At 60.4% G+C, this 56236-nt stretch carries 52 protein-coding genes, 1 tRNA gene and 1 pseudogene (1 of these 54 cut by a window edge); 24 read left to right on the forward strand and 30 right to left on the reverse strand.

Translation table 11 applies throughout. From position 1 onward, the window contains the following. Positions 1–151 precede the first annotated feature (151 nt). The 4 genes from BLO50_RS19990 to BLO50_RS20005 all read right to left on the reverse strand — a co-directional run bounded on the left by BLO50_RS19990 (position 152) and on the right by BLO50_RS20005 (position 3719). Positions 152–853, reverse strand: coding sequence for an SDR family NAD(P)-dependent oxidoreductase (locus BLO50_RS19990; RefSeq protein WP_090256049.1), 702 nt, complete (start codon positions 851–853; stop codon positions 152–154). A 5-nt stretch (positions 854–858) separates the two neighbouring features. Then, a complete protein-coding gene (locus BLO50_RS19995; RefSeq protein WP_090256050.1) occupies positions 859–1539 on the reverse strand; it encodes a 2-hydroxychromene-2-carboxylate isomerase in 681 nt (226 codons plus the stop codon). Positions 1540–1556: 17 nt separating this feature from the next. After that, positions 1557–2372 (reverse strand): oxidoreductase, encoded by an 816-nt coding sequence (locus BLO50_RS20000; RefSeq protein WP_090256051.1) that lies wholly within the window; start codon positions 2370–2372, stop codon positions 1557–1559. Between the two features lie 78 nt (positions 2373–2450). Further along, on the reverse strand, positions 2451–3719 hold the full coding sequence (locus BLO50_RS20005) for an NADH:flavin oxidoreductase/NADH oxidase family protein (RefSeq protein WP_090256052.1): 1269 nt from the start codon (positions 3717–3719) through the stop codon (positions 2451–2453). Between the two features lie 188 nt (positions 3720–3907). Here BLO50_RS20005 and BLO50_RS20010 point away from each other — a divergent pair, with 188 nt between their 5' ends. Further along, positions 3908–4480: a TetR/AcrR family transcriptional regulator gene (locus tag BLO50_RS20010; protein ID WP_090256110.1), complete on the forward strand. Its 573-nt coding sequence runs from the start codon at positions 3908–3910 to the stop codon at positions 4478–4480. Positions 4481–4951: 471 nt separating this feature from the next. Here the strand turns inward: BLO50_RS20010 and BLO50_RS20015 are convergent, their stop codons facing one another. The 4 genes from BLO50_RS20015 to BLO50_RS20030 form a co-directional block, all read right to left on the reverse strand. Then, positions 4952–5308: a hypothetical protein gene (locus tag BLO50_RS20015; RefSeq protein ID WP_090256053.1), complete on the reverse strand. Its 357-nt coding sequence runs from the start codon at positions 5306–5308 to the stop codon at positions 4952–4954. Positions 5309–5376: 68 nt separating this feature from the next. Then, positions 5377–5709: a DUF6957 family protein gene (locus BLO50_RS20020; RefSeq protein ID WP_244152922.1), complete on the reverse strand. Its 333-nt coding sequence runs from the start codon at positions 5707–5709 to the stop codon at positions 5377–5379. 58 nt (positions 5710–5767) lie between these two features. Continuing rightward, on the reverse strand, positions 5768–6181 hold the full coding sequence (locus BLO50_RS20025; protein ID WP_090256054.1) for a hypothetical protein: 414 nt from the start codon (positions 6179–6181) through the stop codon (positions 5768–5770). Between the two features lie 15 nt (positions 6182–6196). Continuing rightward, positions 6197–6658, reverse strand: coding sequence for a hypothetical protein (locus BLO50_RS20030; protein ID WP_090256055.1), 462 nt, complete (start codon positions 6656–6658; stop codon positions 6197–6199). A gap of 142 nt (positions 6659–6800) precedes the next feature. Here BLO50_RS20030 and BLO50_RS20035 point away from each other — a divergent pair, with 142 nt between their 5' ends. Together BLO50_RS20035 and BLO50_RS22410 are read left to right on the forward strand one after the other, a co-directional pair. Continuing rightward, positions 6801–7130: a helix-turn-helix domain-containing protein gene (locus BLO50_RS20035; protein ID WP_090256056.1), complete on the forward strand. Its 330-nt coding sequence runs from the start codon at positions 6801–6803 to the stop codon at positions 7128–7130. Further along, the gene (locus BLO50_RS22410; RefSeq protein WP_420875443.1) at positions 7027–7257 is read left to right on the forward strand and encodes a helix-turn-helix domain-containing protein; all 231 of its coding nucleotides are present in this window, start codon (positions 7027–7029) and stop codon (positions 7255–7257) included. The genes BLO50_RS20035 and BLO50_RS22410 overlap by 104 nt, the downstream gene beginning before the upstream one ends. Before the next feature lie 353 nt (positions 7258–7610). Here BLO50_RS22410 and BLO50_RS20040 read toward each other — a convergent pair. From BLO50_RS20040 to rpsU, 5 genes are all read right to left on the reverse strand, one after another. Then, positions 7611–7687 (reverse strand) — tRNA-Ile (locus tag BLO50_RS20040). 15 nt (positions 7688–7702) lie between these two features. Then, positions 7703–11437 carry a bifunctional diguanylate cyclase/phosphodiesterase gene (locus BLO50_RS20045; protein ID WP_090256057.1) on the reverse strand — a complete coding sequence of 1245 codons (3735 nt, stop codon included), beginning with the start codon at positions 11435–11437 and terminating at the stop codon, positions 7703–7705. A 105-nt stretch (positions 11438–11542) separates the two neighbouring features. Continuing rightward, complete coding sequence (gene rpoD / locus BLO50_RS20050; RefSeq protein ID WP_090256058.1) at positions 11543–13387, reverse strand: RNA polymerase sigma factor RpoD; 1845 nt, start codon at positions 13385–13387, stop codon at positions 11543–11545. Between the two features lie 67 nt (positions 13388–13454). After that, on the reverse strand, positions 13455–15431 hold the full coding sequence (dnaG, locus tag BLO50_RS20055) for a DNA primase (RefSeq protein ID WP_090256059.1): 1977 nt from the start codon (positions 15429–15431) through the stop codon (positions 13455–13457). 139 nt (positions 15432–15570) lie between these two features. Beyond that, positions 15571–15786: a 30S ribosomal protein S21 gene (gene rpsU, locus BLO50_RS20060; protein WP_003296736.1), complete on the reverse strand. Its 216-nt coding sequence runs from the start codon at positions 15784–15786 to the stop codon at positions 15571–15573. Between the two features lie 204 nt (positions 15787–15990). On the opposite strand from rpsU, the gene tsaD reads away from it, so the two are divergent. Further along, positions 15991–17016, forward strand: coding sequence for a tRNA (adenosine(37)-N6)-threonylcarbamoyltransferase complex transferase subunit TsaD (gene tsaD / locus BLO50_RS20065; protein WP_090256060.1), 1026 nt, complete (start codon positions 15991–15993; stop codon positions 17014–17016). Between the two features lie 24 nt (positions 17017–17040). Here tsaD and plsY read toward each other — a convergent pair whose 3' ends face one another. Further along, positions 17041–17610, reverse strand: coding sequence for a glycerol-3-phosphate 1-O-acyltransferase PlsY (gene plsY, locus BLO50_RS20070; protein ID WP_090256061.1), 570 nt, complete (start codon positions 17608–17610; stop codon positions 17041–17043). A gap of 74 nt (positions 17611–17684) precedes the next feature. Here plsY and folB point away from each other — a divergent pair, with 74 nt between their 5' ends. Both folB and folK read left to right on the forward strand, forming a co-directional pair. After that, positions 17685–18041: a dihydroneopterin aldolase gene (folB, locus tag BLO50_RS20075; RefSeq protein WP_090256062.1), complete on the forward strand. Its 357-nt coding sequence runs from the start codon at positions 17685–17687 to the stop codon at positions 18039–18041. Continuing rightward, positions 18032–18568 carry a 2-amino-4-hydroxy-6-hydroxymethyldihydropteridine diphosphokinase gene (folK, locus tag BLO50_RS20080; RefSeq protein WP_090256063.1) on the forward strand — a complete coding sequence of 179 codons (537 nt, stop codon included), beginning with the start codon at positions 18032–18034 and terminating at the stop codon, positions 18566–18568. The genes folB and folK overlap by 10 nt, the downstream gene beginning before the upstream one ends. Here the strand turns inward: folK and BLO50_RS20085 are convergent. From BLO50_RS20085 to BLO50_RS20140, 12 genes are all read right to left on the reverse strand, one after another. Continuing rightward, positions 18565–19809, reverse strand: coding sequence for a multifunctional CCA addition/repair protein (locus BLO50_RS20085; protein ID WP_090256064.1), 1245 nt, complete (start codon positions 19807–19809; stop codon positions 18565–18567). The two genes, folK and BLO50_RS20085, sit on opposite strands and share 4 nt — an antisense overlap. 98 nt (positions 19810–19907) lie before the next feature. After that, positions 19908–20420, reverse strand: a complete 513-nt coding sequence (locus BLO50_RS20090) for a DUF4136 domain-containing protein (protein ID WP_090256065.1) — start codon at positions 20418–20420, stop codon at positions 19908–19910. Positions 20421–20482: 62 nt separating this feature from the next. Further along, positions 20483–22051 (reverse strand): SpoVR family protein, encoded by a 1569-nt coding sequence (locus tag BLO50_RS20095; protein WP_090256066.1) that lies wholly within the window; start codon positions 22049–22051, stop codon positions 20483–20485. Then, positions 22048–23319 carry a YeaH/YhbH family protein gene (locus BLO50_RS20100; RefSeq protein ID WP_090256067.1) on the reverse strand — a complete coding sequence of 424 codons (1272 nt, stop codon included), beginning with the start codon at positions 23317–23319 and terminating at the stop codon, positions 22048–22050. Before BLO50_RS20100 ends, BLO50_RS20095 begins: the two co-directional genes overlap by 4 nt. Positions 23320–23415: 96 nt before the next feature. Then, complete coding sequence (locus tag BLO50_RS20105) at positions 23416–25338, reverse strand: PrkA family serine protein kinase (protein WP_090256068.1); 1923 nt, start codon at positions 25336–25338, stop codon at positions 23416–23418. Positions 25339–25612: 274 nt separating this feature from the next. Further along, entirely contained in the window at positions 25613–25942 is a 330-nt protein-coding gene (gene glpE, locus BLO50_RS20110) for a thiosulfate sulfurtransferase GlpE (RefSeq protein ID WP_090256069.1), read from the reverse strand. Further along, positions 25939–26760, reverse strand: coding sequence for a symmetrical bis(5'-nucleosyl)-tetraphosphatase (locus tag BLO50_RS20115; RefSeq protein WP_090256070.1), 822 nt, complete (start codon positions 26758–26760; stop codon positions 25939–25941). Before BLO50_RS20115 ends, glpE begins: the two co-directional genes overlap by 4 nt. Beyond that, the gene (gene apaG / locus BLO50_RS20120; protein WP_090256071.1) at positions 26760–27140 is read right to left on the reverse strand and encodes a Co2+/Mg2+ efflux protein ApaG; all 381 of its coding nucleotides are present in this window, start codon (positions 27138–27140) and stop codon (positions 26760–26762) included. Before apaG ends, BLO50_RS20115 begins: the two co-directional genes overlap by 1 nt. Positions 27141–27179: 39 nt before the next feature. Beyond that, complete coding sequence (gene rsmA / locus BLO50_RS20125) at positions 27180–27983, reverse strand: 16S rRNA (adenine(1518)-N(6)/adenine(1519)-N(6))-dimethyltransferase RsmA (protein WP_090256072.1); 804 nt, start codon at positions 27981–27983, stop codon at positions 27180–27182. 108 nt (positions 27984–28091) lie between these two features. Then, a complete protein-coding gene (gene pdxA / locus BLO50_RS20130; RefSeq protein WP_090256073.1) occupies positions 28092–29093 on the reverse strand; it encodes a 4-hydroxythreonine-4-phosphate dehydrogenase PdxA in 1002 nt (333 codons plus the stop codon). A 174-nt stretch (positions 29094–29267) separates the two neighbouring features. Beyond that, the gene (locus BLO50_RS20135) at positions 29268–30560 is read right to left on the reverse strand and encodes a peptidylprolyl isomerase (RefSeq protein WP_167354484.1); all 1293 of its coding nucleotides are present in this window, start codon (positions 30558–30560) and stop codon (positions 29268–29270) included. After that, complete coding sequence (locus BLO50_RS20140) at positions 30541–33333, reverse strand: LPS-assembly protein LptD (protein ID WP_090256075.1); 2793 nt, start codon at positions 33331–33333, stop codon at positions 30541–30543. The genes BLO50_RS20135 and BLO50_RS20140 overlap by 20 nt, the downstream gene beginning before the upstream one ends. A 125-nt stretch (positions 33334–33458) precedes the next feature. On the opposite strand from BLO50_RS20140, the gene BLO50_RS20145 reads away from it, so the two are divergent. The 3 genes from BLO50_RS20145 to BLO50_RS20155 are packed head-to-tail and all read left to right on the forward strand — an operon-like array spanning position 33459 to position 35906. Beyond that, positions 33459–34475: an aminoglycoside phosphotransferase family protein gene (locus tag BLO50_RS20145; protein ID WP_090256076.1), complete on the forward strand. Its 1017-nt coding sequence runs from the start codon at positions 33459–33461 to the stop codon at positions 34473–34475. Beyond that, positions 34472–35143 carry an N-acetylmuramate alpha-1-phosphate uridylyltransferase MurU gene (murU, locus tag BLO50_RS20150; protein ID WP_090256077.1) on the forward strand — a complete coding sequence of 224 codons (672 nt, stop codon included), beginning with the start codon at positions 34472–34474 and terminating at the stop codon, positions 35141–35143. The genes BLO50_RS20145 and murU overlap by 4 nt, the downstream gene beginning before the upstream one ends. 1 nt (position 35144) lies before the next feature. Next, positions 35145–35906, forward strand: coding sequence for a DnaJ domain-containing protein (locus BLO50_RS20155; protein WP_090256078.1), 762 nt, complete (start codon positions 35145–35147; stop codon positions 35904–35906). 2 nt (positions 35907–35908) lie between these two features. On the opposite strand, the gene BLO50_RS20160 is transcribed toward BLO50_RS20155, so the two are convergent. Beyond that, a complete protein-coding gene (locus tag BLO50_RS20160; protein WP_090256079.1) occupies positions 35909–36937 on the reverse strand; it encodes an alpha/beta hydrolase family protein in 1029 nt (342 codons plus the stop codon). A gap of 150 nt (positions 36938–37087) precedes the next feature. On the opposite strand from BLO50_RS20160, the gene BLO50_RS20165 reads away from it, so the two are divergent. The 14 genes and pseudogenes from BLO50_RS20165 to trpC all read left to right on the forward strand — a co-directional run bounded on the left by BLO50_RS20165 (position 37088) and on the right by trpC (position 53457). Beyond that, positions 37088–39487, forward strand: a complete 2400-nt coding sequence (locus BLO50_RS20165; RefSeq protein ID WP_477749768.1) for a PAS domain-containing sensor histidine kinase — start codon at positions 37088–37090, stop codon at positions 39485–39487. Beyond that, positions 39484–40113, forward strand: coding sequence for a response regulator (locus tag BLO50_RS20170; RefSeq protein ID WP_090256081.1), 630 nt, complete (start codon positions 39484–39486; stop codon positions 40111–40113). Before BLO50_RS20165 ends, BLO50_RS20170 begins: the two co-directional genes overlap by 4 nt. Before the next feature lie 233 nt (positions 40114–40346). Continuing rightward, entirely contained in the window at positions 40347–41456 is a 1110-nt protein-coding gene (locus BLO50_RS20175; RefSeq protein WP_090256082.1) for an ABC transporter ATP-binding protein, read from the forward strand. A 55-nt stretch (positions 41457–41511) separates the two neighbouring features. Continuing rightward, the gene (locus tag BLO50_RS20180) at positions 41512–42552 is read left to right on the forward strand and encodes an ABC transporter substrate-binding protein (protein WP_090256083.1); all 1041 of its coding nucleotides are present in this window, start codon (positions 41512–41514) and stop codon (positions 42550–42552) included. A gap of 116 nt (positions 42553–42668) precedes the next feature. Further along, positions 42669–43916, forward strand: a complete 1248-nt coding sequence (locus BLO50_RS20185) for an ABC transporter permease (protein WP_090256084.1) — start codon at positions 42669–42671, stop codon at positions 43914–43916. A 107-nt stretch (positions 43917–44023) separates the two neighbouring features. After that, positions 44024–44851, forward strand: a complete 828-nt coding sequence (locus BLO50_RS20190; protein WP_090256112.1) for an ABC transporter permease — start codon at positions 44024–44026, stop codon at positions 44849–44851. Positions 44852–44874: 23 nt separating this feature from the next. Further along, the gene (gabD, locus tag BLO50_RS20195; protein WP_090256085.1) at positions 44875–46332 is read left to right on the forward strand and encodes an NADP-dependent succinate-semialdehyde dehydrogenase; all 1458 of its coding nucleotides are present in this window, start codon (positions 44875–44877) and stop codon (positions 46330–46332) included. Between the two features lie 81 nt (positions 46333–46413). After that, positions 46414–47694 (forward strand): 4-aminobutyrate--2-oxoglutarate transaminase, encoded by a 1281-nt coding sequence (gene gabT / locus BLO50_RS20200; RefSeq protein WP_090256086.1) that lies wholly within the window; start codon positions 46414–46416, stop codon positions 47692–47694. A 179-nt stretch (positions 47695–47873) separates the two neighbouring features. After that, entirely contained in the window at positions 47874–48548 is a 675-nt protein-coding gene (gene rpe / locus BLO50_RS20205) for a ribulose-phosphate 3-epimerase (RefSeq protein ID WP_090256087.1), read from the forward strand. After that, a pseudogene (locus BLO50_RS20210) lies at positions 48545–49409 on the forward strand (phosphoglycolate phosphatase). Before rpe ends, BLO50_RS20210 begins: the two are co-directional and overlap by 4 nt. A gap of 67 nt (positions 49410–49476) precedes the next feature. After that, positions 49477–50970 (forward strand): anthranilate synthase component I, encoded by a 1494-nt coding sequence (trpE, locus tag BLO50_RS20215; RefSeq protein ID WP_090256089.1) that lies wholly within the window; start codon positions 49477–49479, stop codon positions 50968–50970. 11 nt (positions 50971–50981) lie between these two features. Next, positions 50982–51575 (forward strand): aminodeoxychorismate/anthranilate synthase component II, encoded by a 594-nt coding sequence (locus BLO50_RS20220; RefSeq protein WP_090256090.1) that lies wholly within the window; start codon positions 50982–50984, stop codon positions 51573–51575. Continuing rightward, on the forward strand, positions 51575–52624 hold the full coding sequence (gene trpD / locus BLO50_RS20225) for an anthranilate phosphoribosyltransferase (RefSeq protein ID WP_090256091.1): 1050 nt from the start codon (positions 51575–51577) through the stop codon (positions 52622–52624). The genes BLO50_RS20220 and trpD overlap by 1 nt, the downstream gene beginning before the upstream one ends. After that, a complete protein-coding gene (gene trpC / locus BLO50_RS20230; RefSeq protein ID WP_090256092.1) occupies positions 52621–53457 on the forward strand; it encodes an indole-3-glycerol phosphate synthase TrpC in 837 nt (278 codons plus the stop codon). Before trpD ends, trpC begins: the two co-directional genes overlap by 4 nt. A gap of 63 nt (positions 53458–53520) precedes the next feature. Here trpC and crp read toward each other — a convergent pair whose 3' ends face one another. Next, positions 53521–54165, reverse strand: coding sequence for a cAMP-activated global transcriptional regulator CRP (gene crp / locus BLO50_RS20235; RefSeq protein ID WP_090256093.1), 645 nt, complete (start codon positions 54163–54165; stop codon positions 53521–53523). Positions 54166–54395: 230 nt separating this feature from the next. Between crp and BLO50_RS20240 the strand changes: the two genes are divergently transcribed. Further along, positions 54396–54821, forward strand: coding sequence for an OsmC family protein (locus tag BLO50_RS20240; RefSeq protein ID WP_090256094.1), 426 nt, complete (start codon positions 54396–54398; stop codon positions 54819–54821). A gap of 68 nt (positions 54822–54889) precedes the next feature. Here the strand turns inward: BLO50_RS20240 and coq7 are convergent, their stop codons facing one another. Together coq7 and BLO50_RS20250 are read right to left on the reverse strand one after the other, a co-directional pair. Beyond that, on the reverse strand, positions 54890–55537 hold the full coding sequence (coq7, locus tag BLO50_RS20245) for a 2-polyprenyl-3-methyl-6-methoxy-1,4-benzoquinone monooxygenase (RefSeq protein WP_090256095.1): 648 nt from the start codon (positions 55535–55537) through the stop codon (positions 54890–54892). 96 nt (positions 55538–55633) lie between these two features. Next, positions 55634–56236, reverse strand: partial view of a formylglycine-generating enzyme family protein gene (locus tag BLO50_RS20250; protein ID WP_090256096.1) — the 3' portion only. Its footprint extends 228 nt past the window's final position; 603 of the gene's 831 nt are visible here — the last part of the coding sequence; its start codon lies beyond the right edge, outside the window — the gene reads right to left on this strand; its stop codon occupies positions 55634–55636.

A 56236-nucleotide genomic window follows, 5' to 3' on the forward strand; every position in this document is an offset into this window, starting at 1 on the left:
GTTCAAAATCACTTGGGCATTTCGTTGAGATGGGCGGCTGAGTATTCTTAATAGCCGCTTTTCCCTGCTCGGATGTGATCGACCGCTTCTGGCCGACAGATGCCGGTCATGACGAGCATCTGTCGGTAAATTTATGCGGTTTCAGTGGTCCTCACCATTTTTCACGGTATGGACGCACTTCGGAGATAAAGGTCCAGGCATCCTTAGGCTGATGTGCCAAGTGAAAGACTTCAGCGGCGATGCTATTGGGTTGGATGAAGAAATCATCCGGTGCTTTGTTATACATCTCGCGGGCCCAAGGCACATCGATTACGGCATCGATGACAAGGTAAGCAACGTGGATACCCTTGGGTCCCAGATCCCTGGCCAGCGATTCGGCGAGAATACGTTGTGCGGCCTTGGTGGGTGCGAACCCAGCAAAGTTTGGTGAACCCCTCAGCGCAGAAGTGTTGCCCGTGACGATGATGGCTCCTTCACCTGCCTCGATCATTGCCGGTGCCACCATTTGTGCCAGGTTCAACAGCGCCATGGTGTTGATTTCGAAGTTGCGGCGCAGGGTGTTCGGGTCGGTCTCAAGGAAGGGGGCAAAAGAGCCTCCTACCGCGTTGTGCACTATCACTTGGGGCGCGCCAATCTGCTCAACCACCTGTTTAAGCGCGGTGACGTCAGTGACATCGCAGGGCATTGCAAATGCACCTGGCACTTCGGCTTCAAGCTCGGCCAGACGAGCAGTGTCCCGAGCGATCATCGCAACGCGATATCCGCCTGCGGCAAAACGACGAACCAGGGATGAACCCACACCTGGGCCTACACCAGTAATCAGTGCCAAAGGTTGCTGAGTAGATGTAGTCATTATGGTTACGCTCCTGCCAACTGTTCGCGAACAAAATCGAGTCGATCATTGCCAAAGAACAGACTCTCGCCGAGCAAAAAGCTCGGCGCGCCAAAGACGCCGCGCTCGGCAGCTTCCCGGTTGTTTTTTTCAAGCTGCTCAATGGTTTCCGATGCATCGATCAGATCAGCCAGGCTCGCCGTTTCGATACCTGCCGCTGCAAGCGCGTCGAGCACTTCGGCGGTAGTAGTCAGGGTCTGCCCGTCCCGCCAGCAGGCATTGAACAGCGCAGTGGTGATCTGCCATGCGACCTCACTGGACGGCGCAGCAAGTACGGCTCGCGCACAGGCGGCGTTGTTCATGGCGCGCATATCCGGACGCTTGAGCGCGACGCCATAGCGGCGTGCCCAGCGCGCGAGATCGGCAGCTGCATAGCGACCTTTCGCAGAGCAGGTGACAGTGGTTGGCGTATTGCCAACGGCATTCATAACGCTCAGAACATGCATGGGGCGTAGGCTGATATCCGCCGGTAGGCTTTCCAACTGGCTGTACGCCAGATAGCTGTAAGGGCTGACGAAATCAAAGAAAAACTCAACGGTTTGCTTCATGTGCGAGCTCCTGTGCGTGGTGCGTAAGAGCGCGAGTCTTTCGATCCGCGCCTGGTCCGGGTTCCAACTGAATGCGCTGCCGGGAATATTTGCGGCCATCCAGTGTTTGCAGTGGCTTAGTCATTGAGTTGCAGGCTTTTACGGATACCGGCATCGAGAATCCCTGCCGGGGCAAAAGTGCGCAGCAAGCTCAGACGGCCAGCAGCGACACCAGCGGTGTAGCGCAGCTTGGGGCGCGCGGCGCTGGCAGCTTTTACGACGACCTTGGCCACAGCGTCCGGATCATCGGCACTGGCCATCGATTGGCTAAACACCTTGGCGAGGCCCGCACGGACAATGCGGTACTCGTCGAGCGGAGCGTCGGGTTCGATGGTGTTCGCTTCGAATGCGGTCTTGGTAAAGGCCGGTTCGATGACCGCAACGCGGATGCCGCGCGTGCGCAGTTCGTGATCAAGGGCTTCCGAATAGCCCTCTACGGCGTGTTTGCTGGCGGCATACAACGCGATGTAAGGCATGGGCACGACGCCCAGAATCGAGCCGATATTGATAATCCGGCCACTGCCTTGGCGGCGCATATGCGGGACCACGGCGCGGGTCATGCGCACGATGCCAAAGAAGTTCGTGTCGAAGAGCGCCTGGGCCTGTTCGATTGAGCTTTCTTCTGCGCCAGCAGGGGCAATGCCGAAACCGGCATTGTTCACCAGCAGATCGATACGTCCTTCAAGCCGAATCAATTCGCTGACCGCCGCCGATACGGACGCATCATCCGTGACATCGAGAGCCAGCATGGTGACGGCACTTTGCGCAGCCTGGGTTCCGCGCCGGCTGGTGCCATAAACCTTGTAGCCGGCCTGCGCCAGCCGCTTGGCCGTGGCTTCGCCAATGCCGGATGAAGCGCCGGTGACCAGCGCAATAGGGGTGTTGGAAGTCATGGCAGTACCTTCTGAATGAGCTATTCCGGCAACCGCTCGGCGAACAGTTGCGATCAGGGTTGTTGCTGAATGCGCGGCTTAATTGCGCGCACGCAGGCGTCGGGTGCGATAAGTGCCCCAGCTGCTCACGGCCAGCGACTTGACGAACGCCAGCAGGCCGCTTTCGTTGGCGCGCGGCTCACCGCCCTTGGCGATTCGCTTGAGTTGCAGGGAGTACCAGAGAATCTCCATCAGCCCCATGCGGTCGACCGGCTTGATGCCTGTCTTGATGGTACGCACCTGATGTGCGCTGTCCTTACCCCTCAGTAGAGAGGCCGGTGCGTCAGGGTCGATCGCCAGCAGCCGCGCTAGGCCAATGACATCCACTGCGCCGGAAGCCAGCGCGGCATTCATGCCGGCAGCACTGCGGAAACCGCCGGTGAGCATCAGCGGGACTTGCACCACAGCGCGGACTTTTTCGGCGAATTCAAGGAAATAGGCCTCGCGCGCCACGCTGGAGGCTTTCTTTTGCTCCTGGAGGGCGCCGCTCATAGCTGGGGCTTCGTAGGTGCCACCTGATATCTCGATCAGATCGATGCCGGCATCGACCAGTGCCTGAATCGTTGCCAGCGACTCTTCTTCGGTAAAGCCGCCGTGCTGGAAATCTGCGGAGTTGAGCTTGATCGCCACCGGGAAGTCGGCACCTACCTGACGACGAATCTCGGCGTAGACGGCCAGCAGGAAGCGGCGGCGGTTCTCCGGCGAACCGCCCCATTGATCCGTGCGCTGGTTGTGGTGCGGCGAGAGGAACTGGTTGATTAGGTAGCCATGCGCGCCATGGATTTCGATACCGCTGAAACCGGCTTTCTTGCAGATGGCCGCACTACGGCCGAAGCGTTCGATGATGTCCTGAATTTCTGCATGAGTGGCTTCTTCAGGCGTCTCGAAAAACGCCGCCATGTCCTCGCGAAACGGCACCGCCGATGGCGCGATATTGCGTGCGTTCAGGCCTTTGGTTGACTGCTTGCCGGGGTGGTTGAGCTGCACCCAGATGGCCGCGCCCTGATCGGTGGCGGCGCGCGCCCACTGTTGCAGGACAGGCAGATCCGCTTCGTCCTCGATCACCACGTTGCCCGGTTCACCCAGTGCCCGGCGATCGATCATCACGTTACCAGTTAGGATCAGGCCGATGCCGGATGCGGCCCAACGCCGGTAAAGCGTGACCAGCCCCAGGGTCGCACGGTTGTCATAGGTGCCCAACGCCTCGCTCATGGATGCCTTGGCCAGACGATTACGCAACAGGCTGCCGTTAGGCAGGCGCAGCTGCTGCGCCAGGGAGTTTGTGTTGAGCGAAGTAGATTGGGACATATGAGGGTTACCTTAAAATGAGATGAGCAAGTCTCTTTGTCTGTAGGGCATCGGAATTGCCTGCGGAGCGACATCTGACACTGGCGGGGTTTATGATGATGGTCATAATCAAAATGGTCAAGGGTTTTGATTATGACCAACATCAATGTATTCTTGCTGAGCTGATAACGGCACAAAGAGGAGCCGGAATGAAGGTTACAAAGGCGCAGGTAGAGGCAAATCGGGCCCACATAGTCGAAACGGCCTGCAGGCTATTTCGAGGGCGCGGTTACGACGGTGTAGGCGTGGCGGAGCTGATGGCGACTGCCGGCCTCACCCATGGTGGGTTCTACCGGCACTTCGCTTCCAAGGCGGAGCTGATGGCCGAAGCGGCCGCCTGTGGGGTGGCCAAGACCACGTCGCTGCTGGATGGAGTGAATATGGCCGACTTTATTGGCCACTACCTCTCGCGTGAGCATCGCGACGACCGCAGTGGCGGTTGCACACTAGCCGCGCTGAGCGGTGACGCGGCGCGGCAGCCCGATGCGATCAAGGCGACGTTCGCCACGGGACTCGAAAATATGCTGGCCGACCTGCTTGATGCAGGGAGCGCCCGCAGCGAAGAGGCGCAGCGGCACGCGCGGGCCCGGATGATTGAAACCATTGCTCATGCGTTGGGCGCCCTGGTGTTGTCGCGAGCCTGTCCTGATGATTCGCCGCTGGCAGATGAAATTCTGAAGACCTGCCGCACAGCGATTCTTGACTCGATAACGACTGGGTAACGCCTTCAGATCAAGTTTATGCATCGTTTCAGGGGCGATATTTCGGCACGCCTAATTCTGTTGCGTTATCGCCTGCTCAGATCAAGGCAGTCCTGGTGCGGCTGATTGAATTTCCTTTCATGAGACTTAAAGTCGGATCGAGTACCGAGCCACCCCTGATTTTGTAGGCGCTCAATGGCTGCTACTGGCCGGTTTCTGCCTGTGGCTACCAGTAGCACTGGTTGCCAGCTATGCCGCTATCGTCCATGCGATACGGTAGTCATATCGCAGATTTTGGGCCCCAATCTTGAGTAGCAGAGCTCCTGGCATCGGCTTGCTACACATCGGGCCGGCCCAGAAAAGGTGAGTCAGGGGCTGGCTGCGATATCCCGGATAGACCAGCAAGGATTTGGGCTGTGCTGGTCCCGGGAATGGAGGTGAAGAAGGTGTTATGGCCGCTTCATGTCGCGGCTGGCCTCATTCTGAATTGTGTCAGTGGAGCCGATCAGGCGTCGGATAGAAGCCCTGAGGTAGAAATGCCTGATAGTCCACCAGGGATTGGTATCCACCTGGCTGGAACGAGGCGATGACGTAGAAGCTTCCTGTGTATGTATGCAATACCCAGAACTCTCCCTCCAGTTCGATACGCAGGATGTCTGAGGTGCGAATCAGACGCCCATCGGTAAATCGCCCCCCGAGCGGATCAGCCCTGACATGTCGATGCGTTACTCCCAGGCAGCAGCATACCGCGATATGGGCGTCAGTGAGATAGGCCGTGACCGGTTTGCTGAAAGGGTATGCCTGCGCCTTGAGCAGCTTCTGCATATTCTCGGGGGAAACTGGGCGCATTGCTGCTCCTTACAGACCAATGATCAACTTTGGGTTGAAGCCGTGTGCTCTCCGGGATACTTCATGGCTTATATCAAGCATGAAATGGTATCGGCGCTGGCAGGCTTACGAGTACCGGGCCCCAGTAGCAGGTACACAGAATTGAGCGTTCTGAAATGAAATCCCTCACTGAACTGATGCAGTAGCGAAGTCCTCACGAAGTCGCCGACATCCCATCTTCGCTCGCTGTCGAAGATAACCTGGTGCGCATAGATCAAAGCCGGCTGGCGTTGTGTCTTCTCCAGGGCATGCCGTTGTGCGTCTGTGGTCTCTATATCGAGCCACATCCAGTCACGCACTAGGCAAAAATTTCCATTGGGGAAGTTTTTTCGGGCATAGCGGAGTGCTTCTTCGTCGGACATGGAGCAGCCGGGCAGAGGTACCCCTGTAACCTGTAAAAGCCCAATCAAGGCGCTGAGGTCAGTCATCTCTTGAACCCCAGCCGTAGGTGTAAGGGAAGTTGGGATCCAGTCGCGCGATTTGTAGCGCGCTTGTCAGGGCTTCTGCATCGGCGAGGCCTGCGCGCCCTGAGCCTTTTCCGATTGTCGTGACTAGATGCTCCATGATTAGCTCCAGTCTCTCGGTGGCAGTCCTGAAACTAAACCGCTCCATGTTGGCAATGACGTTGCACAGCAGATCAATTGCCTGCGGCAATTGATTTACCGAGACGGTACCGAAGCTACCCCCAAAAGCTGTCGTGAATTCCCGCTCCATCCTTGCGACCCGCGTAATTTGCCCGTTGGGGGCCCCGTGCATGCTCTGCCAGAGCGTTATTGCGTTCAGGACTTCTTGGGGCGTGGGAGTTAAGAACTCTTTTGGACGTTTGGTCGTCATGATGGCTGCCCTTAATTAGAGCGCCAGTTGGCGGTTTTTCTGAAGCGAGGAGAGCATTTTCCTGAGAGTGTGAGCCATCTGATCTTGTTTCTTGGACAGCTGTAGTGCTCTTCGCAGATCAGCATTTTTCTCCAGCAGCTGTGCGGTGTCGTGATCGGCCCTGCTCCATGCAGAGCGATACTTGTTCAAGTACTCAATGGCTGCGGGCCTGCTATTCGGGCAAAGTTGATCCAGGATGTGATCAATGAAGTCTGGAGTCAGACGTAGCGGCAAGTAGTAGAGCGAGCCCCCAGCTTCCTGTGCCTCCTCAACACGGAGTTCGTCCCCAAACTCTGTGATCGCAAGCTCTGCCAGGGACGCTTGTGCACCGAACAACTGAAGCAGTGATTTCAGCTCCACGCGGAGTTGCAGCGATTCCATGTTCATCTTGAGCTGAATCTTGCCGCCTGCAGGTGTGGTTTCTGTCGTGGTGATCATGGGCTTCTCCAGAAATTTGAAAATCTGATTTGTGTTTATTGACAGTGGTCTGTCGGTGGTGGTAGCGAAACAAGGTAATGCTATGCCGTCACGATATGTCGCGTCAAAGGTGGCTTGATACTTCCTTTTCTGGGCGCGATAGATGAGCTACGAAAAGGTGCTGGGCGAGGTAGTCAGAGATGTGAGGCTTCGGGCTGGCCTCACGCATGAAGCTTGTGCTGAAGTCGTCAACGCTACCCACTTACGCCAGATCGAAAAGGGGCTGGCCGCAGTCAGAATTGATACGCTGGTAGCCCTATGTGGAGTACTGGGTGTATCACCAAGCCAACTGCTTTTGGTTGCTGAGGCGCGTTCGGCTGGTCAGGAGGTTGAAGAGCACCTGGGCGCGAACAGCAAGCAAATTCGGTGCGGGGCGTTTCGAACCTGTCACCTCAAAAGATGCAGCGAGAGGAATTCGCGGGCAGAAGGCTGATGCGACTCGCGATGAGACTCGTCGATTGCAGGCCGAAGGCCTATCTAAAGCTGATATCGCACGTCAGTTAGGCGTCACGGTGAGGACCGTCGAGCGTTATTGGGTCAAGCCTGTCACTCAGAAGTGACTAGGCGGCATCTAAATTGGAGTTCACATCTTATGCGACATAGTACGTCTGTTGCAGCGGGGCCGTGCGACAGCTCAAGTGAGGCAGATGTGGTACGGCAATACTCACTGTGTGTCCCGCTTCCGGCAATACGCAGCTCCTTTCTCCGGCCTGAACACCTAATCCCGTACCCGTTTGGGAGGTAGCACAAGCCCAATGGAGTGCTGCCTGGGTGTCAATCTGCGAGCTAAAGCGCTCGTCGCGTTCCGTAGCAGCAAAAATGAAACGGTACGCAAAACGGTACGCAAATTTTTTATCGAGCCCATAAACGACAAAAGGCCAGCGCGATGGCTGACCTAAGTCGTTGTTTCATATGGTGGGCCCACACGGACTCGAACCGTGGACCAAAGGATTATGAGTCCTCTGCTCTAACCAACTGAGCTATGGGCCCTCAGAGGCGGGCGGATTATACCGGTGCCTTCTCGGCAGCGCCAACCGAATGGCGCGGGGTGAGGAAGTTTTGTGCGAAGGCGTCCGCATGGATCGCGCGGCTTACAACGAAACCTTGGATTTGCTCGCACCCTTCGGCAGCGAGGAACAGTTCCTGGGCTTTGGTTTCCACCCCTTCGGCGATTACGGTCAGTTGCATGCTACGGCCCAGCGCCATGATGGCGCGCACAATGGCAACGTCATTGCTGTCGTTGGGCAGGCCGCGCACGAAGGATTGGTCGATTTTCAGGGTGTCGACCGGCAAGCGCTTTAGGTAGCTGAGCGAGGAGTAGCCGGTGCCGAAGTCGTCGATGGCCAGCTGGATGCCCAGGCTTTTCAGCTGATGCAGCAGGTTCAGCGCTTCTTCGGCTTGGTTCATGATGAAGCTTTCGGTGATTTCCAGTTGCAGCAGTTCGGGGGCCAGGTTGTGGTCTTCCAGCAGGCTAGAGATGCGTGTCAGCAGGTGTGGTTGGCGCAGTTGAACGCCAGTCAGGTTGACCGACAGCGGGCCGAACGGTGCGTGATGTTGTTGCCATTGCTGCATTTGCCAGCAGGCCCGGCGCAGTACCCAGTCACCGAGGGCGATGATCAGGCCGGTTTCTTCGGCCAGGGGTATAAAGCGGTCCGGCGGGATCTCACCAAAAATCGGGTGGTGCCAGCGCAGCAGGGCTTCGGCGCCGATCAGGCGGTTGGTACTCAGGCTACGTTTAGGCTGGTAGTAAAGCTGCAGTTGTTCCAGTTCGATGGCACGGCGTAATTCGCGCTCAAGGGCCATGCGTTCGGTGGCCTGGAAGGTCAGGTCGCGGGTGTAGCGCTCCACGCGGTTGCGGCCGCGCGCCTTGGAGCGGTACATGGCGGCGTCGGCATTTTTCACCAGGGTGGCGACATCTTCTCCGTCGTCGGGGTAGCGGCTGATGCCAATACTGGCGCTAATAAACAGCTCTTGTTCGTCGAACCGGAAGGGCAAGCTGAAGCACTCGAGTAGCTTGTGCGCGACCCGCTCGGCGTCCTCTGCGTGCTGCAGGCCCGGCAGCAGGATGATGAATTCATCACCGCCCAGGCGAGCCACCGTATCGATATCACGCAGGTGGGTTTTCAAGCGTTCGGCAATGCTCCTGAGCAGTTGGTCGCCGACCGGGTGGCCAAGGCTGTCGTTGATGTTTTTGAAGCGGTCGAGGTCAATAAACAGCACTGCGCCCATGCGTTTGTCGACGCGGGCATCTTCAAGGGCGGCGCGTAGGCGCGCGTCGAACAGCATGCGGTTGGGCAGATCGGTCAGCGGGTCATGGTGGGCCTGGTGGTCGAGGCTGGCCTGGGCATGTTTGAGTGAACTGATGTCGGCGAAGACGCCGACAAAGTGGGTGATGTGCTCATTGCTGTCGCGTACCGCGCTGATGGTCAGCCACTCGGGGAAGAGCTCACCATTCTTGCGTTTATTCCAGATTTCACCCTGCCAATGCCCAGAGGCGCTGAGGTTGTGCCACATTGCGGCGTAGAAGGCGCTGTCGTGGTTGCCGGAGGCGAGCAGGCGCGGCGACTGGCCGAGGGCTTCGGCCTCGCTGTAGCCGGTAATGGTGGTGAAAGCGCGATTGACCGCAGTAATGCGTTGCTGCAGGTCGGTGATCATCACGCCTTCGGCCGTGCTTTCGAAAACCGTAGCGGCCTGCTTGAGGTTTTCCTGCATTTGCTCGCGCTCGGTGATGTCGCGCGCGATGGTCAGCATGCAGGTGTCGCCTTCAATGGGAATCGGCTGCACCGACATCTCGCAGGTGCGCAGCGAGCCGTTGCGGGTGCGAATAAGCGCGCGGAAGTCGCGGACCGATCCGTGCCGTTGCACGTGCTCGAACATCCGTGTGCGGTCATCCGGGTTGTCCCAAATGCCCAGTTGCAGGGTCGAGCTGTCGGTTGCCTCGTTCATGCTGTAGCCGGTGATGCGGCTGAAGCCTTCGTTGACATCGAGCAACTGGCCGTCGCTTAAGCGGGTGATCAACAGACCATCTGGTGAGGCATGGAAGGCTTTGGCGAATTTGTCTTCGGAGAGTTTCAGACGCTGTTGGGTGTCTTTCAGTTCGCTGATGTCGCGTACGGCCACGACCAGCGTAGTGGTGTCATCCACGGTGACCGGTTGCGCGGAGATGAGTGCAGTGAACTGGCTGCCGTTGCGTCGGCGAAAGGCGCTCTCGATGTTGTGCACGTTGCCTTGGCGCAGCATGTCCAGAATGCGCGGGCCGATGCCTTGCTCGCTCCACAGACCGAGCTCCGAACTAGTATGGCCGACGGCCTCGACGGCGCTGATGCCGAACTGTTGTTCGAAGGTTTTGTTGACGGCGAGCAGGCGGCCGTCGTGCTGATTGAGCAGGGCGATGATGTCCGGGCAGTTGTGGAAGACCGAGGCAAACTTCTGCTCCGAGAGGGCCAGGGCCTGCTCGGTGCGTTTGGTTTCCGTGATGTCGATCAGCAGGCCACGCAGCGTCTGGCTGCCATCTAGGGGTGACAGCGTGACAATGTCGCGCACCCAAACTTCACGGCCGTCGGCAGCGAGCATGCGGTAATCCATGCTGTGGTCACGCCCAGCTTGGGTTTCGCTGCGGCAATAGTCGATTGCGCAGCGTGCATCGTCGGGGTGCAAGACGCGCTCGACAAAACCAGGCGTTAGCCAATCGTGCGCGGGGTAGCCGAGGAGTTTTTCCGCCTGGGGAGCAACGTAGGTGTAGCGAAGGTTGCTAGGGTCCATCTGCCAGGCGACTGCGTTGAGGCTTTCCACCAGGCCACGGTAATGCTGCTCGCTGTTGCGTAGTTCGTTTTCCAGCTGTTCGCGGTTGTGCATTTCACTGCGCAACCGATGGTTGATGCGCAGGATGCTGAAGATGATCAGCAGGGCTGCCAGCAGGCCTGGAAGGCCAAACAGCAGTAGGCTGCGCCAGAATGGTCGAGAGTCGAGTGGATCACTCACCCAGCGCTGCTGAATTTCGGCGATTTCACTAGGTGTGAGTTCGGCCAGCAGTTTGTCGAGTATCCCGGCCAGGATGGCTTGATCCTTGGGTACGGCCATGGCCAGTTGGTAGCGGAGTGGGGTTTGGCCGCTGATGACAATGCCGTCGAGCTTAAGTTGGCGAAGGTGCCAGATGCTGGAGGCGAGGTCACCGACCATGGCATCGGCCTGTCCGGAGGCCAGTGCTTGTAAGGCAGCGGCTACGCTGGGGCGTGGCCAGAGGCGCAGCTCGGGGTGTTTGTCGCGCAGCAGTTCGTGGGTGGCGTAACTGTCGACCACGGCCACACGCAGCCCTCGTAGGTCACGGATTTTGCTGGGTTGCGGACCTTGTTCCTGGCTCAAGATGACAATCGGGAAGTCGAGGTAGGGGCGTGTGAACGTCAGATACTGCTCGCGCTCGGGGGTGGCCATCAGGCTGGGCAGCAGGTGCAGCTTGCCGGTTCGAGCATCGGCCAGCACTTCGCTCCAGTTCTGCGCGGGAGCCGGGCGTAGGGTAATGGCCAGGCGCTGTTCGATCAGCCGAACATAGTCGGCGGCGAGTCCCTGGTACTGTTCGTCACCGTTGATGAACTCGTAAGGCGGCCAGTCACGGTCCACGCCCAGGCTCAGTTGCGGATTTTCAGCCAGCCAGGCCTGTTCTGTGGGCGTCAGTTCAAGGCTGAGGACGGGCGCAGCCCAGCATGCCAAACACAACAGGAGGGTGGCTGCAACACGCGGCATGGATGGGCTCGTTCGCTGGGCAATAAGCAAAAGTGTAGACCTGCCTGGCAAGCCTTGGTAGTTGCCCAGAATGCAAAACCCCCGGCAGGGCCGGGGGTTTTGGTGTTACTCGTCGAGGAAGGAGCGCAGATGCTCGCTTCTCGTCGGGTGGCGCAGCTTGCGCAGCGCCTTGGCTTCGATCTGACGAATCCGCTCGCGGGTTACATCGAACTGCTTACCGACTTCCTCAAGGGTGTGATCGGTATTCATGTCGATGCCGAAGCGCATGCGCAGTACTTTGGCTTCACGCGCGGTGAGGCCGGAGAGTACTTCGCGGGTCGCTTCTTTAAGGCTCTCAACGGTGGCGACATCGATTGGCGACTGCATGGTCGAGTCTTCGATGAAGTCACCTAGATGAGAGTCTTCGTCATCACCGATTGGGGTTTCCATGGAGATCGGCTCTTTAGCGATCTTCAGTACCTTGCGGATCTTGTCCTCAGGCATTTCCATGCGCTCACCCAGCTCTTCCGGGGTCGGTTCACGACCCATTTCCTGCAGCATCTGCCGGGAAATACGGTTGAGCTTGTTGATTGTCTCTATCATGTGCACCGGGATGCGGATGGTCCGCGCCTGGTCAGCAATCGAGCGGGTGATCGCCTGGCGAATCCACCAGGTGGCGTAAGTCGAGAACTTGTAACCGCGACGGTATTCGAACTTGTCCACCGCTTTCATCAGGCCGATGTTGCCTTCCTGAATCAGGTCGAGGAACTGCAGACCGCGGTTGGTGTACTTCTTGGCAATCGAGATCACCAGGCGCAAGTTCGCTTCAACCATCTCTTTCTTCGCGCGACGGGCCTTGGCCTCGCCGATCGACATGCGACGGTTGATATCCTTGATTTCAGCCAGGGTCAGTTCGCACTCGGCTTCCAGTGCAGTCAGCTTCTGCTGGCAGCGCTGGATGTCAGCTTGCACATTGCCAATGGCTTCGGCGTATTTAGCCTTGCCTTTGGCCAGGCCAACGGACCACTCGGCATCGATTTCATTGCCAGGGAACAGCTTGAGGAAATCGGCGCGCGGCATACGTGCATCACGCACGCAGAGTTGCATGATGGCGCGTTCCTGAGCGCGCAGGCGCTCCAGGGAGCTGCGTACGCGGACAACCAGAGCGTCGTACTGTTTAGGTACCAGCTTGATCGGCATGAACAGCTCGGCCATTTCTTTCAGCGCGGCAGTGCCTTGCTTGCTGTTACGGCCATGCTTTTTCAGGGCTTTCTTGGCGAGTTCCAGGGCGTCACCGATCGCGGTGAAACGGCGCAGAGCCTCTTCAGGGTCCGGGCCGCCATCGCCTTCTTCTTCCTCGTCATCGCTGGCTTCGGCGTCGTCGTCGTCAGTCTCTTCGGCGGCATCGCCGTCTTTAACTGGAACAGGCGCAGCCGCTTCAGCGGGAACAATGCCGTCATCCGGATCGATATAGCCGCTGAGGACTTCAACCAGGCGACCACCATCGGTGGTGACACGGGTGTACTCGGCCAGAATGCTGTCGACAGTGCCGGGGAAATGGGCGATAGCTCCCATGACTTCACGGATGCCTTCCTCGATGCGTTTGGCGATTTCGATCTCGCCTTCGCGGGTCAGCAGTTCCACGGTGCCCATTTCACGCATGTACATGCGCACTGGGTCCGTCGTGCGGCCGATATCGGTCTCCACCGCTGCCAGCGCTGCAGCTGCTTCTTCAGCGGCTGCCTCGTCGGTATCGGCGTCGGCCAACATAAGGGCGTCCGCATCCGGAGCACTCTCGTGTACGGGGATCCCCATGTCGTTAATCATGCGGATGATGTCTTCCACCTGCTCCGGATCAGAAATATCTTCCGGTAGGTGGTCGTTGACCTCTGCGTAAGTCAGATACTTCTGCTCACGACCCAGGGTGATCAACTCTTTGATACGAGACTGCTGTTGCGCTTTTCCGGACATAACACCCTATCCACTGAAGGTCTTGGCGGGCAAAAAACAAGCCGCGGATTATACCCGAGTAACACCCCTAAGCGCCAGTTGAGCTCGGGATTACCGGTGATGCATTACGGCTCAGCAAGCTGCGCAGCTGGTCTTTCTCTTCTGCGCTCAACTCGCTTTGACGGGCTTTGCGCAGCAAATGTTCCAGGCTGCGCTCGCGTTGGCGGGCTACTAGACTAGTTATAGTGTCGAAAAACTGTTGTTCAAGGTTGTCGGCTGAAATCAGCCATTCCTTTTCTGCCAAGGCGCGCAATAGGCGGCCCTGTTCGGTGCCGTGCCAGCGTGCGATCAGTTGCAGTGATCGCAGGTTGGGGCTTTTCTGCAGGGCGCCAAGCAGGGCGACCAGCAGCTGGGCGTAAGTGTCGTCTTCGGCGGCGAAGTGGCTGACATCTTCGACTTTCTGCGCCAGTTGCGGGTGATGCAGCAGGGTGCGCAGGGCGCTCAGGTGCGGCGATTCGACGCTGACGGCAGTGCGTGGTGCGCGTGGAGCGAACTCACCCTGGCCCTTCTTGCTCCACTTGCCGCCATCTTTCTTCCAGTTGCCCTTGCCTTTATTGCGTTCAAATTCCGGCGCAGGGCTGGGGTTTTCGTATTCGTTGCGGCTTGGCTCGACATCGTAATAGGCGCTGTCGGGAATCTCGGGGTAATCCGGGTAGTCACTTGATGGCGCGCTGCTCTGGCTCGACTGGCTGCTGCGGGCGGTTGGCGCCATTTGCTGCAGGGCTTCGCCGGACAAGCCGGTAATTTCGCTCAGGCGCTGGCGCATCAGGGCGCGCAGGTTGTTGCCGGGGATCTTGTCGATCAGTGGCGCGGCCAGGGTCATCAGGTGCGCCTTGCCTTCCAGTGAGCGCGGGTCGGCCTCTTCGCTCAGCTGCTGGAAGAAGTAGTCGGCCAGCGGTTGGGCGTGCTGGTTGATCCGTGCGCGGAAGGCGTCAGTGCCTTCGCTGCGTACCAGGGTGTCCGGGTCTTCGCCGTCAGGCAGAAACAGAAAGCGCGCGCGGCGCCCGTCCTGCAGGCTCGACAAGGTCGCCTCCAGGGCGCGCCAGGCGGCGTTGCGGCCGGCTGCGTCGCCGTCGAAGCAGAACAATACGCTCGGCACGACGCGAAACAGGCGCTTGAGGTGTTCTTCGCTGGTGGCGGTGCCGAGGGTGGCGACGGCGTTGCGCAGGCCTTGCTGGGCCAGGGCGATGACGTCCATGTAGCCTTCGACCACCATGATCTCGTCGAGATCGCGGTTGTGCTTGCGTGCCTCGAACAGGCCGTAAAGCTCCTGGCCTTTGTGGAATACCGGGGTTTCCGGGGAGTTCAGATATTTCGGTTTTTCGTCACCCAGCACCCGGCCGCCGAAGGCAATCACTCGGCCGCGGCTGTCGCGGATCGGGAACATGATGCGGTCGCGGAAGCGGTCATAACGTTTGCCGCTTTCGGCATTCTCCACCAGCAGGCCGGCGTCAATCATCGCCTTCTGTTGCAGGCTGTCGCTGGCCAGGTGCTTGAGCAGGTTATCCCAGCCGGGCGGGGCGAAGCCCATGCCGAAGTCGCGGGCGATCTCGCCGGACAGGCCGCGGCCCTTGAGGTACTCAATCGCGGCTTTGCGCTGCGGATGGCTTTTCAGTGCCTGCTTGTAGAACTCGGCGGCAGCAGTCAGCAGCGGGTAAAGCGGTGAGTCGGTGGGTTGGCGCGGTTTGTTGTTGCGTCCGCCTTCCTCGCGAGGCACTTCCATGCCGGCGCGCTTGGCCAGGTCCTCGATTGCCTGGGGGAAGTCCAGTTGGTCGTGGTCCATGATGAAACCCAGTGCGTTGCCGCCGGCGCCGCAGCCAAAGCAGTAATAGAACTGTTTGTCCGGGCTGACGCTGAACGAGGGGGTTTTTTCTTTATGGAAGGGGCAGCAGGCGGTGTAGTTTTTGCCGGCTTTTTTCAGCTGGATGCGCGAGGCGACCACGTCGACGATGTCGGTGCGGTTGAGCAGATCATCGATAAAAGACTGTGGGATCAGGCCGGCCATAGGCGCTCAGAATACTGTCATGCGCTGGGGCAGAACAGGGTGGGGCAAAAACTAAAAGACTCCGATCGTCACCCGGGGGTGGCGCGGAGTCTAAAAGCGAAACCCGGCCAGGCCGGGTGTCAGGCGTTGCTTGTACTGATTAGTACAGGCGAACGCTGCGGCGCTGCTCGCGCTGCACTTTCTTGGCGTGACGCTTAACAGCGGCTGCTGCTTTACGCTTACGCTCGGAAGTTGGCTTTTCGTAGAATTCACGGCTGCGAACTTCAGCCAGAACACCGGCTTTTTCGCAGGAGCGCTTGAAACGACGCAGAGCTACGTCGAAGGGTTCGTTCTCTTTAACTTTGACGGCTGGCATCCAGGGCTTACCTTCTTTATTACCGGGGGTAACGTTACTCCTGGCAGATGGCGCTGGAGAACGTAGGTTTTTAAGGGTTGCGGATGTTACCGCCTCATCGCGAGGAATGCAAAGCCTCTGATCGAAAAGCGCTGGCCTGCTCGCGCCAGCGGCCATTATCATGCGCGCCTTCGAAGTTGCACACACTACTACAAGGCACTGCCCATGCTGGTTCTGGGATTGGAAACCTCCTGCGACGAAACCGGTGTCGCGCTCTACGACAGCGAACGTGGCCTGCTGGCCGATGCGCTCTTCAGCCAGATTGATCTGCACCGTGTGTATGGCGGCGTAGTGCCGGAGCTGGCTTCGCGCGATCACGTCAAGCGCATGCTGCCGTTGATCCGTCAGGTGTTGAACGAAGCCGGCTGCTTTGCGACTGACATCGACGCCATTGCCTATACCGCCGGCCCCGGCCTGGTCGGGGCGCTCCTCGTCGGGGCGTCCTGTGCCCAGGCCCTGGCGTTCGCCTGGGATATTCCTGCGCTCGGTGTGCACCATATGGAAGGCCATCTGCTGGCGCCGATGCTGGAAGAACAGCCGCCGGCTTTTCCGTTCGTCGCTTTGTTGGTGTCGGGCGGGCATACCCAGTTGGTTCGGGTCGATGGCATCGGTCAGTACCAGCTGCTCGGCGAGTCTCTGGATGATGCGGCGGGCGAGGCATTCGACAAGACCGCCAAGTTGATGGGGCTGCAGTATCCCGGTGGTCCGGAGATTGCCCGTCTGGCGCTGAGCGGTACGCCTGGGCGCTTCAAGTTTCCTCGGCCAATGACTGACCGCCCGGGGCTGGAGTTCAGCTTCAGCGGCCTGAAGACCTTTACCCTGAATACCTGGCAGCAGTGTCAGGCGTCGGGCGACAACTCCGAGCAGACTCGCTGCGACATCGCCCTGGCGTTCCAGCAGGCCGTGGTCGACACCCTCACTATCAAATGCAAGCGTGCCCTCAAGCAAACCGGGTTGAACAACCTGGTGATCGCCGGCGGTGTGAGTGCCAACCAGGCGCTGCGGCAGTCGCTGGAGAAGATGCTCGCTGAGCTGAAGGGCGGCGTGTTCTACGCTCGTCCAGCGTTCTGCACCGATAACGGCGCGATGATCGCCTATGCCGGCTGCCAGCGTTTACTGGCGGGGCAGCATGAGGATTTGAGCATCAAGGTGCAGGCACGCTGGCCGATGGAGCAACTGCCGGCGCTGTAAGCCGGCTGGGTTCGTTCATTCGATTTAGAAATGCCGCTCACGGCCGGCGAACAGATCGCGTAAATTGCTGCGGTGGCGCCAGACGATCAGTCCGGTCAGCGCGCAGACCGGCAACAGGGCGTCGGGTTGTTGCCACGCCAGCAGCGGCAGGGTCAGCGGTGTGGCGATCAGTGCAGCCAGCGAGCTGGTGCGAGTCAGAACAAAGGTCAGTAACCAGGCGGCAACGGCCAGTAAAGCGGCTGGCGGGTAAAGCCCCAAGAGCATGCCGGCGGCCGTGGCGACACCTTTGCCGCCACGGAAGTTGAAGTACAGCGGGTACAGGTGGCCGACAACGGCGGCCATGCCAACCCAAGCTTGTTGTTGCAGATTGAAGTTGAGCAGGCTGGCGATCAGCACCGGAAGCAAGCCCTTGAGCAGGTCGCCGATCAGCGTGAGGACAGCCAGGCGTTTACCAGCGACCCGAAGCATATTGGTGGCGCCGGGGTTGCCCGAGCCGCTGGCGCGTGGGTCCGGCCCGCCGCTTAGGCGGCTGAGCAGGATGGCGAAGGACAACGAGCCGAGCAGGTAGGCGAAGGACGCCAACAGCCAAAACATGGTATCCATTCCGGGGCAAGGGAGCCCTGATTCTAACTAGGTGCGACAGCCTTGTCGTGCCACGGAGAGCGTGCTTGGACACAGTTTTTATCGAGGGCCTGGAAGTCGATACGGTGATTGGTGCCTACGACTGGGAGCGTACCATTCGCCAGTGTTTGCGCCTGGACCTGTACCTGGGCTGGGATAACCGTCCCGCTGCTGCCGGTGACGAGCTGGACAAGGCGTTGGATTACGCCAAGGTTTCGCAGCGGATTCAGGCGTTTGCCAGCGAGTCGCAGTTTATCCTGGTGGAAACCTTTGCCGAGCGGTTGGTCGAGTTGCTCATGGCTGAGTTTCAGATCCCTTGGGTGCGCCTCAAGCTGACCAAGCCCGGTGCCGTGCCGGCGGCCAGTGGTGGGGTGGGCGTGGAGATCGAGCGCGGATGTCGCTAACTCCCGTACTACTCGGTCTGGGCAGCAATATTGGCCGCGAAGCACACCTGTGTGCCGGCCTCGATGCGCTTGATGGTCTGCTCAGTGAGATGCGCTGCTCGCCGGTGTTCGAAAGCCAGGCCGTGGGCATCAAGAGCGGCCCGTTCTTCAATCTGGTCGTGGCCGGCTACAGCGAGCTGCCGTTGGGCGAGCTGGACCGCCGGCTGAAGTTTATCGAAGCCGATAACGGCCGCTATGCGCCAGAGCGCAAGGGGCTACCGCTGGATATCGACGTGCTGCTGTACGGCGACCGGGTCGGCAATTTCGACGGTCTGATCCTGCCGCGAGCAGAAATCCTCAAGAACGCTTTCGTCCTTTGGCCCCTGGCCCTGTTGGTGCCGGATGTTCTGCACCCTGAGCAGCAGCGCAGCTTTGCCGAACTCTGGCATGCGGCGCAGATTGACCAGCAGCTGTGGCCGGTGGCTTTCAGCTGGCGTGAGCAAGCGCTCACCCCGACTGAACTGATAGCCGCTTACCCGGCTTCTTAGTCCGGAGTGGGGCTGGCGGAAGCGGCAGCTTTGAATGTTGTCAGTGCCTTCAGGCGCTCTTTGTTGAGCGCTTCACCTAACTCGGCGCCTTTCAAACCTTGCGCCAGTAGGGGTTGCACGGCCACTGCACGGGCGGCGTGCATGGCGGCCCGCAGGTAGTCAGCCTGCGGGTAGGCGCGTTGTTCCAGGCCGAGGCGGCCGCGGGCGTCCATTTCACAGGCCGCGATAAACTCTTCGAAGCGCTGCGGGCGGCGGAACACGTCGAAACCTTGCAGCAGCTTGAGCAAGGTCGAGGGTTTGAGTTCCAGGGCGCGGTGGCCGTGGGTGTGGAACTCGCCGACCTGTAGCGCCAGCTCCTGACAATCCTTGGGCGCCTTGCAGCGCTGGTTGATCGCCCGGATCAGTTTCAGGCCCTTGTGTTCATGGGCGATGTGGCGTGGCCACTCGGCCTCGGGGGTCAGGCCCTTGCCGACATCGTGCAGCAGGCAGGCCCAACGCACCGTCAGCGGTTGCTGGTGTTCGGCGCACTGGCGCAACACGCTGAGCACGTGCACGCCGGTGTCGATTTCCGGGTGATGGGCCGGTGACTGCGGGATGCCGAACAGCACGTCGACCTCCGGCAGCAGAACGCGCAGGGCGCCGCAGTCGCGCAACACCTGAATAAATACATCCGGCCGCGGTTCCATCAGCGCGCGGGAGATTTCCTTCCAGCTGCGCTCCGGCGTCAGCGCCGTCAGTTCGCCGGATTCGCTCAGTTCACGCATCAGCACCATGGTTTCTACGGCCACGCTGAAACCCAGGGGCGCATAGCGGGCGGCAAAACGGGCCACGCGCAGCACGCGCAGCGGGTCTTCGGCAAAGGCCGGGGAGACATGGCGCAACAGCTTTGCGGCCAGGTCTTGCTGGCCGCCGTAGGGGTCGATCAGTCGGCCCTGATCATCTTCGGCCATGGCGTTGACGGTCAGGTCACGGCGGATCAGATCCTCTTCCAGCGTGACTTCCGGACTGGCGAAGAAGGTGAAACCGCCGTAGCCGCGCCCGCTCTTGCGTTCGGTACGGGCCAGGGCGTATTCCTCGCTGGTCTGCGGGTGCAGGAACACCGGGAAATCCGCGCCGACCGGACGAAAGCCCTGTTCGAGCATCTGTTCGGCACTGGCGCCGACCACTACCCAGTCGATCTCGCTGACTTCACGGCCCAACAGGCGGTCGCGTACCGCGCCGCCCACTTTGTAAATCTGCATGGTTCATCCTCCGTTGTGCAGAGCATAACGGCTGGATGCGGGGGTTGTCCGGTTAGTGCTGTGGCTGGATGGCGTTCTGAGGGACTGGATTGCACCCGCTATGGGCTGGCCATGGGAATCTGCTGCAAGAGCGCTTGGGTGGCGCGCTCGAGCAGTTCGGCGCTGTCTTTGGCTGGGCTCAGGCCGGTGCTGACCAGACCCTCCCAGAGAGTTTGCTGTTCTGGGGTCGTCAGGCGGATGCGCAGGGTGCCGGTTTCATCACGCAGACGATGGATCGCCTGGTAGGGGCCGAGTGGAGTAGGCGGGGCTGCGTCGACCTTGAAATCCAGTGGGCTGTCCTGCACGGCCAGCCAGTAATAGACCTGAATTTCCGCGCTCGGGCTGGCCTGGTAACCGCGGTTGCTCAGGCCTTCGCGCAGCAGTTGCTCAAGCTGTTCATAGCGCTCGGCAAAGGGTACGTCACCCTCTACTGCCTGCTCGGCGGCGATCAGGCTGAAGCTGCGCTTACCTGCCAGTTCGGTGCTGGCGGGGGTCAGTACCTGGGCGCGCGGTAGCTGGCTACTACAGGTCGCCAGGGCCAGGCACAGCAGTAACACGGTAAACAGGCGCATCAGCAGACTCCCGGTTGCTCTGCTGCGCATGCTGGTGTTCGGCATGGGGCCTGCGCAACCGATCAAATGGGCGGAATCATCAGGTCGAGGCGCGGGTAGTCGTTGTCATGCTCGTTTTCATGTTTGGGCGGCACGTGCTGGGTGCCGATCAGTTGTTCGCCCTGATAGATCTCCAGGTGAATGTTAAAGCCCCACAGGCGGTGCAGGTGCTTGAGCACTTCCTCGGTCGAGTTACCCAGTGGTTTACGGTCATGCTGCTGATGGCGCAGGGTCAGTGAGCGGTCGCCGCGCCGATCAATGCTCCAGATCTGCACGTTGGGTTCGCGGTTGCCCAGGTTGTACTGCGCCGCCAGGGTTTCGCGGATGCTCCGATAGCCGGGCTCGTCATGGATTGCCGGGACGTACAGCTCGTCCTTCTGGTCGTCGTCGAGAATGCTGAACAGCTTGAGGTCGCGGATCACCTTGGGTGACAGGTACTGCAGGATAAAGCTCTCATCCTTGAAGCTGGTCATGGCGAACTTCAGGGTGCTCAGCCAGTCACTGCCGGCAATGTCGGGGAACCAACGACGGTCTTCCTCGGTGGGCTCTTCGCAGATACGGCGGATGTCGCGGTACATGGCAAAACCCAAGGCATAGGGGTTGATGCCACTGTAGTAGGAGCTGTCGAACGGCGGTTGGTAGACCACGCTGGTGTGCGACTGCAGAAACTCCATCATAAAGCCGTCGGTGACCAGGCCTTCGTCGTACAGGTCGTTCATCAGGGTGTAGTGCCAGAAGGTCGCCCAGCCTTCGTTCATCACCTGCGTTTGGCGTTGCGGGTAGAAGTACTGGGCGATCTTGCGCACGATGCGAATGATCTCGCGCTGCCAGGGCTCCAGCAGTGGCGCGTGTTTCTCCAGGAAATAGAGGATGTTCTCCTGCGGCTCGGCGGGGAAGCGCTTGCTGTCCTTGCCGTCGCCCTTGCTGGCGCTTTTCGGGATGGTGCGCCAGAGGTCGTTGATCTGCTTTTGCAGGTGCTCTTCGCGATCTTTCATGCGCCGCCGTTCTTCCTCGGCGGAAATTGGGTAGGGGCGTTTGTAGCGGTCGACGCCGTAGTTCATCAGGGCATGGCAGGAATCCAGCAGGTCTTCCACGGCGTCGATGCCGTGGCGCTCCTCGCACTGCATGATGTACTGCTTGGCGAACACCAGGTAATCGATGATTGAGCTGGCGTCCGTCCAGGTGCGGAACAGGTAGTTGCCCTTGAAGAAGCTATTGTGGCCGTAGCAGGCGTGGGCAATCACCAGGGCCTGCATGCAGATGGTGTTCTCTTCCATCAGGTAGGCGATGCACGGGTCGGAGTTGATCACGATTTCGTAGGCCAGGCCCATCTGCCCGCGCTTGTAGCCTTTCTCGGTGCTGAGGAAGTGCTTGCCGTAGGACCAGTGGTGGTAACCCAGCGGCATGCCGACCGAAGCGTAGGCGTCCATCATCTGCTCGGCGGTGATCACCTCGATCTGGTTGGGGTAGGTGTCCAGCGCATAGCGCTCGGCGATGCGCGCGATCTCGCGGTCGTACTGGCGGATCAGGTCGAAGGTCCACTCCGAGCCAGTGGAAATAGGCTGGCGCTTTTTGTCTTTGCTGTTGCTCATGTCACGAGCCTCCGCTGAAACAGGTCGCGAAATACCGGGTAGATATCGCCGGCCGAGACCAGCTGCTGCTGGGCAAAGGTGTCGGCGAACGCCTCGCTGACCTGCTCGTATTCAAACCACAGCGCCTGGTGCTCGCGCGGGGTGATCTCGACGTAGGTGAAGTACTGCACGAACGGCATGATCTGCTTGATCAGGATATCCCGGCACACCGGCGAGTCGTCATTCCAGTTGTCACCATCCGACGCCTGGGCGGCGTAGATATTCCATTCGTTGATCGGGTAGCGCTCGGCCATGATCTCCTGCATCAACTTGAGCGCGCTGGAAACGATGGTGCCGCCGGTTTCGCGTGAGTAGAAGAACTCCTGCTCGTCCACTTCGCGGGCACTGGTGTGGTGACGGATAAACACCACTTCGATCTTGTCGTAGTTCCGCTTGAGGAACAGGTACAGGAGGATAAAGAAGCGCTTGGCGATGTCCTTGGTCGATTGGGTCATCGAGCCGGATACGTCCATCAGGCAGAACATCACCGCTTTCGAGCTGGGGTTGGGTTGTTTGACCAGCAGGTTGTACTTGAGGTCGAAGGTGTCGAGGAAAGGCACGCGCTTGATCCGCGCCCGCAGTTTGCTGACTTCTTCTTCGAGTGCCTGGATATCGCTGAGGTTGTCTGGCTGTTCCAGCTTCAGGCGCTCCAACTCGGCCTGGGCGCTCTTGAGCTTGTTGCGGCTGCTGCCGGACAGGGCAATGCGTCTTGCATGGGCCGAGCGCAGGGTGCGGACGATATTGATGCGTGATGGATTGCCCTCATTGCTGATGCCGGCCCGCACATTCTTGAAGGTGTCGCTGCCAGTCAGGTGGCGCTTGATCAGGTTGGGCAGCTCCAGATCCTCGAACATGAAGTCGAGGAATTCCTCTTGGGTGATCTGGAAGACAAACTCATCCATGCCTTCACCAGAGTTGCTGGCTTTGCCCGCGCCTTGTCCGCCGCCACCGCCTTGCGGGCGGGCAATTTTCTCACCGGTGGTGAATTCGCGGTTGCCGGGGTGCACGGTGGTCTGGCGACCGCCACGGCCATGGTGCAATACCGGCTCGTCGATGTCGCGGCCGGGAATGCTGATTTGTTCGCCGTGTTCCATGTCGGTGATGGAGCGGCGGCTGACCGCCTCTTCCACTGCCTTCTTGATGTGATCACGGTAGCGCCGCAGGAAGCGTTGGCGGTTTACCGTGCTCTTGTTCTTGCCGTTCAGGCGGCGGTCGATCACATGGCTCATAACTGCCCTCCGTGCACTGCAGGCATCAGGCGCAAGCGCTGGCAGAGCGCGTTGCCGCGCTCTGCGCTGCTCCCTGGCCGGTTGCGCCAGGCCGTTCTATTGCGATTTACGAACCCGCAGATACCACTCGGACAACAGGCGCACCTGCTTGTCGGTGTAGCCGCGCTCGACCATGCGAGTGACGAAGTCGTTGTGTTTCTGTTGATCCTCCTTGCTCGCCTTGGCGTTGAAGCTGATGACGGGCAGCAGATCCTCGGTGTTGGAGAACATCTTCTTCTCGATCACCACGCGCAGCTTCTCGTAGCTGAGCCAGGTCGGGTTCTTGCCATTGTTGTTGGCGCGGGCGCGCAGCACGAAGTTGACGATCTCGTTGCGGAAATCCTTCGGGTTGCTGATGCCAGCGGGTTTCTCGATCTTCTCCAGTTCCTCGTTGAGCGCCACGCGGTTGAGAATCTCGCCGGTTTCCGGGTCACGGTATTCCTGATCCTGAATCCAGAAGTCGGCGTACAGCACATAGCGGTCGAAGATGTTCTGCCCGTACTCGCTGTAGGACTCCAGGTAAGCGGTCTGGATTTCCTTGCCGATAAACTCGATGTAGCGCGGGGCCAGGTACTCCTTGATAAAGCGCAGGTAGCGCTCGCGGGTTTCGGCGGGGAACTGTTCCTGCTCGATCTGCTGCTCCAGCACATACAGAAGGTGTACCGGGTTGGCGGCGATCTCGTGCGGGTCGAAGTTGAACACCTTGGAGAGAATCTTGAAGGCGAAGCGGGTCGACAGACCGGTCATGCCTTCATCCACCCCGGCGGTGTCGCGGTATTCCTGAATCGACTTGGCCTTGGGGTCGGTGTCCTTGAGATTTTCGCCGTCGTAGACGCGCATCTTCGAGTAGACGTTGGAGTTTTCCGGTTCTTTCAGGCGGCTCAGGGTGGAGAACTGCGCGAGCATTTTCAGCGTATCCGGCGCGCAGTGGGCCTTGGCCAGGGAGCTGTTGATCAGCAGTTTGTCGTAGATCTTGATCTCGTCCGACACGCGCAGGCAGTACGGCACCTTGACGATGTAGATACGGTCGATGAACGCTTCGTTGTTCTTGTTATTGCGGAAGCTGTGCCATTCCGACTCGTTGGAGTGGGCCAGCAGGATGCCGCTGTAAGGGATCGCGCCGAGGCCTTCGGTACTGTTGTAGTTGCCCTCTTGGGTGGCCGTCAGCAGTGGATGCAGCACCTTGATCGGTGCCTTGAACATCTCGACGAATTCCATCAGGCCCTGGTTGGCCCGGCACAGTGCGCCCGAGTAGCTGTAGGCGTCGGCATCGTTCTGCGGGTATTCCTCCAGCTTGCGGATATCCACCTTGCCGACCAGGGCGGAGATGTCCTGATTGTTTTCGTCGCCCGGCTCGGTCTTGGCCACGGCGATCTGGTTGAGGATCGAGGGGTAGAGCTTGACCACGCGGAACTGGCTGATATCGCCGCCGAACTCTTGCAGGCGCTTGGTGGCCCAGGGCGACATGATGCTGTTGAGGTAGCGCCGGGGGATGCCGTAATCCTCTTCGAGGATGGCGCCGTCTTCAGCGTCGCTGAACAGGCCCAGTGGCGACTCAAATACGGGCGACCCTTTGATGGCATAGAAGGGGACTTTCTCGATCAGGTGCTTGAGCTTTTCCGCCAGCGAAGATTTACCGCCGCCTACCGGACCGAGCAGGTAGAGGATCTGCTTCTTCTCTTCGAGGCCTTGGGCGGCGTGGCGGAAGTAGGAAACGATCTGGTCGATGCACTCTTCCATGCCGTGGAAGTCGGCAAACGCGGGGTAGCGGCGAATCACCTTGTTGGAGAAAATTCGCGAGAGCCGTGGGTCGGTTGAGGTGTCGAGCAGTTCCGGCTCACCGATCGCCAACAACAGGCGTTCAGCTGCCGAGGCGTAGGCGCTGCGATCCTGTTTGCACAGCTCGAGGTACTCCTGGAGGGAAAACTCCTCCTGGCGAGTCGCTTCGAAACGTTGTTGGAAGTGGCTGAATATGCTCATGACTTCACCTCGCTCGATGCGCAGAGCCGGTGCGGGGTCGGTCAGGTGCTTGGCAGCTCCGGTGCGGATGCAGCCGGGTAAAACCCCCAGAACACCAAATAGTCATACCGATGGCCCGATGCCGTTTGGCCGGCTCTACCTTGTTTTGGATGGCCTGAGCTAAAGGATAGTTCGGAATCAGCGGGGTCAAGTGGCGGGGAACGATAACAGGATATTACCGTTGGTCAGTGGAGGCCGGCAGGCCGCTGCTGGTGCGGCCTGTGCGGTGAAAAAATTATTCTTCGGCGGCTTGTGCGGTGTCGCTGGGGAAAGTTGCACGCCACAGCTCGAAACCACCATCGAGGCTGTAGACATCACTAAAGCCCTGGCCGACCAGATAGGCCGCGGCGCTTTGGCTGGAGTTGCCGTGGTAGCAGGTGACGATCAGCGGCGCATCGAGATCAGCCTGAGTGATAAAGGCATGCAGTGAGTGGTTGTCGAGGTGTTGCGAGCCGCTGATGTGGCCAGCGGCGAAGCTCTGCGGGTCACGGATGTCGACCACTACTGCGCCTTGCTGGCGCAGGGCCTGAGCCTGCTCGGGGGGGATGCGTTTGAATTCGCTCATGCTTGCTCCTTACAGTCGCAGCTGTATTTTTCGCCGCTATCGATATTCATCAGGGTCATGCTCGCCCCCCATACGCAGCCGGTATCCAGGGCGATCACGTCGGGTTCAGTCGATTGCCCTTCGAGCGCTGCCCAGTGGCCGAAGATGATCCGTTGGCCACGGGTCTTACGCTGTTTGTAGCTGAACCAGGGGGCGTAGCCCGGTGGTGCTGAGCCGACGCCTTCCTTGCTTTTCAGGTCGAGGGTGCCGTCGGCTTTGCAGAAGCGCATGCGGGTGAAGTAGTTGGTGATGACCCGCAGGCGCGTAACGCCGTGCAGGTCGCCGTCCCACTTGGCCGGTTCGTTGCCGTACATGCCGTCGAGAAACAGCGGCAGGCGCGCGTCATCACGCAGGGCTTCCTCCACTTCGGCCGCGCGGCGGAGGGCTTTGTCCATGTTCCACTGCGGCGGGATGCCCGCATGCACCAGGGCGGTATCGCGGGCTTCATCGTAATGCAGGAGTTTCTGCTGGCGCAGCCAGTCGAGCAGGTCAGCCGCATCCGGCGCGTCGATGATTTCGCGCAGGGTATCGCCTCTCTTCAGCCGTTCGATATTGTGCGCTACGGCCAGCAAGTGCAGGTCGTGGTTACCCAATACGCAGGTCAATGCATCGCGGATGCTGTAGAGGAAACGCAGCGTTGCCAGAGATTCAGGGCCGCGGTTAACCAGATCACCGACCAGCCATAGTTTGTCCTTCGCTGGATCAAAGGCCACGCGTTCAAGCAGGCATTGCAACGGTTTCAGGCAGCCTTGCAGGTCGCCGACAGCGTAGGTGGCCATCAGTGCAGCGAGCCCGGCACCGCAAGACGGAAGGGCGCGATCAGTGCGTCAAAGCGTTTACCGTCTTCGGCGAGCATCTGATAACTGCCCTGCATGATTCCGACGCGGGTGGCCATCACCGTGCCGCTGCTGTAGGTGTGGCTGGCGCCTGCCTCGATCAGCGGCTGTTGGCCGATGACGCCGGCACCACGCACTTCCTGCACACGGCCGTCACCGTCGGTGATCACCCAGTGCCGCGAGAGCAGTTTGGCCGGCAGTTCACCCTTGTTGCTCACCGTGACGGTGTAGGCGAATGCAAAACGGTTCTGCTCCGGCTGGGATTGCTCCGGCAGGTAGCGGGTGACGACGCTGACGTCGATGTTGTAACGCGAATCGCTCATGCGTAATTAACTCGGTAGGCAGAAGCAGTCTAGCCGCTGTCAGTCGGCGTTGGGGTGTTCGGCCAGTTTGTCCGCCAGGCGTACAAACGCAGCCAGATCCAGTTGCTCAGGGCGCAGGCTGCCATCGACGCCCGCCGCTTCGATGGCATCGGCCGGCAGTAAGTTCTTCAAGGTGTTACGCAGTGTCTTACGCCGTTGGTTAAAGGCTTCGCGCACCACACGCTCAAGCAGGTGGTGGTCCTTGGCCGGGTGCGGCAGCACCTCGTGTGGCACCAGGCGGACGATCGCCGAATCAACCTTTGGCGGCGGATTGAACGCGCCAGGACCGACATTGAACAGGTGCTCCACACGGCAGTGGTACTGCACCATGATCGACAACCGGCCCCAGTCGCCGCCGCCGGGCACTGCGGCCATGCGCTCAACCACTTCCTTCTGCAGCATAAAGTGCATGTCGCGAATCAATGCGGCATTGCTCAGCAGGTGGAAGATCAGTGGCGTGGAGATGTTGTAGGGCAGGTTGCCGACCACACGCAGGCTGCGTGGTGCAGCCTGTAGCTGGTTGAAATCGAATTTGAGGGCGTCGCCCTGGTTCAGGCGAAAGCGCGGGTTGCTGCCGAACTGGTGTTGCAGGATCGGCACCAAGTCGCGGTCGAGTTCAATCACGTCGAGCTGCGCGCCGCTGCTCAGCAACCCTTCGGTCAATGCGCCCTGGCCTGGGCCGATTTCCAGCATGTGTTCACCTTCGCGGGCGAAGATGGCGCGCAGAATGCGGTGAATCACCCCGGCGTCATGCAGGAAATTCTGGCCGAAACGCTTGCGCGCGCGGTGTTGGTATTCGGACATGCAGCAGCTCCAGGCTTCAAAGCATCGGCTTGAAGCGAATTTAACGCGGGTAGAAAGCCGCACAGTTTAACAGCATTGGCGGCGTACGCCCCGTGCCGGGCGTTGCAGTCAGGCGCTTTTCACCTGACTGGCGGCCATTTCATAGGCCGTTTGCAGGGCGACCTGCAGGCTGCCGCTGTCGATTTTGCCGCTACCCGCCAGGTCCAGCGCCGTGCCGTGATCGACTGAGGTGCGGATAATCGGTAGCCCCAAGGTGATGTTCACCGCTGCGCCAAAGCCTTTGTATTTGAGCACCGGCAAGCCCTGGTCGTGGTACATCGCCAACACCGCATCGCAGTGCTCAAGGTGTTTGGGAGTGAACAGCGTGTCGGCGGGTAGTGGGCCGATCAGGTTGATACCTTCGCTGCGTAACTGCTGCAGGGTGGGCTCTATCACCTCGATTTCTTCCATGCCCAAATGGCCGCCTTCACCGGCGTGCGGGTTGAGACCGCAAACCAGAATGCGCGGGGCAGTGATGCCGAATTTCGTGCGCAGGTCATGGTCGAGAATGCGTGTGACGCGACTGAGACGCTCTGGGGTGATGGCTGCGGCTACATCCTTGAGTGGCAAGTGTGTGGTCACCAACGCGACACGCAGGCCGTGGGTAGCGAGCATCATCACCACCTGCTCGGTGTGGGTCAGTTCGGCGAGAAACTCGGTGTGCCCGGAGAAGGCAATCCCGCCTTCGTTGATCACGCCCTTGTGCACGGGGGCGGTAATCATGCCTGCGAAGTGGCCGTCGAGGCAGCCCTGGCCGGCGCGGGTCAGTGTTTCCAGTACGTAGGGCGCGTTACGTGCGTTCAGCTGGCCAGCAACCACGGCCGCGGCGAGTGGTGTATCCCAGACGTACAGACTACCTGCCGCCGCAGCCTGGCTTGGCCAGGCACCGGGGCTGACGTTGATCAGGTCAATGCTTAACCCAAGCAGCTGGGCGCGCTCAGCTAACAAGTCGCGACTGGCGATGGCAATCAGCGCGTGCGGCTGTGCGTGACGCGCCAGCAGCAGGCAGAGGTCGGGGCCTATGCCGGCTGGTTCGCCAGGTGTTAGCGCAAAAAGACGGGCGGTGTTCATGGAGGGGCTCTCACGTCTGTGCCATAAGGGTTAGCCCATCAGGTGGCGAGGGCGGTGAGGCATTATGCGTCGCCCTGGCGAGTAGCTGCCAGGTTTGAGCGGCCACAAAAAAGCCTGGCTCTGCAGATGCATCAGCCAGGCTTTTCGGTTGTCTGCGCGAGCGCGATGCGCCTGTCAGAGTTTGGTTTCGACGTAGGCCTCGTCGCGGATCTGGCGTAGCCACGCTTGCAGCTCTTCATCGTACTTGCGGTTACGCAGTACCGTCATGGCCTGCTGCTCGCGGTACTGTGCGCTGCTGTCCGTGGCGCGGCGGCCCATGACTTCGAGAACATGCCAGCCGTAAGGGCTCTTGAAAGGTTTGGACAGCTCGCCAGCTGGCGTGTTGTTCATCACTTCGCGGAATTCAGGAACCAGTACATTTGGGTCGATCCAGCTCAGGGTGCCGCCGTTCAGCGCCGAGCCTGGGTCTTCGGAGAAATTCTTCGCCAGTTCGGCGAAATCTTCCCCTGCCAGGATCCGCTGGTACAGGCGTTCAACCAGGCGTTTGGTTTCAGCTTCGCTACGGATTTCGCTGGGTTTGATCAGGATATGGCGAACGTTCACTTCGTCGCGTACCTGGCTGTCACCGCCGCGCTTTTCCAGTAGCTTGATCATGATAAAGCCGCCGGGAGTCCGCATCGGCTCTGTCACCTGGCCTACCGACAAGGCGCTAAGCATGCTGTCGAAAGGCGGTGGCAACTGCCCGGCTTTACGCCAGCCCATTTCGCCACCTTCCAGCGCGGTTTCGCTGGCCGAGCGTGCAATGGCCAGCTGGGCGAAGTCGGCACCCTGTTGCAGCTGCTGGTACAGCTCACGAGCTTGACGCTCGGCCGCCTGAATATCTTCCGGAGATGCAGCTTCGGTGACCGGAATCAGGATGTTAGCCAGGCGGAATTCTTCCGACAGCTGCATCTTGCCCATGTCTGAGGCGAGGAAGTTTTGCACTTCCTGATCGGTGACCTGGATGCGCTCAGCCACGCGGCGTTGGCGCACACGGCTGATGATCATCTCGCGGCGAACTTGGTCACGGGCATCGGTGTACGAGAGGCCATCTGCCGCCAAGGCGGCGCGGAACTGCTCGATGCTCATGCCATTACGCTGGGCGATGGTGCCAATGGCCTGGTTCAGCTCTTCATCAGTGATGCGAATGCCAGAACGTTCGCCAATCTGTAGCTGGATGTTTTCGATGATCAGCCGCTCAAGCACTTGCTGGCTGAGCACATGCTCCGGCGGCAGGGCTGCACCGCGCTGGGTGATGGTTTGCTGCACTTCACGCAAGCGTGAGTCGAGCTGGCTTTGCATCACCACGTCATTGTCGACAATCGCTACAACGCGGTTGAGAGGTTGAACCGCCGCATTTGCCGCGGTACCCAGAAACAGCGCGCCCAACAGCAGGGGGCGCACGCAATCAGAAAGCTTGATCTTCACGTTCACGATAACCTTGAATGCCTTGGTCGAGGAAAGTCTCAACTTTATTGCCGACTACGCCACCCAGACCTTTGAGTACGATCTGCAAGAAGATGCCGCGATCAGCCTGGTCGTTCAGTGACGGGTTCAGGCTGACTTCGTCGTAGTCAATCCAGTAACGGTTGATCAGACGCAGTTTCCAGCAGCAGCTGTCGTACTCGAAGCCTGCGAAGGCCTCCAGTGTACGGTCGCGGCCATAGTCATACTGCCAGCGAGAGATCACGCTCCACTGCGGCACGATTGGCCAGATGACCGAGAAGTCGTGCTGGCTGATCTTGTAGTAGTCCTTGATGTAGTTCGGGCTGCCCGGGGTACCGTAGTCACCACCGCCAACTACCCAGTTACCACTGGCTTCGTCATAGCGTACAGTGTCATTGCGGTAACGGTACCCGGCGTTGACCACCTTGTTCGGATTGTCTTCTGGCTGGTAGTGGAACATGGCGCTACCCGATCGGGTGCTGCCACTGTCTGGATCCCAGTTGAAGTCCGACGAGAAGCGCCAGTCGCGGTTAAAGCGATACAGGTACTCAAGCGCGTAAGGCGATACCGATGCTGTTGCATCACCGCGAGTGCGGTAATCAATGCCTGGCAATTGGACCTGGCGATCTTCAAAGTAGAAGGCTTGGCCGATGCTAAAGCGCTGGCGCTCAAAGCCGTTGGGCTCAATCCAGCGGTTGGTTACGCCCAGAGACAACTTGTTCTCGTCACCGATACGGTCTTTGCCGGAGAAGCGGTTTTCACGCCACAGCGAGGAGTAGCTGAAGTTGCTTTCGCTGGTGTCAAAGACCGGAATATCTGTCTGGTCTTCCTCGGGTACATAGAGGTAGAACAGGCGAGGCTCAAGGGTCTGACGGTAGGACTTGCCGAACCATTGAGTGTTGCGGTCAAAGTACAGGCCGCTATCCAGGCTGAACATGCCTACGCCGCGGCTTTGACTGCTCTTGTATTCCTGTTCTGCCAGCAGCGTATTCTTGCCTTGCTGATCAAGTGTCAGATCGTAGTTGGTCTGCAGATACTTGACCTGTGGCTTGAAATAGCCCCAGCTCCAGTTCAATGGGAGGCTAACTGCCGGCTCGATATGCAGACGATCGCCATTGGCGCGCGCTAGACCTTGGACGACGGTGTCATACCACGGGGTGCCGATGCTTCCATCGGCGTTGAGCGGGCCGCCGTCTTCATCAATAAAGTTGCCTTTGCGCAGGCTACGGTCGAAGCGCACATATTCCGTGCCATAACTGAAGTTAACGCCTGCGGGTTTAAATGGCAGTACGCCATCCAGAGTCAGTTGCGGCAGACGGTTATACGGGGTGATGTCGGTGATATTTGCCAGCTCGTATGCGTGCGCATTCAGGCGTGCGGTGTAACTGTCACCACGGTAGGTCAATGTGCCGCGCTGATTGACATAACCCGTTGCGCTTACGCCCAGGTCAGTGTCCAGATCCTGGAAGTAGTAAGGGTCGCTGATGTCGGTGTAATCAACTTCCGCCAGTAGGCGCGAGGTGAGGCCTGTTTTATGCTGCCAGCTGTACATCCAGCGCTGATCTTCGTAATCCGACTGTAGCTTACGATCATCGTTACTGTCGTCGAGGTACGCGCCGCCAACCTGACCTTCGCTGTTCTTGGTGAGGTAGCGGAATTCGCCTTCCATCATCAAGCCGCGATCGCTCATATAGGTCGGGTACAGCGTTGCGTCATAGTTTGGCGCAAGGTTGAAGTAGTACGGCGTTTGCAGGGTCAGGCCATTATCGCTTGAGCTGCCGATGCTCGGCGGCAGGAAGCCGGACTGGCGACGGTCATCAATCGGGAAGTAGATATAAGGTGTGTAGAACACCGGAATATTCTTCACCCGCAGAGTGACGTTGGTCGCCGTGCCGAAACCGGTGGCCGGGTTCAGTGTGATGTTATTGCCCTTCAGGTGCCAGGCGTTACTGCCGGGCTCACAGCTGGTATAGGTGCCGTCTTTCAGGCGGATAATCGCGCTTTCTTCGCGCTTGGCATAGAGCGCGTTGCCGCGGATATGGCTCTTGTGCAGGACGTATTCGGCGTTGTCGACTTTGGCTTCACCATTGTCCAGCTGCAGCTCGGCGCGGTCACCTACGACTAACATGCCCTGGTCACGCAGGCGCACATTACCGATCAGCTCGCCACGGTTCTCCGCCTGACGCAGGTTGGCTTCATCCGCCTCGACCTGCATGCCAGCTTGGCGCAGAACCACGTCACCGGCGAGGGTGGCGACTTGCTCTTCTTGCTCATAACGCGAGGCTTTGGCCGAAACGAACATCGGTGCCTCATCCATCGGCGTTTTGTCGTCCATGCCTGGGCGCGTCGGCTCTACATACGCGCCTGCGCAGTAAGGGCCGGCTTCAGCCAACTGAGCAGCGCTGAGGTTTTCGCGCGGCACCCAGTCCAGGTGGCTGTAGTCAGCGCTGCGCGACACGAGGCCTTTGCCACGACTTTCAGTCACTAGGGTCGCTTGCGCGGTTTTCCCTTCAGCTGCTTCGGTGCTGCCTTCACCAGCGTTGCTGCTGGCGACCGAATCACGTTGTACTGGCCGTGCAGGCAGTGCAGCATTGCTGGCTTTCGGGGCACATGCCCAGCCGCCGGTGGCGGAAACCTGGCAATCATACTGCTCGGCAGCGATAGCAAAAGGAACGGCTAAAGGTTGTAGCGCCAGAAGGCTGCCAGTGACCAGTAGAGGGAATTTTTTACGAAACGCGGGGTATTTTACTGCCATCTTATTTTTTCCGGGCTTCCTGCGCGCCATTGGCCCTGAGGCCGCACGCCTCTCGATGGGCTTGAAAAGATGCTGGATAATAAAGCATGACCCGCGCAACGGCTAGCGCCGTCGGAGACCTTGTAATGCCTGATGAAGATGTACGCTTAAAACTTCTCGAAAACTGGCTGGATCAGCAGCTGCCTGGGCTGTTTGTTAAACAGGGTTGGGGCGCTGTACCCGCCGCCACGCTTACCTCTGCCAGTAGTGACGCCAGTTTTCGTCGCTATTTTCGCTGGCAAGGTGCTGGGCGTAGCTTGATCGTGATGGATGCGCCGCCGCCGCAGGAAGACTGCGCGCCGTTCGTAAAAGTGGCGAATTTGCTCGCTGAGGCGCACCTCAATGTGCCGCAGATTCTTGCCGCTGACCTTGAGCGAGGTTTTTTATTGCTCAACGATCTTGGTCGGCAGACCTACCTGGATGTGATCAACGAAGACAATGCTGATGAGTTGTTTGCTGATGCGCTGCAAGCGCTATTGGCGTTTCAGCGACTGCCGATGACCACGCCACTCCCCCACTATGATGACGCTCTGCTGCGCCGTGAACTGCAGCTCTTCCCCGAGTGGTATGTACAGCGCCACCTGGGCGTCAAATTCAGCGAGCAGCAGCAGGCTCTCTGGCAACGTGCCAGTCAGTTGTTGATCGACAGCGCGCTGGCCCAGCCCAAGGTGCTGGTGCACCGTGACTACATGCCGCGCAACTTGATGCTCAGCGAGCCGAATCCGGGTGTGCTGGATTTTCAGGATGCCGTCTATGGCCCAATGACGTATGACGTCACTTGTCTCTTCAAGGATGCCTTCCTCAGTTGGCCCGAGGCGCGCGTACGCAACTGGTTGGAGCAGTATTGGCAGCAGGCGCTTGAGGCAGGTGTGCCGGTTCAGCCGGTGTTGGATGATTTTCTGCGAGCCAGCGACTTGATGGGGGTGCAGCGCCACCTCAAGGTGATCGGCATCTTCGCGCGTATTTGCCATCGTGATGGCAAGCCCAAGTACCTGGGTGATGTGCCGCGTTTCTTCTCTTATATAGATGCGGTATTGGCTCGTCGGCCGGAGCTGGCTGAATTGGCTGAGTTGCTCGGCAGCTTGCGACGGGAGCCCGTATGAAGGCGATGATTCTGGCAGCTGGCAAAGGTGAACGGCTTCGGCCGCTGACGCTGCATACCCCTAAGCCCTTGGTGCGTGCGGGCGGCGTGCCCTTGATCGAATACCACGTGCGCGCGTTGGCGGCGGCCGGATTTACCGAGCTGGTGATAAATCATGCCTGGCTGGGGCAGCAGATCGAGGATTACCTGGGTGATGGATCGCGCTTCGGCGTCAGCATTGCCTATTCCGCTGAGGGTGAACCGTTGGAAACCGGCGGCGGGATCTTTCAGGCCTTGCCTTTGCTAGGCGATCAGCCGTTTGTGCTGATCAATGGCGATATCTTCACCGACTACCCCTTTGCCGAGTTGCGCCGTCCGTTATCTGGCCTGGCGCACCTGGTGCTGATCGAGAACCCTGGCCATCACGTCAAGGGCGACTTCTGTTTGCAGAAAGGACAGGTTACGGATGCGCAAGCAGGCCAGGACAGCCTGACCTATAGCGGCATGGCGGTGTTATCCCCCGCGCTGTTCAGTGATTGTCAGCCGGGCGTCTTTTCGCTGGCACCGCTGTTGCGTGCCGCGATGGCAAGCGGACAGGTAACCGGTGAGCGGTTTGATGGTTGCTGGGTGGATGTGGGAACCCATGAACGTTTGGCCCAGGTCGAGCAGTTGCTAGAGGCGCGGCGCTGAGATGCTTTGGCCTACGACCTTGCTGGGGGCGGTTGCGGGGCTGGCAGTGGCCAGTATTCCGGGCGCCATGCTCGGCGGTTTGCTCGGGCAGGTGGTGGATCGGCGTCTGCGCCTAGAGTCGTGGGCAGCCTTGCGTGAACGCTTAGGTGGTCGCGCTGAGACGCGTGATGAGTGGCTACTTTTCGTCTTGCTGGGGCGTTTGGCCAAGAGTGGCGGCCGTGTTCTGCCCGTGCATATCCAGCAAGCGCGGGCAGAAATGACGCGTCTTGGGTTGGACACCGAGGGGCAGCGTCAGGCGATAGCGGCCTTCGCGCAGGGCAAGGTGTGCCGTGACAGCCTGCGAGCGCCACTGCGGCGCCAGCGTGCACGTCGTGAAACATTACTGCGTGCCTGCTGGCGGATGGCCTGGGTGGATGGCCAGGTCAGCCAGGCCGAGCGTGAGCTCATCATGCTCTGGGGCAAATGGTTGCAGGTGTCCTCGGCAACCCAAGCGCAGCTGAGTGACGCTTATGCACCGCAGCAAGGCCCGCTGGTGTCGACGGCCAGCAACGCCTATCAGCGTGCCCTCACGTTATTGAATGTAACTGCCGATGCCGAGCCTGCGCAGATCAAGCAGGCGTACCGGCGTTTATTGAGTCGCCACCACCCGGATAAGCTGGCGGGCAGCGGCGCCACGCCGGAGCGTGTGCGCGAAGCCACTGAACGAACCCGTGAATTGCACCAGGCCTATGATTTGATTCGCCAGCGCCACGGTTTTCGCTGAGGCTACTTTGCCTCCAGTTTCAGCGTCAGCCAGCCCCGAATTCGACGGTAGAGCTGCTCTTGTTCAGCTTCGCGGTTGCCCGGCAACGCTTTCATGGCGATCTGTATGTAGCTGGGGTGTTTCTGGCGTTTGCTGGCTTGCGAGCGTTTGAGTGCGGCTTGTCGGTCGGTGGCGAGGTCCTTGTAGTAGAAGTCGCCAGTGGCCAGTTGCAGTTGTGGGATCAACTCATCAAGCGGCGGGGTGTAGCCAGCAGGCAACTGTGCGGCGACCAGCAGCAAGTTTTTGATTTGGTCAGGCTTGCGCTCTGCCAGGTAGCGTGCGGCCCAGTAAGCGCCACTGCCATGACCGAGCAACACAACGCGCTTGGCTTGTTGTTGTTCGGCAAAGCCGATGGCCGCCTCGATACGTGCCAAAACCCGCTCGGCATGCGCCTTGCGCTGTTCCTCAATGGCTTTCAGTTTAGTTTCCGCTGTTTCGGCGCTGTCGAGCGGGCTGTCGGTGGTTTGCGCAGCGGCTTCATCTGCCGCCGGGCTGTTCTCGGCCGCGTTCTCTGCTGGCGTTGGCGCGGCGTCGGCGGCGGGCTCTTCGGTGGGCGCTGGTTCGGCGATGCGCACTGGCGGTGCATCACTGTTGGGGTCGGGCAGGGTCAGGCTTAAGCTGTGCCAGCCACCATTGGGTAATTTGCTGCGCAGGGGGCCGACGCCTTGTGGCCAGTCGGCACTCTCATCATCGCCCGGGACAATAATCACCGCGCCGCTGGGCTCGGCCACGTTGGCTGGCAGCCAGAGTGCCAGAAAGGGTTCCTCGCCCGCCTTCAGCTGTTGCTGCTCCTTCTGCTCCACCCGTTGCTCCAGCGCCGTTGCGTCCACTTCGCTGCGCTCGGGCAGGGGCGCGCGAGGTGTCTCGGCGGGAGTCTCTGGGCTGGCTTCAGGTGTGGCGCTGTCGCTCTCCTCAGCCTGCAGGGGGTGAACCAGCAGCAGTGCTAAGAGCAGGCTGAACAGGGTGGGCCATGTGGGGCTAACGCGGCGCATCAGGCATTCCTTATCGAGGCAGGCCACTGAAGCCTAATACCTGGGCGTGCCTTTGTCAGGGCTGAATAGCTCTAAGCCCTTCAGGACTGGAGTAAGGTAGGGGTTGCTGGATCCTGCTCGGTCGTTTCCCCCCTGTGGAGTGTGGTTGCGTTGAAGCGCCTGTTGATTGTTCTTTTACTGTGGCCGGTGCTGCTGTGCGCGGCCGAGAGTAATGTGTTGCCCCTGAGACCGGCGTTTAGCGCGGAGCAGCGGGCGTGGCTGAGCGATCACGAAACCCTGCGGGTTGGTCTGGTGATGCAGGCGCCCTGGGCGCAATTTGATCGTCGCCAGCAGCGCTTATCGGGGGCCAACGTGGACCTGATGAATCGCCTGCTGCAAGGCATGGGTGTGCAAGGGCAGTGGCTACGTTTTGCCGATCAGGACGCGCTGGAAGCCGCCCTGCAGCGCGGCGAAGTTGACCTGGCCCCCGGTCTGCAACAAACCCCGCAAGGCCTAAGGCGTTGGCGCTTTTCTGATCCGTACTTGCGCGTGCCGCATCTGGTCGTGGGCGAGCGGCGCGGCAGCAGTGCGGTGGACCTTGACCGAATCGGCCGCGATGAAAAAGTCGCCGTGCGTGCGCCCAGTGCCGTACAGGAATACCTGCGCGTGACGCACAGCAATGTGCAGTTGCAGCCGGTGGGCAATGAACGCGAGGCGCTGGATCTGTTGTTGCGCCAAGAGGTCAGTTACGCGGTGGTGGATGAGGCGCGGCTGAGCTTATTGCTGCGTGAAACCCAGTTTGCCGGGTTGAGCATCATCGGTGACATTGGCTTGCCGCAGTTGCTGCGCATTGGCAGTCGCCGCGATGCACCGCTGCTCGCCGATATTCTCCAGCGCACCTTGCAAGCGTTGCCCGGTGGAGAGCTTGAGCAGCTGCAAGCGCGCTGGTTTCCCCTGTCAACGCGTCAGCTGGGCAACCCACTGGCGTTCTGGAAAGGCGTCAGTGTGTTTCTCGGTCTCATCCTGCTGACGCTGGCCGCGATTGTCCGCTACCTGTTACTGCAGCGCCGCAGCCTGGAGCGTCAGTTGCTGGGCGCTCGCGCAGTGCTCAGCCAGCGCGAGGCTGCCGAGCAGGCGCTACGGCTGAGCCAGTTCTCGATTGATAACAGCACCGTGGGCATCCTCTGGGTCAATTGGGACAGCCATGTGCGTTATGCCAACCTGGCGGCTGAACGCATGCTGGGCTATGGCCGCGACGCGTTGGTCGACATGCCGCTGGTGCAGCTGGAACCTGCGCTGAGCATGGACCGTTGGTTGACTCTCTGGCGGCAGGCTCGTGGCAGCCAGGAGCCTTTGCCTGGCTTTGAGATCGACTGTCAGCGCGCCGATGGCAGCCGCTTGCCGGTGGATGTGTCATTGAGCTTTTTGCGCTTTGACCAATCGGAATACCTCGTGGTTTTTATCACTGATGTCACCGAACGGCGCCGCGCACAGGCCGCCTTGCAGGAAAGCGAAGCGCGCCTAAAAGGGATTGCCGGCAACGTACCGGGGCTGGTGTTCCGGCTGGAGCGGGCCAGCGCCGAGCAACCGGTGGAGTTTGCCTACATCAGCGAAGCCAGCCTGGAGTTGGTGGGCTATCCAGCGGCCGAGTTGCAGCGCGAAGACCGTGGCATCCGCAGCCTGGTCCACCCTGAAGATCAAGCGCGCTATCACCAGACCCAGGATGCCGCGCTGCTGGGCGACTGCGATTGGCAATGGCAGGGCCGCATTCTGACTCGCGACGGCGAGCTGCGCTGGGCGGACATCAAGGCCACAGCGCGTAGCTTGGGTGAAGGGCGGGTGGTGTGGGACGGCATCGTCTGGGACATCACCGAGAACAAGCAGGTCGAGCTAGCGTTGGCTGAGTCCCGTGCCCACCTGCGCGAACTGGCGGCCCACCTGGAAAGCGTCCGCGAAGAAGAAAAAGCCCGGATTGCCCGCGAGGTGCACGACGAGCTCGGCCAGGTGCTGACCGTGCTCAAACTGGAAACCGCCATGTGTGAGCTGGCCTTTGCCGGTCAGGTCGCGGGCCTGGATGAGCGTCTGACCAGCATGAAAAAGCTGATCGCTAATCTGTTCCAGTTGGTCCGCGATGTGGCCACGGCGTTGCGTCCGCCGATTCTGGATGCAGGCATTGCCTCGGCCATCGAATGGCAGGTGCGCCGCTTTGAAGCGCGCACCCAGATTCCCTGCCTGGTGGAGGTGCCCGACCACCTGCCGCCACTCAGCGATGCCAAGGCCATTGGCCTGTTCCGCATCTTGCAGGAGGCACTGACCAACGTGATGCGCCACGCCGGTGCGCACAGCGTGCAGGTGTACTTGCGCGTGGAGCAGAGTGAGCTGTGCCTGTGTGTGATTGACGACGGTAAGGGCTTTGCGCAGGCGCCCCGCAAAGCCGGGCAATCGTTCGGCCTGGTCGGCATGCAGGAACGGGTATTAATGCTGGGCGGGCGTTTACAGATTGACAGCCAGCCAGGCGAGGGCACTACGCTGCTGGCGCATGTGGCGCTGGATGAGGAGGCACTGACGTGATTCGTGTATTGGTGGCAGAAGACCACGCCATCGTGCGTGAAGGCATCAAGCAGCTGATTGGTATGGCGCGCGACCTTGAGGTAGTGGGGGAGGCGAGCAATGGCGAGCAGTTGCTGGAGACCTTACGCAAGGTTGAGTGTGATGTGGTGCTGCTGGATATTTCCATGCCCGGCGTCAACGGCCTTGAGGCCATTCCGCGGATCCGGGCGCTGCTGCGTCCGCCGGCAATTCTGGTGCTGTCCATGCACGATGAAGCGCAGATGGCGGCGCGTGCGCTGAAGATCGGAGCGGCCGGTTACGCAACCAAGGACAGCGATCCGGCGCTGCTGATCGCCGCCATCCGCAAGGTGGCCAGTGGAGGCCGTTACATTGATCCGGAACTGGCCGACCGCATGGTCTTTGAGGTGGGCCTGACGGATTCACGCCCACCCCATGTTCAGCTGTCCGAGCGTGAGTTTTCCGTGTTCGAGCGGCTGGTGCGTGGTGAGGGTGTCAACGACATTGCCCTGCACCTGGCCGTCAGCAACAAGACCGTCAGCACCCACAAAGCGCGTTTGATGCAGAAGCTTGGGTTGCAATCTGTGGCTGACCTGGTGCGCTACGCCATGGAGCACAAACTGCTCTAAAGCGGTGCTTGGCGCGCTGTTTGACGTGTTGCTCTACGGTCTGCAAGGCCCGGCCGGAGTGGCTTGTGCACTGTTTCTATGCGGCTGTCGCAACTTCCGGTTTTTGTAGGGCAATCCCTACAGCAGGTTCTCCTGCCGCCTGACATCAGGTTGTCATCCCGCCCGATTATGCCCCCGGTTCAATCCCCCTAGTCTTGTGCCATCAGCGTGCAGACAACAACAAGGGTGTGGCGATGAGCGGGTCTCAGGCAAACGATGTACTGGTGAGCTTTCGTGGTGTGCAAAAGAGCTACGACGGCGAAAACCTGATCGTCAAAGATCTCAATCTGGATATCCGCAAGGGCGAATTTCTCACCCTGCTGGGGCCGTCCGGTTCGGGTAAAACCACCAGCCTGATGATGCTGGCCGGTTTCGAAACTCCCACTGCCGGCGAGATTCTGCTCGACGGTCGCTCGCTCAACCGCCTGCCGCCGCACAAGCGTGACATCGGCATGGTGTTCCAGAACTACGCGCTGTTTCCGCACATGACCGTGGCCGAGAACCTGGCCTTCCCTCTGAGTGTGCGCGGCATGTCGCGTACCGACAGCACCGAGCGGGTGAAAAAAGCCCTGTCCATGGTCCAGCTCGACAGCTTCCGTAATCGCTATCCGGCGCAGCTCTCCGGCGGGCAGCAGCAGCGCGTGGCCCTGGCCCGTGCCCTGGTGTTCGAACCGCAGCTGGTGCTGATGGACGAGCCGCTTGGCGCGCTGGACAAGCAGCTGCGCGAGCATATGCAGATGGAAATCAAACATATCCACCAGCGTCTGGGCGTGACTGTGGTCTACGTCACCCACGACCAGGGCGAAGCGCTGACCATGTCCGACCGCGTGGCGGTGTTCCACCAGGGCGAGATCCAGCAGATCGCCCCGCCTCGTGACCTCTACGAGTCGCCGAAGAACACCTTCGTTGCCAACTTTATCGGCGAAAACAACCGTCTCAGCGGCCAGTTGATCAGCCGCGACGGGGAGCGTTGCGTGATTGGCCTGCCTCGTGGCGAGCAGGTCGAGGCGCTGGCGGTCAACGTTGGTGGGCTGGGTGAGCCGGTGACCCTGTCGATTCGCCCCGAGCGCGTGCGCCTGAACGACGCCAGCGAGCAGTGCGCCAACCGCTTCTCCGGGCGCGTGGCGGAATTCATCTACCTGGGCGACCACGTGCGCATCCGTATGGAGGTGTGCGGCAAGCCCGATTTCTTCGTCAAGCAGCCGATCGCCGAGCTCGATCCCACCATGGGTGTGGGCGATGTGGTGCCGCTTGGTTGGCATGTGGAGCACGTTCGCGCCCTCGACCCGCTGTTGGCGGAGTGAGTGCTTTAGTACCCCAGAGCCTGTTTAACAACCCTGCACAGTGGAGAGAACAACAATGAGCAAACTGCACAGCAACCTGCGCCTCGGCGCCCTGGCTCTCGGCCTGGCCGGCGCCGGCCAAGCGGCCGCCGCCGATCTGACGGTGATTTCCTTCGGTGGTGCCAACAAGGAGGCGCAGACCAAGGCCTTCTACCAGCCGTGGGAAGCGGCCGGTAAAGGTAAGGTGATCGCCGGTGAATACAACGGTGAGATGGCCAAGGTCAAAGCTATGGTCGATACCAACAGCGTGTCGTGGAGTCTGGTGGAAGTGGAGTCGCCGGAGCTGGCGCGCGGCTGTGACGAAGGTCTGTTTGAGGAACTCGACCCGGCCCTGTTCGGCGATGCCGCCAACTTTATCGACGGTGCCGTGCAGCCATGCGGCGTGGGCTTCTTCGTCTGGTCGACAGTGCTCGCCTACAACGCCGACAAGCTGGCCAGCGCCCCAACCGGCTGGGCCGATTTCTGGAACGTAGCCAAATTCCCCGGTAAGCGCGGCCTGCGCAAGGGTGCTAAGTACACCCTGGAGTTCGCCCTGATGGCTGACGGCGTGGCAGCGAAAGACGTGTATGGCGTGCTCGCTACCCAGGAAGGCCAGGATCGTGCCTTCAAAAAGCTCGATCAGATCAAACCGCACATCCAGTGGTGGGAGGCCGGCGCTCAGCCGCCGCAGTTCCTCGCTTCCGGTGACGTGGTCATGAGCTCCGCCTATAACGGCCGCATCGCTGCCGTGCAGAAGGAGAGCAACCTGAAAGTGGTGTGGAACGGCGGCGTCTACGACTTCGACTCCTGGGCTATCCCGAAAGGTGCCAAGGACCTTGATGCGGCCAAGGCCTTCGCTGCCTTCACCGTGCAGCCTGATCAGCAGAAGGTCTACTCGTCGAATATCGCCTACGGCCCGGCCAATAAGAACGCCGTCGCGCTGCTCGACAAGGGCCTGCTGGCAGACATGCCGACCACCCCGGAAAACATCGCCGGCCAGGTCGCCATGAACGTGGAGTTCTGGGCCGATTTCGGCGAACAGCTGGAACAGCGCTTCAACGCCTGGGCCGCCAAGTAAGTTGCTAACACCCCCTCTCCTACGGGAGAGGGTCTGGGGATGGGGCTGGCGCCGTGGGCGCCCCCTTGTCTCTTTTTTCCTGCCGCCTCGCGCGGCCAGATTTAGCGGAGCTAGCAATGGCTGAAACCGTCCCCCTCAGCGAATTCGCCGGGCTCACCCTGAAGCAGAAATTGGCGCGTGCCGAGCGGATCAACCGCCTCAAGGCGCAGGGCCTGATCCTGCCGCTGTTGGTGTTCCTCGTGGTGGTGTTCATCCTGCCGATTGGCATTCTTCTCTATAAAAGCGTGGAAAACCCCGAGGTGGTGAGCAGCCTGCCGCGTACCGTTGCGGCGATTGCCACCTGGGATGGCCGTGGCCTGCCGGAAGAGGCGGCCTACAAGGCTCTCAGCCTCGACCTGGCCGAGGCGCGCAAGCAGCAGACCATTGGCGATCTGTCCAAGCGCCTGAACATGGAGTTGGCCGGTTACCGCAGCCTGATGGCCAAGACCGGGCGTGCGCTGCCGTTCAAGCAGGAACCGGCCTCCTACAAGAATGCCCTGGAGAGCCTCGACGAGCGCTGGGGCGACCCGGCCTACTGGCAGGTGATCCGCCGTAACGACAGCGCTTTCACCTCTTACTACTTGCTGGCGGCCCTCGACCACCGCATTGACGACCTTGGCGAACTGGCCACGGCTACCCCGGATCAGGCTATCTACCTGGACATTTTCGCCCGTACCTTCTGGATGGGCCTGGTGATCACCGCCCTCTGCCTGGTGCTGGCCTATCCGCTGGCCTACCTGCTGGCCACCCTGCCGACCCGCACCAGCAACCTGCTGATGATCCTGGTGTTGCTGCCGTTCTGGACTTCGATCCTGGTGCGGGTGGCGGCGTGGATCGTACTGCTGCAGTCGGGCGGGCTGATCAATAGCGCGCTGATGGCCATGGGCATTATCGACCAGCCGCTGCAGCTGGTGTTCAACCGCACCGGGGTCTATGTGGCGATGGTGCACATCATGCTGCCGTTTATGATTCTGCCGATCTACAGCGTGATGAAGGGCATCTCACCGAGCTATATGCGTGCGGCGATTTCCCTTGGCTGCCATCCCTTCGCCAGCTTCTGGCGGGTGTACTTCCCGCAGACCCTGGCTGGCGTCGGTGCCGGCTGTCTGTTGGTGTTCATTCTGTCCATTGGCTACTACATCACCCCGGCCCTGCTGGGCAGCCCGAGCGACCAGATGATCAGCTACTTCGTCGCCTTCTACACCAACACCACCATCAACTGGGGCATGGCCACAGCCCTCGGCGGCCTGCTGTTGCTGGCCACCATGCTGCTCTATGTGGTGTACAGCTGGTTGGTGGGCGCGAGCCGCCTGCGTCTGGGATAAAAAGGCCTGCGCAGCAGGCCAACTGATGACCCTCGCTCCTCCGGGCGAGTGTGCCCGCAGGGCGGGAGAGGGGCGTTGCCCCGCTAGAGAATGATTGGAGAATGCAGATGCTGAGCCCCTACAAATCGCCGATCGAACGTGCCTGGTTCTGGACCCACCGCAGCCTGTGTGCGCTGGTGCTGCTGTTCCTGATCCTGCCTGTTCTGGTGATCATTCCGCTGTCGTTCAACTCCGGCAGTTTTCTGGTGTACCCGTTGCAGGGCTTCTCGCTGCGCTGGTACGAAGACTTCTTCACCTCCGCTGAGTGGATGCGTTCGCTGAAAAACAGCCTGATAATTGCTCCCGCCGCCACGCTCCTGGCGATGCTCTTCGGTACGCTTGCCGCCATCGGCCTGACCCGTGGCGAGTTTCGTGGTAAGGCCCTGGTGATGAGCCTGGTCATCTCGCCGATGGTGGCGCCAGTGGTCATAGTCGGGGTGGCCAGCTACCTGTTCTTCGCCCCCATGGGGTTGGGCAATAGCTACTTGGGGCTGATCCTGGTGCATGCGGTGCTCGGCGTGCCGTTCGTCATCATCACCGTGTCGGCGACACTGCAAGGCTTCAACTACAACCTGGTACGCGCCGCCGCCAGCCTGGGTGCTTCGCCGCTGACCGCCTTTCGCCGGGTGACCTTGCCGCTGATCGCACCCGGGGTAATCAGTGGCGCATTGTTCGCCTTCGCCACCTCGTTCGATGAGGTGGTGGTGACCCTGTTTCTCGCCGGCCCCGAACAGGCCACCCTGCCACGGCAGATGTTCAGCGGCATTCGCGAGAACCTGTCGCCCACCATTGCCGCTGCGGCGACCCTGCTGATCGGTTTCTCCATCCTGCTGTTGCTGACCCTGGAGTGGCTGCGTGGCCGTAGCGAGAAACTGCGCACGCAGCAGCCATCCTGAATCCTCCGGAACACGAGAGCCCCATGAGCCTGCAATTAAATAACCCCAGCCTGCTGCGCCAGCAGGCTTACGTGAACGGCCACTGGTGTGAGGCCGACAACGGTGCACGAACCGAGATCCGTAACCCGGCGACCGATGAGGTGATCGGCAGCGTGCCGAACATGGGCCGCGCCGAAACCCGTCGCGCCATTGAAGCAGCACAAATCGCGCAACCGGCTTGGCGGGCCCTGACGGCCAAGGAGCGGGCCAATCGCCTGCGCCAATGGTTCAACCTGATCATGGCTAACCAGGAAGACCTGGCGCGGATCATGACTGCCGAGCAAGGCAAACCCTTGGCCGAGGCCCGTGGTGAGATTGCCTACGCGGCCTCGTTTATCGAATGGTTTGCCGAGGAAGCCAAGCGCGCCTACGGCGATGTGATTCCCGCCCATGCCGGCGATAAGCGCATCCTGGTGCAAAAAGAACCCGTGGGCGTGACGGCAGCCATCACCCCGTGGAATTTTCCCAGCGCGATGATCACCCGCAAAGCCGGCCCGGCGCTGGCCGTGGGCTGTGCGATGGTGCTCAAACCTGCGCCGCAAACGCCGTTCTCCGCGCTGGCGCTGGCAGCACTGGCCGAGCAAGCAGGCATTCCGGCTGGCTTGCTCAGCGTGATCCCGGCGGACGTGGGCGCCAGCCGCGACGTCGGCGCTGAGCTGTGCGACAACCCCATCGTGCGCAAGCTGAGCTTCACCGGCTCCACCGGCGTGGGCATCAAACTGATGCAGCAGTGCGCGCCGACCTTGAAGAAACTCTCACTGGAACTGGGCGGCAACGCACCGTTTATCGTCTTCGACGACGCCGACCTGGATGCTGCCGTGGAAGGGGCGATCATCTCCAAGTACCGCAACGCAGGGCAGACCTGCGTATGCGCCAACCGCCTGTACATTCAGGACGGCGTGTATGAAGCCTTTGCCGCCAAGCTGCAAACCGCAGTGGCCAAGCTCAAGGTCGGTAATGGCATGGACGAGGGCATCACCACCGGCCCGCTGATCAACGCCGAGGCGGTGGCCAAGGTGCAGCGCCACCTGCACGACGCCTTGGAAAAGGGCGCGACCCTGCTGGCGGGCGGCAATAGCTTGGGCGGTAATTTCTTTGAACCAACCATCGTTACCGGTGTGACCGCCGAGATGGCCGTGGCCCGTGAAGAAACCTTCGGTCCGCTGGCCCCGCTGTTTCGCTTTAGTGATGAGGCTGAAGTGATTCGCCAAGCCAACGACACCGAATTTGGTCTGGCCGCCTACTTCTATGCCCGTGATCTGGGCCGTGTATTCCGTGTGGCCGAGGCGCTGGAGTACGGCATGGTCGGCATCAACACCGGGGTGATCTCTACCGAGGTCGCGCCGTTTGGCGGGATGAAGTCCTCCGGCCTGGGCCGTGAAGGCTCCAAGTACGGTTTGGATGAGTACCTGGAGATCAAATACCTGTGCCTCGGAATCTAAGCGTGGCCTGAATCCATAAGGTGGAAGACGCGCAACGCGTTTTCCACCTCCTGAACAACCTGCACTCCTAACGAGGACCGCATGAGCAAGACCAACGAATCCCTGATGCAACGCCGCACCGCTGCCGTTCCGCGCGGCGTGGGCCAGATCCACCCGATCTTTGCTGAATCGGCAAAGAACGCCACCGTAACCGACGTTGAAGGCCGCGAGTTTATCGACTTCGCTGGCGGCATCGCCGTGCTCAACACCGGCCACCTGCACCCGAAAGTGGTGGCAGCGGTGCAAGAGCAGCTGACCAAACTGACCCACACCTGCTTCCAGGTGCTGGCGTACGAGCCGTACGTTGAACTGTGCGAGAAAGTTAACGCACGCGTGCCAGGCGACTTCGCCAAGAAGACCCTGCTGGTCACCACCGGCTCCGAAGCCGTGGAAAACTCGATCAAAATCGCCCGCGCTGCCACCGGTCGTGCTGGCGTGATCGCCTTCACTGGCGGTTACCACGGCCGCACCATGATGACCCTGGGGCTGACCGGCAAGGTCGTGCCGTACTCGGCCGGTATGGGCCTGATGCCGGGCGGTATCTTCCGCGCTCAGTACCCGTGTGAACTGCATGGCGTCAGCAGCGATGACGCGATTGCCAGCATCGAGCGCATCTTCAAGAACGATGCTGAGCCGCGCGACATCGCCGCGATCATCATCGAGCCAGTGCAGGGTGAAGGTGGTTTCTACGTCGCGCCGAAAGACTTCATGCTGCGCCTGCGCGCCCTGTGTGATCAGCACGGCATCCTGCTGATCGCTGACGAAGTGCAGACCGGTGCCGGCCGTACCGGCACCTTCTTCGCCATGGAACAGATGGGCGTTGCCGCCGACCTGACCACCTTTGCCAAATCCATAGCAGGCGGTTTCCCGGTGGCGGGCGTGTGCGGCAAGGCTGAATACATGGACGCCATCGCTCCAGGCGGTTTGGGTGGCACCTACGCCGGCAGCCCGATTGCCTGCGCCGCGGCCCTGGCCGTGATGGAAGTGTTCGAGGAAGAGCAGCTGCTGGATCGCTGCAAAGCAGTGGGCGAGCGTCTCGTCACTGGCCTCAAAGCCATTCAGGCCAAGCACAACAGCATCGGCGAAGTGCGCGCCCTGGGCGCCATGATTGCCATGGAGCTGTGCGAAGGTGGCGACGTGCACAAACCCAACGCCGCGCTGACCGGGCAGATTGTGGCCAAGGCACGTGAGAAGGGTTTGATCCTGCTGTCCTGTGGCACCTACGGCAACGTGTTGCGCGTGCTGGTGCCGTTGACCGCTGAAGATGCGCTGCTCGACCGTGGCCTGGCGATCATCGCCGAGTGCTTCGACGAACTGGCGTAAGCCCGCAGCGCTCATACAAAAGACCCGCTTCGGCGGGTTTTTCCTTATCTGCGTTATCGTAGGGTGGATGAAAAGGCGCCATCCACCCTCCGCGCCACCTGCCGACCATCGTCCCAGCGACGCCCGAGAATCCGCTCGGGTACAATGCGCGCCTTCCGTGAATGCCACCGAGGTGCGTTATGCAACCCTTCGCCATTGCCCCGTCGATCCTCTCCGCCGATTTCGCCCGCCTGGGTGAAGAAGTCGACAAGGTGCTCGCCGCCGGTGCCGACATCGTGCACTTCGATGTGATGGACAATCACTATGTGCCCAACCTGACCATCGGCCCGATGGTCTGCGCCGCGCTGCGTAAATACGGCATCACCGCGCCGATCGACGCGCACCTGATGGTCAAGCCGGTTGACCGCATCATCGGCGACTTTATCGAGGCCGGTGCCACGTACATCACTTTCCACCCGGAAGCCTCTGAGCATATCGACCGCTCGCTGCAGTTGATTCGCGACGGCGGCTGCAAGGCCGGTCTGGTGTTCAACCCGGCCACCCCTCTGGATGTGCTCAAGCACGTGATGGATAAGGTCGACATGATCCTGCTGATGAGCGTCAACCCAGGCTTCGGTGGGCAGAAATTTATTCCCCATACCCTGGAAAAGCTTAAGCAAGCCCGCGCGCTGATCGATGCCTCTGGCCGTGAAATCCGCCTGGAGATCGATGGCGGTGTGAATGTGCAGAACATCCGCGAAATCGCCGCTGCCGGTGCCGACACCTTTGTCGCCGGCTCGGCGATCTTCAATCAGCCGGACTACAAAGCAGTGATCGACGCCATGCGCGCTGAATTGGCTCAGGCTCGCGGATGAGTCTGCTGCGCGAGCTGTTCCTGGGCGAGTTGCCGCGCCTGGTGATGTTTGATCTGGACGGCACCCTGGTGGATTCGGTACCGGACCTGGCCGCAGCCATCGACAAGACTTTGCGCGATTTGGGGCGGCCGGCTGCGGGTGTGGCACAGGTGCGTAATTGGGTCGGTAATGGCCCGCGGGTGCTGGTACGCCGCGCCCTGGCGGGCGGGCTGCAACATGAGCATATAGATGAGGCCCTCGCCGAGCAGGCGCTGGAGCTGTTTATGCAGCATTACGCCGAAAACCACGCGCTGACTCAGGTTTATACCGGTGTAAGGCCGACCCTGGACTGGCTGCGCGAGCAGCGGGTGGAGCTGGCGATTGTCACCAACAAGCCCGAACGCTTTGTTGCGCCCTTGTTGGATGAAAAGGGCTTGGGCGGCTATTTTCGTTGGATTGTTGGCGGCGACACCCTCCCTCAGCAGAAACCCGACCCTGCAGCGCTGCTGCATGTGCTGCAACTGGCCCGAGTGGACGCTGCGCACGCGCTGTTTGTCGGTGACTCGCGCAATGACGTGTTGGCGGCCAGAGCAGCCGGCGTGCCCTGTGTGGCGCTGAGTTACGGCTATAACCACGGCCGACCGATTGCCGAGGAGAATCCTGCGCATGTGCTGGATTGTCTGAGCGGCTTGCTGCGCCCGGCTGAGCCCTGATTTTGCCGGGGTTTGCGGGTTGATTCGGGTCCGGCCCTGCGCTAGTGTGGCCGAACTTCAATCCCGCCTGAAATAAGAGAGCTTCGTGGTGGTTACCTGCACGCGCTGGTCGGCAAGCACCGACATGAAAATCATCAAGGCCCTGGCCCGTTGGCGCTGGCGCCCCTGATCTGATCTTGGCCGCCTAGGCGGCGCGTTTGCACTCGACCGAATTACCTCAAGCCACGAGGCTGATCATGACCCGCGAAGAATTCCTGCGTTTAGCCGCTGCCGGCTATAACCGCATTCCTGTTGCCTGCGAAACCCTGGTGGATTTCGACACCCCGCTGTCCATTTATCTGAAGCTGGCTGATGAGGCCAATACCTACCTGCTGGAGTCCGTGCAGGGCGGTGAGAAGTGGGGGCGTTACTCCATCATTGGCCTGCCGGCACGCACCGTGTTGCGTGCGTACGAGCATGACGTGACCATCAGCGTCGACGGTGTCGAAGTGGAGCGTCATCACTGCGAAGACCCACTGGCCTTTGTCGAGCAGTTCAAAGATCGCTACAAGGTACCGACGCTGGCCGGCTTGCCGCGCTTTAACGGTGGTCTGGTCGGTTACTTTGGCTATGACAGCGTGCGCTACGTCGAGCCCAAATTGGCCAAGGGCGTTAACCCCGATGCCTTGGGTACACCGGATATCCTGCTGATGGTGTCCGATGCGGTGGTGGTGTTCGACAACCTGGCCGGCAAGATGCACGCCATCGTGCTGGTTGATCCGAGCGATGCCGATGCGCTGGAGCAGGGCCAAGCGCGCTTGCAGGAAATCCTGCACAAGCTGCGTCAGCCGATTACCCCGCGCCTGGGCGTGGACCTGGCGGCACCGGCCGGTGCCGAGCCGGACTTTATCTCCAGCTTCAAGCGCGATGACTACGAAAATGCAGTCAAGGCGATCAAGGAGTACATCCTCGCGGGCGACTGCATGCAGGTGGTGATCTCGCAGCGCATGTCGATCCCGTTCAAGGCGGCGCCGATTGATCTGTACCGGGCGCTGCGTTGCATCAACCCGACGCCCTACATGTACTTCTTCAACTTTGGCGACTTTCACGTGGTCGGCAGCTCGCCGGAGGTGCTGGTGCGCCTGGAAGATGGCTTGGTCACCGTGCGCCCAATTGCCGGCACCCGCCCGCGTGGTGCCAACGAGGAGGCTGACCTGGCCCTGGAAGAGGACCTGCTGTCCGATGCCAAGGAAGTCGCCGAGCACCTGATGCTGATCGACCTGGGCCGTAACGATGTCGGCCGGGTAGCCAGCACCGGTAGCGTCAAACTGACCGAGAAGATGGTGATTGAGCGTTATTCCAACGTCATGCACATCGTCTCCAACGTCACCGGCCACCTCAAAGAGGGCCTGACGGCGATGGACGCGCTGCGCGCCATTCTGCCGGCGGGTACCTTGTCCGGCGCACCGAAGATTCGCGCGATGGAAATCATCGATGAGCTGGAGCCGGTCAAGCGCGGTGTCTACGGCGGCGCCGTGGGCTACCTGGCGTGGAACGGCAATATGGACACCGCCATCGCCATTCGTACCGCGGTGATCAAAGACGGCGAGCTGCATGTGCAGGCCGGTGCCGGCATTGTGGCCGACTCGGTGCCCGCGCTGGAGTGGGAGGAGACGCTGAACAAGCGTCGCGCCATGTTCCGTGCTGTGGCGCTCGCCGAGCAAACCGTCACTGACCCGTCCACGCGCTGAGGAGTCCCGCCATGCTTTTGATGATCGATAACTACGACTCCTTTACCTACAACGTGGTGCAGTACCTGGGTGAGCTGGGCGCAGACGTGCATGTGATCCGCAATGATGAACTGTCGATTGCCGAGATCGAGGCGCTTAAACCTGAGCGCATCGTGGTCTCGCCGGGGCCGTGCACGCCGACCGAAGCCGGGGTGTCCATTGAGGCAATTATGCATTTCGCCGGCAAATTGCCGATTCTCGGTGTGTGCCTGGGCCACCAGAGCATCGGCCAGGCTTTCGGCGGCGATGTCGTGCGTGCGCGCCAGGTGATGCATGGCAAGACCAGCCCGGTGTTTCACCGCGATCTGGGCGTCTTTGCCGGCCTGAACAACCCGTTGACGGTGACCCGCTATCATTCCTTGGTGGTCAAGCGCGAAACCTTGCCGGACTGCCTGGAAATCACCGCCTGGACACAGCATGAAGATGGTTCGGTGGATGAGATCATGGGGCTGCGCCACAAGACCCTGCATATTGAGGGCGTGCAGTTCCACCCGGAGTCGATTCTCACCGAACAGGGCCACGAGCTGTTTGCCAACTTCCTCAAACAACAAGGAGGCCAGCGCTGATGAACATCAAGGAAGCCCTCAATCGAGTGGTCAACCAGCTCGACCTGAGCACCGAAGAAATGCAGGATGTCATGCGCGAGATCATGACGGGCCAGTGCACGGATGCGCAGATCGGCGCCTTTCTGATGGGCATGCGCATGAAAAGCGAGACCATCGACGAGATCGTCGGTGCCGTTTCGGTCATGCGTGAGCTGGCCAGCCATGTGCACTTGCAGACCCTCGATCATGTGGTGGATGTGGTCGGCACCGGTGGCGATGGCGCGAATATTTTCAACGTCTCCACGGCGGCAAGCTTTGTGGTTGCGGCTGCAGGCGGCAAGGTGGCCAAACACGGCAATCGTGCCGTTTCTGGCAAGAGCGGCAGTGCTGATCTGCTGGAGACTGCAGGGATCTACCTGAGTCTGACGCCCGTGCAGGTGGCACGCTGTATCGAGAGCGTCGGGGTCGGCTTTATGTTTGCCCAGGTGCATCACTCGGCGATGAAATATGCCGCCGTGCCACGTCGTGAGCTGGGTCTGCGTACCCTCTTCAATATGCTTGGCCCACTGACCAATCCGGCCGGGGTCAAGCATCAGGTGGTCGGCGTGTTCAGTCAGGCGCTGTGCCGGCCACTGGCCGAAGTACTCAAGCGCCTCGGCAGTCAGCACATCCTGGTGGTGCATTCGCGCGATGGCTTGGATGAATTCAGTCTGGCGTCGGCGACCCATGTCGCTGAGCTGAAGGACGGCCAGATCAGCGAATACGAAGTGCTGCCGGAAGACCTCGGGCTGAAGAGCCAGAGTTTGGTCGGCCTGGCGGTGGAAAGCCCTGAGGCCTCGTTGGCACTGATTCGTGATGCCCTGACGAAGCGTAAGACCGAAGCCGGGCAGAAAGCGGCCGACATGATTGCCCTGAATGCCGGTGCGGCGCTGTATGCGGCGGACCTGGCGAGCAGCCTCAAGCAAGGCGTGCAGCTGGCTCATGACGCCTTGCACACTGGCCTGGCCTGGGAAAAATTGCAGGAGTTGGTGTCCTTTACCGCTGTATTCAAAGAGGAGAATGCCGGGTGAGTATTCCAACCGTTCTGGAGAAGATTCTCGCGCGTAAGGCTGAAGAAGTCGCCGCACGCCGCGCCGTTGTTTCGCTGGCCGAGCTTGAGCAGCAAGCCCGTGCTGCCGATCCGGTGCGCGGCTTTGCCGAGGCGCTGATCAGCCAGGCCAAGCGCAAGCAGCCGGCGGTAATCGCTGAAATCAAAAAAGCCTCGCCGAGCAAGGGCGTGCTGCGCGAGCAGTTCGTGCCAGCCGAGATTGCCGAGAGTTATCAGGCCGGTGGCGCCACCTGCCTGTCAGTGCTGACCGATATCGATTTCTTTCAGGGCGCGGATCGTTACCTGCAGGAAGCCCGTGGGGCGTGTTCACTGCCGGTGATTCGCAAGGATTTCATGATCGATCCGTACCAGATCGTTGAAGCCCGCGCCTTGGGTGCCGACTGTGTGCTGTTGATCGTCTCGGCCCTGGAAGACGCGCAGATGGCCGAGCTGGCCGCGACGGCTAAAGCCTTCGATCTTGATGTGCTGGTGGAAGTGCACGACGGCGATGAGCTGGAGCGGGCGCTGAAAACCCTGGATACGCCGCTGGTGGGGATCAACAACCGCAACCTGCACACCTTCGAGTTGAGCCTGGAAACCACCCTCGACCTGCTGCCCCGGATTCCCCGTGACCGCCTGGTGGTGACCGAGAGCGGCATCCTCAACCGTGCCGATGTCGAGTTGATGGAAATCAGTGAGGTGTTTGCTTTCCTGGTCGGCGAGGCGTTTATGCGTGCCGACAATCCGGGGGCTGAGCTAGAGCGTCTGTTTTTTCCGGAGCGCAAGCGAGTGATCGCGGCTCCTGACGTGGACTGAAACCATCAAGCCATAAAAAAGCCGACGCATGCGTCGGCTTTTTTATGGCTGCAGCTTTGGTACTCAGCGCGTGCCGAACACCACCATGGTCTTGCCTTTGACGTTGACCAGGCCCTGTTCTTCCAGAGCCTTGAGCACGCGGCCGACCATCTCACGCGAGCAGCCGACGATGCGGCCGATTTCCTGGCGGGTGATTTTGATCTGCATGCCGTCCGGGTGAGTCATGGCGTCGGGTTGCTTGCACAGGTCGAGCAGGGTGCGCGCAACGCGACCGGTGACGTCCAGAAAGGCCAGGTCGCCCACTTTGCGCGTGGTGTTGCGCAGGCGTTCAGCCATCTGGCTGCCCAGGGCGTAGAGAATGTCCGGGTCTTGTTGGGTGAGTTCGCGGAATTTGGCGTAGCTCAGCTCCGCCACCTCGCACTCAGTCTTGGCGCGCACCCAGGCACTGCGTTCTTTCTCGGCTCCGTCCTTCTCGAACAGGCCCATTTCTCCGAAAAAGTCGCCGGAGTTGAGGTAAGCAATGATCATTTCACGACCATCATCGTCTTCGATCAGGATAGTGACCGACCCTTTGACGATGAAGAACAGCGTTTCGCAGCGATCGCCCGCGTAGATAATGGTGCTTTTGGCGGTATAACGACGGCGGTGGCAATGTGCGAGAAGCTTGTCGAGATTTTTTATTTTAGGTGTAAGGGTAATAGCTACCATGCCCGAATCCCGAATGTATAAAGGTGAGCCGTTGTGCGGCTAGTTCTAATAATAGTTATCCGTACAAGTGTGCCAGTAATCAGGCGCCAGCTTAACAAACCCTCTGTAGCGAGGTCCTGTTTTGCGACCTGGCTAACATTCAGCCCGGAACTTTTTACACGCTGACTGCTGGGTGGCGAGTAAAAGCGCTGTGCTAAGCTGCCTCCCTTTTTAACAGCGGAGCCTGGGTAATGAAAGCGCGTATTCAGTGGGCCGGTGAAGCCCTGTTTATCGGAGAGTCAGGCAGCGGCCATGCGGTGGTGATGGATGGCCCGCCGGAGAGCGGTGGACGCAACCTGGGCGTGCGCCCGATGGAAATGGTGTTGATCGGCCTGGGCGGCTGCAGCAACTTCGATGTGGTCAGCATCCTGAAAAAATCCCGCCAGGCGGTCGAGAGCTGTGAAGCCTTTCTGGAAGCTGAACGCTCCACCGAAGAACCCAAGGTGTTTACCAAGATTCACCTGCATTTCGTGGTCAAGGGCCGCGGTTTGAAGGAGGCTCAGGTGAAACGTGCGGTTGAGCTGTCCGCCGAGAAGTACTGCTCCGCTTCAATCATGCTGGGCCGCGGCGGGGTTGAAATCACCCATGACTACGAAATTATCGAGTTGGGCGAGTAGCCTGCTGCGATAACGCCGTTAATGCAAAAGGGCACGTCAGTGCCCTTTTTTGTGCCGCCGATTCAGCCTTAAACGCGGTAGGTGGTGCTGGTCATCACCTTGGCCAACAGACTCATGCCGAACTTCACCGGCGCCGGGAAGCGCAGGCCGCCGGCCTCAAGAGCGTTGCAGGCATGTTGTTCTTCATCCGCGCGCATCTGTTCGAGTATCGCGCGGGATTTCTGGTCTTCCTCAGGCAGCTGCTGCAGATGATCGTCGAGGTGCTTGACCACCTGATCTTCGGTGGCGGCGACAAAGCCCAGGCTGACCCGGTCGCTGATCAGGCCAGCCGCAGCGCCGACGCCGAAGGACAGACCGTAGAACAGCGGATTGAGGATGCTCGGCTGGCTGCCCAGCTGACGGATGCGCTGTTCGCACCAGGCCAGGTGGTCGATTTCTTCATCAGCCGCATGCTCCATGGCCTGGCGCACCTGCGGCAGTTTGGCAGTCAGCGCCTGGCCCTGATAGAGCGCCTGAGCGCAGACTTCGCCCGTGTGGTTGATACGCATCAAACCCGCGATGTGTTGTGCTTGCTGCTCATCCAGCTCGCTTTCCGGTTGCACGATGGCCGGCGATGGCCGCGTCGGTTGACCGCTAAAAGGCAGCAACGTGCGCAGGGCGGCATCGGCTTGCAGCAGCAGGCGATCAACGGGTGAGAAGTGACGTTCGCTGGCCATAAGGACCTCCGGCGATGATGACGGCGTTCAGTTTACTCCACGCGCGGGAGAAGGTCTGTTGACGTTTCGTCGCAGCCTTGCCGCACGTCGGCCTCATTAGAGTTCGCGCAACACGCGAAAACCAAGAGCGTAGTCCTTGTGCTGGGGCTGCTTCATGTCGCGTTGGCTGCTGCGCAGATAGGTCGGGCCACTGTTCCAGGCGCCGCCACGAACCACCCTGGGGCTCTGATCCATTAAACCGGCGCTGCGTTGCTCGCTGCCATCGAACGGGCTGGCGAAGCGTGAAGCGGTCCACTCCCAGACATTGCCGGCGGTGTCATGCAGGCCGAAGGCATTGGCGGCGAACTGGCCGACACGTTCGGTCTTGCTTTGGATTAGGCGCGAGGTGGCGCAGCCACGGCAATGCGCACGCGGCCGAGTTTCTGGGCTGTCGAGCTGCTCGCCCCACCAGTAATAGCTGGTGCTGCCGGCGCGGGCGGCATATTCCCATTCGGCTTCGGTGGGCAACCGGTAGCGCTGGCCGGTGACCTTTGAGAGCCATTGGCTGTAGGCCGCGGCCTGATGCCAGGACACATGGATTACCGGCCGCTGCGCTGACAGGCCCCAGCCTTCGTTATCTGGCATTGGCGTCGCGGTGGCCTCGGCATACTGCTGCCAGTCGCTGAACGTCACCTCATAACGACCGATGGCAAATGGCTG

It is taken from the genome of Pseudomonas peli (assembly GCF_900099645.1).
GTDB classification, from domain to species: domain Bacteria; phylum Pseudomonadota; class Gammaproteobacteria; order Pseudomonadales; family Pseudomonadaceae; genus Aquipseudomonas; species Aquipseudomonas peli.

Coding starts and splice junctions, on each gene's coding strand:
- BLO50_RS20140 (WP_090256075.1), bottom strand. CDS start 33,333: ATGGCAGTAAAATACCCCGCGTTTCGTAAAAAATTCCCTCTACTGGTC.
- BLO50_RS20000 (WP_090256051.1), bottom strand. CDS start 2,372: ATGACTTCCAACACCCCTATTGCGCTGGTCACCGGCGCTTCATCCGGC.
- BLO50_RS20190 (WP_090256112.1), top strand. CDS start 44,024: ATGCTGAGCCCCTACAAATCGCCGATCGAACGTGCCTGGTTCTGGACC.
- dnaG (WP_090256059.1), bottom strand. CDS start 15,431: ATGGCCGGCCTGATCCCACAGTCTTTTATCGATGATCTGCTCAACCGC.
- rpoD (WP_090256058.1), bottom strand. CDS start 13,387: ATGTCCGGAAAAGCGCAACAGCAGTCTCGTATCAAAGAGTTGATCACC.
- gabD (WP_090256085.1), top strand. CDS start 44,875: ATGAGCCTGCAATTAAATAACCCCAGCCTGCTGCGCCAGCAGGCTTAC.
- BLO50_RS20185 (WP_090256084.1), top strand. CDS start 42,669: ATGGCTGAAACCGTCCCCCTCAGCGAATTCGCCGGGCTCACCCTGAAG.
- BLO50_RS20160 (WP_090256079.1), bottom strand. CDS start 36,937: ATGCGCCGCGTTAGCCCCACATGGCCCACCCTGTTCAGCCTGCTCTTA.
- BLO50_RS20045 (WP_090256057.1), bottom strand. CDS start 11,437: ATGCCGCGTGTTGCAGCCACCCTCCTGTTGTGTTTGGCATGCTGGGCT.
- rpsU (WP_003296736.1), bottom strand. CDS start 15,786: ATGCCAGCCGTCAAAGTTAAAGAGAACGAACCCTTCGACGTAGCTCTG.
- BLO50_RS20105 (WP_090256068.1), bottom strand. CDS start 25,338: ATGAGCATATTCAGCCACTTCCAACAACGTTTCGAAGCGACTCGCCAG.
- BLO50_RS20115 (WP_090256070.1), bottom strand. CDS start 26,760: ATGGCCACCTACGCTGTCGGCGACCTGCAAGGCTGCCTGAAACCGTTG.
- BLO50_RS20100 (WP_090256067.1), bottom strand. CDS start 23,319: ATGAGCCATGTGATCGACCGCCGCCTGAACGGCAAGAACAAGAGCACG.
- gabT (WP_090256086.1), top strand. CDS start 46,414: ATGAGCAAGACCAACGAATCCCTGATGCAACGCCGCACCGCTGCCGTT.
- pdxA (WP_090256073.1), bottom strand. CDS start 29,093: ATGAACACCGCCCGTCTTTTTGCGCTAACACCTGGCGAACCAGCCGGC.
- coq7 (WP_090256095.1), bottom strand. CDS start 55,537: ATGGCCAGCGAACGTCACTTCTCACCCGTTGATCGCCTGCTGCTGCAA.
- BLO50_RS20240 (WP_090256094.1), top strand. CDS start 54,396: ATGAAAGCGCGTATTCAGTGGGCCGGTGAAGCCCTGTTTATCGGAGAG.
- plsY (WP_090256061.1), bottom strand. CDS start 17,610: ATGTTTTGGCTGTTGGCGTCCTTCGCCTACCTGCTCGGCTCGTTGTCC.
- BLO50_RS20035 (WP_090256056.1), top strand. CDS start 6,801: ATGAGCTACGAAAAGGTGCTGGGCGAGGTAGTCAGAGATGTGAGGCTT.
- BLO50_RS20175 (WP_090256082.1), top strand. CDS start 40,347: ATGAGCGGGTCTCAGGCAAACGATGTACTGGTGAGCTTTCGTGGTGTG.
- BLO50_RS19990 (WP_090256049.1), bottom strand. CDS start 853: ATGACTACATCTACTCAGCAACCTTTGGCACTGATTACTGGTGTAGGC.
- crp (WP_090256093.1), bottom strand. CDS start 54,165: ATGGTAGCTATTACCCTTACACCTAAAATAAAAAATCTCGACAAGCTT.
- murU (WP_090256077.1), top strand. CDS start 34,472: ATGAAGGCGATGATTCTGGCAGCTGGCAAAGGTGAACGGCTTCGGCCG.
- BLO50_RS20030 (WP_090256055.1), bottom strand. CDS start 6,658: ATGATCACCACGACAGAAACCACACCTGCAGGCGGCAAGATTCAGCTC.
- BLO50_RS20005 (WP_090256052.1), bottom strand. CDS start 3,719: ATGTCCCAATCTACTTCGCTCAACACAAACTCCCTGGCGCAGCAGCTG.
- BLO50_RS20010 (WP_090256110.1), top strand. CDS start 3,908: ATGAAGGTTACAAAGGCGCAGGTAGAGGCAAATCGGGCCCACATAGTC.
- folK (WP_090256063.1), top strand. CDS start 18,032: ATGTCGCTAACTCCCGTACTACTCGGTCTGGGCAGCAATATTGGCCGC.
- glpE (WP_090256069.1), bottom strand. CDS start 25,942: ATGAGCGAATTCAAACGCATCCCCCCCGAGCAGGCTCAGGCCCTGCGC.
- rpe (WP_090256087.1), top strand. CDS start 47,874: ATGCAACCCTTCGCCATTGCCCCGTCGATCCTCTCCGCCGATTTCGCC.
- trpD (WP_090256091.1), top strand. CDS start 51,575: ATGAACATCAAGGAAGCCCTCAATCGAGTGGTCAACCAGCTCGACCTG.
- trpE (WP_090256089.1), top strand. CDS start 49,477: ATGACCCGCGAAGAATTCCTGCGTTTAGCCGCTGCCGGCTATAACCGC.
- BLO50_RS20155 (WP_090256078.1), top strand. CDS start 35,145: ATGCTTTGGCCTACGACCTTGCTGGGGGCGGTTGCGGGGCTGGCAGTG.
- BLO50_RS20020 (WP_244152922.1), bottom strand. CDS start 5,709: ATGTCCGACGAAGAAGCACTCCGCTATGCCCGAAAAAACTTCCCCAAT.
- BLO50_RS20145 (WP_090256076.1), top strand. CDS start 33,459: ATGCCTGATGAAGATGTACGCTTAAAACTTCTCGAAAACTGGCTGGAT.
- BLO50_RS20180 (WP_090256083.1), top strand. CDS start 41,512: ATGAGCAAACTGCACAGCAACCTGCGCCTCGGCGCCCTGGCTCTCGGC.
- apaG (WP_090256071.1), bottom strand. CDS start 27,140: ATGAGCGATTCGCGTTACAACATCGACGTCAGCGTCGTCACCCGCTAC.
- BLO50_RS20090 (WP_090256065.1), bottom strand. CDS start 20,420: ATGCGCCTGTTTACCGTGTTACTGCTGTGCCTGGCCCTGGCGACCTGT.
- BLO50_RS20220 (WP_090256090.1), top strand. CDS start 50,982: ATGCTTTTGATGATCGATAACTACGACTCCTTTACCTACAACGTGGTG.
- BLO50_RS20025 (WP_090256054.1), bottom strand. CDS start 6,181: ATGACGACCAAACGTCCAAAAGAGTTCTTAACTCCCACGCCCCAAGAA.
- rsmA (WP_090256072.1), bottom strand. CDS start 27,983: ATGTCCGAATACCAACACCGCGCGCGCAAGCGTTTCGGCCAGAATTTC.
- BLO50_RS20085 (WP_090256064.1), bottom strand. CDS start 19,809: ATGCAGATTTACAAAGTGGGCGGCGCGGTACGCGACCGCCTGTTGGGC.
- BLO50_RS19995 (WP_090256050.1), bottom strand. CDS start 1,539: ATGGCCGCAAATATTCCCGGCAGCGCATTCAGTTGGAACCCGGACCAG.
- BLO50_RS20095 (WP_090256066.1), bottom strand. CDS start 22,051: ATGAGCAACAGCAAAGACAAAAAGCGCCAGCCTATTTCCACTGGCTCG.
- BLO50_RS20015 (WP_090256053.1), bottom strand. CDS start 5,308: ATGCGCCCAGTTTCCCCCGAGAATATGCAGAAGCTGCTCAAGGCGCAG.
- tsaD (WP_090256060.1), top strand. CDS start 15,991: ATGCTGGTTCTGGGATTGGAAACCTCCTGCGACGAAACCGGTGTCGCG.